General features: G+C 37.2%; 56 protein-coding genes and 1 other annotated feature (1 of these 57 running past the window's edge). Of the genes, 45 read left to right on the top strand and 11 right to left on the bottom strand.

What is annotated here, in order from left to right:
- On the bottom strand, nt 1-1,374 hold the 5' portion of the coding sequence (gene spoVB, locus M014_RS0121290; RefSeq protein WP_026593486.1) for a stage V sporulation protein B. 186 nt of this gene lie to the left of the window's left edge; the window shows 1,374 of its 1,560 coding nt (coding positions 1-1,374); it begins with the start codon at nt 1,372-1,374; its stop codon lies beyond the left edge, outside the window.
- 218 nt (nt 1,375-1,592) lie between these two features.
- Here spoVB and M014_RS0121285 point away from each other — a divergent pair, with 218 nt between their 5' ends.
- The 11 genes from M014_RS0121285 to M014_RS0121235 all read left to right on the top strand — a co-directional run bounded on the left by M014_RS0121285 (nt 1,593) and on the right by M014_RS0121235 (nt 16,185).
- The gene (locus M014_RS0121285) at nt 1,593-1,877 is read left to right on the top strand and encodes a post-transcriptional regulator (protein WP_026593485.1); all 285 of its coding nucleotides are present in this window, start codon (nt 1,593-1,595) and stop codon (nt 1,875-1,877) included.
- 355 nt (nt 1,878-2,232) lie between these two features.
- Nucleotides 2,233-4,497 (top strand): protein translocase subunit SecDF, encoded by a 2,265-nt coding sequence (secDF, locus tag M014_RS0121280; protein ID WP_026593484.1) that lies wholly within the window; start codon nt 2,233-2,235, stop codon nt 4,495-4,497.
- A gap of 208 nt (nt 4,498-4,705) precedes the next feature.
- Nucleotides 4,706-5,599: a cation diffusion facilitator family transporter gene (locus M014_RS0121275; RefSeq protein WP_026593483.1), complete on the top strand. Its 894-nt coding sequence runs from the start codon at nt 4,706-4,708 to the stop codon at nt 5,597-5,599.
- Between the two features lie 123 nt (nt 5,600-5,722).
- Entirely contained in the window at nt 5,723-8,062 is a 2,340-nt protein-coding gene (gene recJ, locus M014_RS0121270) for a single-stranded-DNA-specific exonuclease RecJ (RefSeq protein WP_026593482.1), read from the top strand.
- Nucleotides 8,063-8,109: 47 nt separating this feature from the next.
- Nucleotides 8,110-8,622, top strand: coding sequence for an adenine phosphoribosyltransferase (locus M014_RS0121265; RefSeq protein WP_026593481.1), 513 nt, complete (start codon nt 8,110-8,112; stop codon nt 8,620-8,622).
- Between the two features lie 213 nt (nt 8,623-8,835).
- Nucleotides 8,836-11,022, top strand: a complete 2,187-nt coding sequence (relA, locus tag M014_RS0121260) for a GTP diphosphokinase (protein ID WP_026593480.1) — start codon at nt 8,836-8,838, stop codon at nt 11,020-11,022.
- A gap of 17 nt (nt 11,023-11,039) precedes the next feature.
- Complete coding sequence (gene dtd / locus M014_RS0121255; protein WP_026593479.1) at nt 11,040-11,480, top strand: D-aminoacyl-tRNA deacylase; 441 nt, start codon at nt 11,040-11,042, stop codon at nt 11,478-11,480.
- A gap of 175 nt (nt 11,481-11,655) precedes the next feature.
- Complete coding sequence (locus M014_RS29775) at nt 11,656-11,832, top strand: hypothetical protein (RefSeq protein WP_003200475.1); 177 nt, start codon at nt 11,656-11,658, stop codon at nt 11,830-11,832.
- A 54-nt stretch (nt 11,833-11,886) separates the two neighbouring features.
- Nucleotides 11,887-12,118 (top strand) — a binding site (T-box leader).
- 68 nt (nt 12,119-12,186) lie between these two features.
- Nucleotides 12,187-13,458 (top strand): histidine--tRNA ligase, encoded by a 1,272-nt coding sequence (gene hisS, locus M014_RS0121245; RefSeq protein ID WP_026593478.1) that lies wholly within the window; start codon nt 12,187-12,189, stop codon nt 13,456-13,458.
- Nucleotides 13,459-13,470: 12 nt separating this feature from the next.
- Nucleotides 13,471-15,246 (top strand): aspartate--tRNA ligase, encoded by a 1,776-nt coding sequence (aspS, locus tag M014_RS0121240; protein WP_026593477.1) that lies wholly within the window; start codon nt 13,471-13,473, stop codon nt 15,244-15,246.
- Nucleotides 15,247-15,417: 171 nt separating this feature from the next.
- A complete protein-coding gene (locus tag M014_RS0121235) occupies nt 15,418-16,185 on the top strand; it encodes a tRNA threonylcarbamoyladenosine dehydratase (RefSeq protein ID WP_026593476.1) in 768 nt (255 codons plus the stop codon).
- Between the two features lie 92 nt (nt 16,186-16,277).
- Here the strand turns inward: M014_RS0121235 and M014_RS0121230 are convergent, their stop codons facing one another.
- Both M014_RS0121230 and M014_RS0121225 read right to left on the bottom strand, forming a co-directional pair.
- Nucleotides 16,278-16,928, bottom strand: coding sequence for an RsfA family transcriptional regulator (locus tag M014_RS0121230; protein WP_026593475.1), 651 nt, complete (start codon nt 16,926-16,928; stop codon nt 16,278-16,280).
- Nucleotides 16,929-16,965: 37 nt separating this feature from the next.
- Entirely contained in the window at nt 16,966-18,252 is a 1,287-nt protein-coding gene (locus M014_RS0121225) for a replication-associated recombination protein A (RefSeq protein WP_026593474.1), read from the bottom strand.
- 303 nt (nt 18,253-18,555) lie between these two features.
- Here M014_RS0121225 and cymR point away from each other — a divergent pair, with 303 nt between their 5' ends.
- From cymR to M014_RS0121190, 7 genes are all read left to right on the top strand, one after another.
- Nucleotides 18,556-18,972, top strand: a complete 417-nt coding sequence (gene cymR / locus M014_RS0121220; protein WP_000704117.1) for a cysteine metabolism transcriptional regulator CymR — start codon at nt 18,556-18,558, stop codon at nt 18,970-18,972.
- Between the two features lie 35 nt (nt 18,973-19,007).
- Complete coding sequence (locus tag M014_RS0121215; RefSeq protein ID WP_026593473.1) at nt 19,008-20,153, top strand: cysteine desulfurase family protein; 1,146 nt, start codon at nt 19,008-19,010, stop codon at nt 20,151-20,153.
- Nucleotides 20,154-20,169: 16 nt separating this feature from the next.
- The gene (gene mnmA, locus M014_RS0121210) at nt 20,170-21,285 is read left to right on the top strand and encodes a tRNA 2-thiouridine(34) synthase MnmA (protein WP_026593472.1); all 1,116 of its coding nucleotides are present in this window, start codon (nt 20,170-20,172) and stop codon (nt 21,283-21,285) included.
- 110 nt (nt 21,286-21,395) lie between these two features.
- Nucleotides 21,396-22,055 (top strand): tetratricopeptide repeat protein, encoded by a 660-nt coding sequence (locus M014_RS0121205; RefSeq protein ID WP_026593471.1) that lies wholly within the window; start codon nt 21,396-21,398, stop codon nt 22,053-22,055.
- A gap of 103 nt (nt 22,056-22,158) precedes the next feature.
- Nucleotides 22,159-24,495 carry an SF1B family DNA helicase RecD2 gene (gene recD2 / locus M014_RS0121200; RefSeq protein WP_026593470.1) on the top strand — a complete coding sequence of 779 codons (2,337 nt, stop codon included), beginning with the start codon at nt 22,159-22,161 and terminating at the stop codon, nt 24,493-24,495.
- Nucleotides 24,496-24,636: 141 nt separating this feature from the next.
- Entirely contained in the window at nt 24,637-24,825 is a 189-nt protein-coding gene (locus tag M014_RS0121195) for a hypothetical protein (RefSeq protein ID WP_000490499.1), read from the top strand.
- 18 nt (nt 24,826-24,843) lie between these two features.
- Nucleotides 24,844-24,972 carry a YrzQ family protein gene (locus M014_RS0121190; RefSeq protein ID WP_001102898.1) on the top strand — a complete coding sequence of 43 codons (129 nt, stop codon included), beginning with the start codon at nt 24,844-24,846 and terminating at the stop codon, nt 24,970-24,972.
- 46 nt (nt 24,973-25,018) lie between these two features.
- On the opposite strand, the gene M014_RS0121185 is transcribed toward M014_RS0121190, so the two are convergent.
- Nucleotides 25,019-25,231, bottom strand: a complete 213-nt coding sequence (locus tag M014_RS0121185; protein ID WP_026593469.1) for a hypothetical protein — start codon at nt 25,229-25,231, stop codon at nt 25,019-25,021.
- 184 nt (nt 25,232-25,415) lie between these two features.
- On the opposite strand from M014_RS0121185, the gene M014_RS0121180 reads away from it, so the two are divergent.
- The 14 genes from M014_RS0121180 (at nt 25,416) to M014_RS0121115 (ending at nt 39,996) form a co-directional block, all read left to right on the top strand.
- Nucleotides 25,416-26,474: an AI-2E family transporter gene (locus M014_RS0121180; protein ID WP_026593468.1), complete on the top strand. Its 1,059-nt coding sequence runs from the start codon at nt 25,416-25,418 to the stop codon at nt 26,472-26,474.
- A 478-nt stretch (nt 26,475-26,952) separates the two neighbouring features.
- Nucleotides 26,953-29,595, top strand: coding sequence for an alanine--tRNA ligase (alaS, locus tag M014_RS0121175; RefSeq protein WP_026593467.1), 2,643 nt, complete (start codon nt 26,953-26,955; stop codon nt 29,593-29,595).
- 78 nt (nt 29,596-29,673) lie between these two features.
- Nucleotides 29,674-29,940, top strand: coding sequence for an IreB family regulatory phosphoprotein (locus tag M014_RS0121170; RefSeq protein ID WP_000348589.1), 267 nt, complete (start codon nt 29,674-29,676; stop codon nt 29,938-29,940).
- A 3-nt stretch (nt 29,941-29,943) separates the two neighbouring features.
- The gene (gene ruvX, locus M014_RS0121165; RefSeq protein WP_026593466.1) at nt 29,944-30,357 is read left to right on the top strand and encodes a Holliday junction resolvase RuvX; all 414 of its coding nucleotides are present in this window, start codon (nt 29,944-29,946) and stop codon (nt 30,355-30,357) included.
- Nucleotides 30,358-30,369: 12 nt separating this feature from the next.
- Nucleotides 30,370-30,654, top strand: coding sequence for a DUF1292 domain-containing protein (locus M014_RS0121160; protein ID WP_026593465.1), 285 nt, complete (start codon nt 30,370-30,372; stop codon nt 30,652-30,654).
- Between the two features lie 225 nt (nt 30,655-30,879).
- Entirely contained in the window at nt 30,880-31,950 is a 1,071-nt protein-coding gene (mltG, locus tag M014_RS0121155; protein ID WP_026593464.1) for an endolytic transglycosylase MltG, read from the top strand.
- Nucleotides 31,951-32,165: 215 nt separating this feature from the next.
- Nucleotides 32,166-32,807 (top strand): O-methyltransferase, encoded by a 642-nt coding sequence (locus tag M014_RS0121150; protein ID WP_026593463.1) that lies wholly within the window; start codon nt 32,166-32,168, stop codon nt 32,805-32,807.
- 7 nt (nt 32,808-32,814) lie between these two features.
- Nucleotides 32,815-33,744: a peptidase U32 family protein gene (locus tag M014_RS0121145; protein ID WP_026593462.1), complete on the top strand. Its 930-nt coding sequence runs from the start codon at nt 32,815-32,817 to the stop codon at nt 33,742-33,744.
- A gap of 18 nt (nt 33,745-33,762) precedes the next feature.
- Entirely contained in the window at nt 33,763-35,043 is a 1,281-nt protein-coding gene (locus tag M014_RS0121140) for a peptidase U32 family protein (RefSeq protein WP_026593461.1), read from the top strand.
- 17 nt (nt 35,044-35,060) lie between these two features.
- Nucleotides 35,061-35,699, top strand: a complete 639-nt coding sequence (udk, locus tag M014_RS0121135) for a uridine kinase (RefSeq protein ID WP_003200515.1) — start codon at nt 35,061-35,063, stop codon at nt 35,697-35,699.
- A 282-nt stretch (nt 35,700-35,981) separates the two neighbouring features.
- Nucleotides 35,982-36,458: a transcription elongation factor GreA gene (gene greA, locus M014_RS0121130; protein ID WP_035415628.1), complete on the top strand. Its 477-nt coding sequence runs from the start codon at nt 35,982-35,984 to the stop codon at nt 36,456-36,458.
- Nucleotides 36,459-36,696: 238 nt separating this feature from the next.
- Nucleotides 36,697-37,398 carry a hypothetical protein gene (locus M014_RS0121125; protein WP_026593459.1) on the top strand — a complete coding sequence of 234 codons (702 nt, stop codon included), beginning with the start codon at nt 36,697-36,699 and terminating at the stop codon, nt 37,396-37,398.
- A gap of 91 nt (nt 37,399-37,489) precedes the next feature.
- Nucleotides 37,490-39,244 (top strand): peptidoglycan D,D-transpeptidase FtsI family protein, encoded by a 1,755-nt coding sequence (locus tag M014_RS0121120; protein WP_026593458.1) that lies wholly within the window; start codon nt 37,490-37,492, stop codon nt 39,242-39,244.
- Nucleotides 39,245-39,360: 116 nt separating this feature from the next.
- Nucleotides 39,361-39,996: a YrrS family protein gene (locus M014_RS0121115; RefSeq protein WP_026593457.1), complete on the top strand. Its 636-nt coding sequence runs from the start codon at nt 39,361-39,363 to the stop codon at nt 39,994-39,996.
- 37 nt (nt 39,997-40,033) lie between these two features.
- Here M014_RS0121115 and M014_RS0121110 read toward each other — a convergent pair whose 3' ends face one another.
- Nucleotides 40,034-40,249 carry a YrzA family protein gene (locus M014_RS0121110; RefSeq protein ID WP_026593456.1) on the bottom strand — a complete coding sequence of 72 codons (216 nt, stop codon included), beginning with the start codon at nt 40,247-40,249 and terminating at the stop codon, nt 40,034-40,036.
- Nucleotides 40,250-40,385: 136 nt separating this feature from the next.
- Here M014_RS0121110 and M014_RS0121105 point away from each other — a divergent pair, with 136 nt between their 5' ends.
- The 6 genes from M014_RS0121105 to M014_RS0121080 all read left to right on the top strand — a co-directional run bounded on the left by M014_RS0121105 (nt 40,386) and on the right by M014_RS0121080 (nt 47,097).
- Nucleotides 40,386-41,024: a class I SAM-dependent methyltransferase gene (locus M014_RS0121105; RefSeq protein ID WP_026593455.1), complete on the top strand. Its 639-nt coding sequence runs from the start codon at nt 40,386-40,388 to the stop codon at nt 41,022-41,024.
- A 14-nt stretch (nt 41,025-41,038) separates the two neighbouring features.
- Nucleotides 41,039-41,734, top strand: a complete 696-nt coding sequence (gene mtnN, locus M014_RS0121100; RefSeq protein ID WP_026593454.1) for a 5'-methylthioadenosine/S-adenosylhomocysteine nucleosidase — start codon at nt 41,039-41,041, stop codon at nt 41,732-41,734.
- Nucleotides 41,735-41,816: 82 nt separating this feature from the next.
- Complete coding sequence (locus M014_RS0121095) at nt 41,817-42,740, top strand: O-acetylserine dependent cystathionine beta-synthase (RefSeq protein WP_026593453.1); 924 nt, start codon at nt 41,817-41,819, stop codon at nt 42,738-42,740.
- Between the two features lie 2 nt (nt 42,741-42,742).
- The gene (locus M014_RS0121090) at nt 42,743-43,876 is read left to right on the top strand and encodes a bifunctional cystathionine gamma-lyase/homocysteine desulfhydrase (protein WP_026593452.1); all 1,134 of its coding nucleotides are present in this window, start codon (nt 42,743-42,745) and stop codon (nt 43,874-43,876) included.
- Nucleotides 43,877-44,134: 258 nt separating this feature from the next.
- Nucleotides 44,135-46,738, top strand: coding sequence for a bifunctional acetaldehyde-CoA/alcohol dehydrogenase (gene adhE, locus M014_RS0121085; protein WP_026593451.1), 2,604 nt, complete (start codon nt 44,135-44,137; stop codon nt 46,736-46,738).
- 125 nt (nt 46,739-46,863) lie between these two features.
- The gene (locus tag M014_RS0121080) at nt 46,864-47,097 is read left to right on the top strand and encodes a YrhC family protein (RefSeq protein WP_026593450.1); all 234 of its coding nucleotides are present in this window, start codon (nt 46,864-46,866) and stop codon (nt 47,095-47,097) included.
- Nucleotides 47,098-47,361: 264 nt separating this feature from the next.
- Here the strand turns inward: M014_RS0121080 and M014_RS0121075 are convergent, their stop codons facing one another.
- Nucleotides 47,362-48,117, bottom strand: a complete 756-nt coding sequence (locus M014_RS0121075; RefSeq protein ID WP_026593449.1) for an HAD family hydrolase — start codon at nt 48,115-48,117, stop codon at nt 47,362-47,364.
- Between the two features lie 115 nt (nt 48,118-48,232).
- Here M014_RS0121075 and M014_RS0121070 point away from each other — a divergent pair, with 115 nt between their 5' ends.
- Nucleotides 48,233-49,186 carry a LacI family DNA-binding transcriptional regulator gene (locus tag M014_RS0121070; RefSeq protein ID WP_026593448.1) on the top strand — a complete coding sequence of 318 codons (954 nt, stop codon included), beginning with the start codon at nt 48,233-48,235 and terminating at the stop codon, nt 49,184-49,186.
- Between the two features lie 4 nt (nt 49,187-49,190).
- Complete coding sequence (locus tag M014_RS0121065; protein ID WP_026593447.1) at nt 49,191-49,697, top strand: GNAT family N-acetyltransferase; 507 nt, start codon at nt 49,191-49,193, stop codon at nt 49,695-49,697.
- Between the two features lie 11 nt (nt 49,698-49,708).
- Here the strand turns inward: M014_RS0121065 and M014_RS29770 are convergent, their stop codons facing one another.
- Nucleotides 49,709-50,476, bottom strand: coding sequence for a CPBP family intramembrane glutamic endopeptidase (locus M014_RS29770; protein ID WP_197030416.1), 768 nt, complete (start codon nt 50,474-50,476; stop codon nt 49,709-49,711).
- Nucleotides 50,477-50,548: 72 nt separating this feature from the next.
- Here M014_RS29770 and M014_RS0121055 point away from each other — a divergent pair, with 72 nt between their 5' ends.
- Together M014_RS0121055 and M014_RS0121050 are read left to right on the top strand one after the other, a co-directional pair.
- Nucleotides 50,549-51,007 (top strand): GNAT family N-acetyltransferase, encoded by a 459-nt coding sequence (locus tag M014_RS0121055; protein ID WP_026593446.1) that lies wholly within the window; start codon nt 50,549-50,551, stop codon nt 51,005-51,007.
- A gap of 100 nt (nt 51,008-51,107) precedes the next feature.
- Complete coding sequence (locus M014_RS0121050) at nt 51,108-51,485, top strand: MaoC/PaaZ C-terminal domain-containing protein (RefSeq protein WP_026593445.1); 378 nt, start codon at nt 51,108-51,110, stop codon at nt 51,483-51,485.
- A 60-nt stretch (nt 51,486-51,545) separates the two neighbouring features.
- Here the strand turns inward: M014_RS0121050 and M014_RS0121045 are convergent, their stop codons facing one another.
- On the bottom strand, nt 51,546-52,091 hold the full coding sequence (locus M014_RS0121045) for a helix-turn-helix domain-containing protein (protein ID WP_026593444.1): 546 nt from the start codon (nt 52,089-52,091) through the stop codon (nt 51,546-51,548).
- Nucleotides 52,092-52,248: 157 nt separating this feature from the next.
- On the opposite strand from M014_RS0121045, the gene M014_RS0121040 reads away from it, so the two are divergent.
- Both M014_RS0121040 and M014_RS0121035 read left to right on the top strand, forming a co-directional pair.
- The gene (locus M014_RS0121040) at nt 52,249-52,653 is read left to right on the top strand and encodes a DoxX family protein (RefSeq protein WP_026593443.1); all 405 of its coding nucleotides are present in this window, start codon (nt 52,249-52,251) and stop codon (nt 52,651-52,653) included.
- A 21-nt stretch (nt 52,654-52,674) separates the two neighbouring features.
- Complete coding sequence (locus M014_RS0121035; protein ID WP_026593442.1) at nt 52,675-53,532, top strand: VOC family protein; 858 nt, start codon at nt 52,675-52,677, stop codon at nt 53,530-53,532.
- An 18-nt stretch (nt 53,533-53,550) separates the two neighbouring features.
- Here M014_RS0121035 and M014_RS0121030 read toward each other — a convergent pair whose 3' ends face one another.
- Nucleotides 53,551-53,865, bottom strand: coding sequence for a 4a-hydroxytetrahydrobiopterin dehydratase (locus tag M014_RS0121030; RefSeq protein ID WP_026593441.1), 315 nt, complete (start codon nt 53,863-53,865; stop codon nt 53,551-53,553).
- Nucleotides 53,843-55,600, bottom strand: a complete 1,758-nt coding sequence (locus M014_RS0121025) for an aromatic amino acid hydroxylase (protein WP_026593440.1) — start codon at nt 55,598-55,600, stop codon at nt 53,843-53,845. Before M014_RS0121025 ends, M014_RS0121030 begins: the two co-directional genes overlap by 23 nt.
- 473 nt (nt 55,601-56,073) lie before the next feature.
- Between M014_RS0121025 and M014_RS0121020 the strand changes: the two genes are divergently transcribed.
- Nucleotides 56,074-57,312, top strand: a complete 1,239-nt coding sequence (locus tag M014_RS0121020; protein WP_026593439.1) for a TolB family protein — start codon at nt 56,074-56,076, stop codon at nt 57,310-57,312.
- Between the two features lie 53 nt (nt 57,313-57,365).
- Here the strand turns inward: M014_RS0121020 and M014_RS0121015 are convergent.
- Nucleotides 57,366-57,671, bottom strand: a 306-nt coding sequence (locus M014_RS0121015; protein ID WP_026593438.1) for an IS3 family transposase, incomplete at its 5' end; no start/stop codon positions are given.

Below are 57,671 nucleotides of genomic sequence, written 5' to 3'. Positions count from 1 at the left end.
AATGATTATCGTGATGCCTCCATATATATAATCCTTTATGTAAATAGTGAAGGTGATTTTTTTCAGGACTGTTGCGTAGTGAAGGAATGTCACGGTCACAATGTTAGCAGCAATCGCAAGTGCTACCCCCATCATTTGAAATTCAGGACGTGAAGCGAGTAAGAAAATAACGAGTAACTTTACAATAGCTCCAATAAATGTATTCATCATCGCGGCACGTGCTAAATTTAAAGCTTGTAAAACAGATGTAAGGGGACTTTGAAAGTAGTGAAATAAAAAACAAGGCGCAAGTAATTGAATGAATGCAGTTGCACTATCTGAACCGTACATGAGAGTTAAAACAGGTGAAGCAAATACATAAAGAATAACGACTGACCAGCCTCCTGTAATGAGAGAAATACGAAGTGCCTGTTGCAGACGATGTTCTACTAATCGATATTGTTTTTTTGCCATTGCTTCACTAATAGAGGGTACGAGTGCCGTAGAAAGAGCGTATGTAATAAAAGCAGGCAGTGATAAAAGTGGAAACGCATAGCCATTTAATATACCGTATTGCTGCGTGGCGACTGAAGCTGCTACACCAGCAATGGCTAGGCTTTGCATAACGACAATTGGTTCGAAAAAATAAGAGACCGATCCAATTAAGCGACTCCCTGTAGTTGGAAGTGCAATTTCCATAAGCGAATGAAATGTATTTTTACTTTGCTTGACTGTACTAACAAAACCAGAACGTATTGAAAGGTGCTTTTCACGCTGGAATAAAGTGAGTAAAAATAATAAAGAGGCTACCTCACCAAGAACAGCTGATAACATTGCGCCTGCCGCAGCGTATTCAACACCATAAGGTAAAAACAATCGAATACATACGGCGATAATAGTAATCCGGACTACTTGTTCTAACACTTGTGCATATGCACTAGGTTTCATATTTTGTTTTCCTTGGAAATAACCGCGCAAAACAGATGAAACTGCAATGACAGGAACGACAGGTAAAATGGCCATCAGCGGATAGTAGGTTCTTTTATCCGTTAATAAAGTTTCAGCTAAAATAGGAGTTAGAAGCATGATTGCGATTGTTAAGATAATACTAATAACGGATGTAACGGCTAAAGATACTGTTAATATATTCTTTACTTTTTGTTTATCGTTTACTGCTTCCGCCTCTGCAACGAATTTTGCAATAGCAACAGGAAGTCCGATTTGTGTTAATGTAATTGCTAAAATAAAAGTGGGGACAGCCATCATATAAAGACCGACGCCTTCTTCTCCTAAAATACGTGCCATTACAATTCGGTTTATGAACCCGAGAATTTTTGTAATAAAACCAGCTAGCATTAAAATAAATGCACCTCGTAAAAAGCTTTGTCTCGTCATGGTTTTCTCCTACCTTCTCAAAATCAATGGAATGATTTACAATAATTTATATGCACGTGTGAGACAAGAATGACAAGCATTTAAGAGGAATCGCTTATGGAGTAAAACTTTTATGGGAAAGAGCAGGGCGATGAAACTCTTAAAGGCAGTTATTGCTGTCCATTAGAGCGGGATGAAAAACGACTTTTCGTGCTGAACTAAAAAGGAGATGTGATAGTATGATTGAAAAGGAAGATTTGGTAGAAGCTTACCGCGGACAGTTGCAAGTCGTTTTAGAAAGCAAATTAGAAGAATTTCAAATGATTGGCTATGACAGGGTGACGACTGAGGATATTTGGAAATGTTTAAAAAGTAAAAAGTGGAAAAAGCTAGATAGTGAAGTTAGATTGTATGAACTTGTGAATGATGTGCTAACATTAACAGCAAATGAGTATATGACATATTTAACGGTAGAAGCGTATCAAGCGCCACTTTGGTCATTTGAAGAATATGAAAATAAATAACCGGCTGTAATTGGTTTGTTCTTCCTTTTGCAGTATAATGATAGGTATTGATAAAGAGGAATGTATATGTCAGAGATTTTAAGTAAAGGAGGTAGGAAGCAGAAGTTATAATAATTTGTATCAGATATAGGTTGCGGCCCAGCGTCTAAGACGTAGAATTTGGGTTTTCCCTATATGGCTAGTAGCGTACTAGTAAAAAGTTAAAAACTCACAGAAAGGAAGCCTACTAACTAGACAAACGAATAAGCATAATGGAATGCCTGTGGATAAACAGAAATGATTAATACAGGAATTTGTCTAGCGTAAATGAATGATATGATTTATTTATGGGTTTAGTAGCAGAAAGAAGGTACATATGGCAAAGCGCAGTACGAGAATCGTCGCCTTTTTTCTCATCGTTTTATTAATCGGTGGAATTATTGGTGCGACGGGAAAAAACATAACAAAAGGAATTAGTCTTGGACTGGACCTTCGTGGTGGTTTTGAAATTTTATACGAAGTAAAGCCAGCGAAAAAGGGTGATAAAATTGATCGAGACGCACTTGTAAGTACAGTAGGTGCTCTTGAGAATCGTGTGAATGTTCTTGGTGTAAGTGAACCAAACATTCAAATTGAAGGGGAAGATCGAATTCGTGTACAGCTTGCTGGCGTACAAGATCAGCAGAAAGCACGTGAAATTTTATCTACGCAAGCGAAATTAACATTCCGTGATGTGAATGACAACCTTCTCATGGACGGAACGGATTTAAAAGGCGGGGGAGCGAAGCAAACATTTGATGAACAAGGCCGGCCAAGTGTTGGGCTTACATTGAAGAGTGCTGATAAATTCCGCGAAGTAACTGAAAAAATATCAAAAATGCCACCGCCAACGAACTTAATGGTGATTTGGCTTGATTTTGAAGAAGGTAAAGATTCTTATAAAGCAGAAGCAGCAAAACCAAATCCGAAATATTTATCAGCAGCAACAGTAAGCCAAGTGTTTAATCAAGCTGAAGTTTCTATCGTAGGTGGAAACTTTACGGTTGAAAGTGCAAAACAGCTTTCAGATTTATTAAATGCGGGTGCACTTCCTGTTGATCTAAAAGAAATGTATTCAACATCTGTCGGAGCAAAATTTGGTGAGCAAGCATTACAGCAAACGATTTTCGCTAGTGTGATCGGGATTGCTATTATTTTCTTGTTCATGCTTGTTTTCTACCGTTTACCAGGTTTAGTAGCGGTCATTATGTTAGGATTATATATTTTCATTACATTGCTTGTCTTTAACTGGATGCATGCAGTCCTGACTCTGCCAGGTATAGCGGCGCTAGTGCTCGGGGTTGGTATAGCGGTTGACGCGAATATTATTACGTATGAGCGACTGAAGGAAGAATTGCGAATTGGTAAATCGATGATGTCAGCATATCGTGCTGGTAACCATCGTTCGTTAGCGACAATTTTAGATGCCAACGTTACGACAATTGCAGCAGCTGGTGTATTATTCGTTTACGGTAATAGTTCTGTAAAAGGATTTGCGACAAGTTTAATTGTGAGTATTTTAGTTGGTTTCATTACGAACGTATTCGGTACTCGTTTCCTACTAGGATTATTGGTGAAAAGCCGTTATTTCGATAAGAAAATATCTTATTTTGGTGTGAAACAGAAAGAAATTATTCCATTGTCAAAAGGAGTAGAACATGCACCAACGAGATTTGATCGTATTAACTTTGTAAATATCGGTCATAAATTCTTCTTGTTCTCAATTGTAGTTGTTATTGCAGGTGCAATTATACTACCAATTTTCAAAATGAATCTTGGAATTGACTTTGCGAGTGGTACACGTATGGACTTGCAGTCAAAACAAGCGATTAGTGTAGATCAAGTTCAAAAAGATTTACATGAGTTAAAAATTGATGTGAAAAAAGAGGACATTGTACCAACAGGGGATGACAATAAAGGATTTGCTGTTCGTACAATTGGTGTTTTATCGAAAGATGAAATTGCAAAGGCAAAAACATTCTTCCACGATAAATACGGTACAGAACCAAATGTAAGTACAGTTTCTCCAACAATCGGGAAAGAGATTGCACGAAATGCATTTATCGCAGTTATGATTGCTTCGGCGGTTATCATCTTATACGTGAGTATTCGTTTCCGCTTCACATACGCATTATCTGCGGTAATCGCATTGTTGCATGATGCGTTTGTTATGATTGTGATGTTCAGTATCTTACAATTGGAAGTAGATTTAACGTTTATCGCAGCGGTATTAACAATCATTGGTTATTCAATCAATGACTCGATTGTTACATTTGATAGAAACCGTGAGCTATATAAACAGAAAAAACGAATTCGTGATAGAAAAGACTTAGAAGAAATTGTGAACTCCAGTATTCGTCAAACAATTGGTCGTTCTATTAATACAGTTCTAACAGTGTTGTTCCCAGTTATTGCATTGCTTATTTTCGGTAGTGAATCACTGCGAAACTTCTCACTTGCATTAATGATTGGACTAGTTGTAGGTACGTATTCTTCTATCTTTGTTGCTTCGCAAATTTGGCTAATGCTTGAAAATCGCCGATTAAAAAAGGGTAAAGGTAAGAAGAAAGTAGAAACAGGAGTATCTGAACCACAAGTGTAAAAACTAAAATCAACATAGAAAAGACGATGCCTCTTCACTTTGGGGGCATCTCTTTTTCGTTTGCGGATACAATAAAGTGACACTTCCTTAGCGTTTTTTGCTAAAGGGTAGCAGAGTCGATCGTGGAGAAATTGGAAGGAAGTGATATCTCTGCTATTATTTTTTGTTACAATAAAAAGGTATTTTGAGAAAAGAAAGGATTTCGATTATGGAAAAAGATGAACGTTTTAAACAGGCGGAGTTTGGTGCCATTGTTGGAATCGTTGGTAATATTGTATTAGCGATTGTTAAAGCAGTAATCGGATATATTGGGAACAGTAAGGCACTTTTAGCGGATGCGGTTCATTCAGCATCGGATGTAGTTGGTTCGTTAGCTGTATTTTTCGGCTTGCGTGCAGCCAAACAACCGCCTGATGAAGATCATCCTTATGGCCACGGAAAAGCGGAATCGATTTCAGCTATCATTGTTGCAGTTTTATTATTTATTGTCGGAATCGAAATTGCCGTTTCTTCTATAAAGGCTTTTACACAAGAACTTGAACCGCCAAAAGGAATTACGATTTTTGCGGTTATTCTTTCCATTGTGGTGAAAGAAGGGATGTTTCGGTATAAGTATCGATTAGGGAAACGGGTAAACAGTGATGCAATTATCGCAAATGCATATGAGCACCGTTCAGATGTATTTTCTTCAATTGCAGCCTTAATCGGGATTGGTGCAGCGATTATCGGAAATAAATTAGGTTTAGATTGGCTCGTTTACGCCGATCCTGTTGCAGGATTATTTGTTTCACTTCTTGTTGTGAAGATGGCCTGGGATATTGGCAAAGATGCAATCCATACAACGTTAGATCATGTTCTTCATGAAGAAGATGTTATTCCACTAAGGGAGTCAGTTCTTCAAGTAGAAGGTGTTAAAAAAATTGGTTCGTTATACGCAAGAGAGCACGGTCATTATGTGATTGTGGATATTAAAGTGTCTGTAGATCCATATATCACAGTGGAAGAGGGACATCGCATCGGAAAACATGTAAAAGAGGTATTAATGAAACAAGATAATGTACAAAATGTTTTTGTACATATAAATCCGTATTCACCGGATTAAATTTATTTTGCTTCCATAAGGAAGTAGATATTTATTTGATTATAGAGATATTCAATCGTAGTTTGCGTGATATTGTCACCCCTTAATCTGTCTTGTATAATAGACAGGTTAAGGGGTGATTTCGTGTTACAACCGAAGACGCGTTGGAAAGAAAAGTCATTTAATGAAGAGCAGATAAGTGAGTTGGCAAGTAAATTGCAATTATCACCGCTTGTTACTTCGTTATTCCTCGGTAGAGGCTTAGATACAGAAGATAAGATTGTGGATTTTTTAAATACAGCAGGGCAAGAATTTCACGATCCGTTTTTACTTGAAGGAATGGATCGTACGGTAGAACGTGTAAAGCAAGCCATTCAAAATGGAGAACAAATTTTAATTTTTGGTGACTACGATGCCGATGGTGTAAGTAGTACGACAGTATTATACCTTGCACTTCAAGAACTAGGTGCGGATGTTGAGTTCTATATCCCGAACCGATTTACGGAAGGGTATGGACCGAATGAAGAGGCATTTCGCTGGGCACACAGTGCGGGATTTTCTCTTATCATTACTGTTGATACAGGTATCGCAGCAGTTCATGAAGCTAAGATAGCAAAAGAGCTTGGTATGGATCTTATTATTACAGATCATCATGAGCCACCACCAGAACTTCCAGAAGCGCTTGCGATTATTCATCCGAAGCTAGAGGGCGGCGTCTATCCGTTTCATTATTTAGCGGGCGTTGGTGTTGCGTTTAAAGTAGCGCATGCATTACTTGGACGTGTACCGGAGCATTTGTTAGAAATTGCAGTGATTGGTACGGTAGCCGATTTAGTGTCACTTCATGGTGAAAATAGATTACTTGTGCAGCGTGGACTAAAACAAATGAGAATGACCAAAAATATTGGTTTGAAAGCATTGTTTAAAGTAGCAAATGTTTCACAAAGCGAGATCACGGAAGAAAGCATCGGCTTCTCAATTGCACCGCGTATTAATGCAATTGGTCGTTTAGAAGATGCGGCACCGGCTGTTCATCTTCTTTTATCAGAGGATCCAGAAGAAGCAAAAGAGCTTGCTGAAGAAATCGATGAAATGAATAAGCTTCGAAAAGATATTGTAAAACAAATTACAGAAGAGGCGATTGCAGAGGTAGAAAACAACTATCCTCCAGCGGACAATAAAGTATTAGTCATTGCGAAAGAAGGATGGAATCCAGGTGTGATAGGGATTGTTGCTTCTAAATTAGTAGAGCGTTTCTATCGTCCAACAATCGTGTTATGTATTGATCCTGAGAAGCAAACAGCAAAAGGATCTGCTCGTAGTATTGCAGGATTTGATTTGTTTGCGAACTTATCAGATTGTAGAGAATTGTTACCTCACTTTGGTGGGCATCCAATGGCGGCAGGAATGACGCTTCATATGAATGATGTGGATGAACTGCGCCGTCGTTTAAATGAACAAGCAGATGCAATCTTAAAGCCTGAAGATTTTATTCCGATTACAACAGTTGATGCGATTTGCAAAGTAGAGGATGTAACGCTTTCGGCAATTGAAGAAATGCAAAAACTAGCGCCATTTGGTGTTGGAAATCCGAAGCCGCGTATTGCAGTTAGAGATGCGGAATTAGAAAGTATTCGTGCAATTGGATCTGATGGGTCTCATTTAAAAATGGCACTTCGCGGAGGACAGGCGACGTTAGATACGATTGGATTTGGATTTGGAGCTTATGCGAAAGAAATTTCTCCAATCGCTCACGTTTCTATTGTTGGTGAGGCATCAATTAATGAATGGAATAATTTCAAAAAACCACAACTCATGATTCAAGATATTGCGGTAGATGCATGGCAGTTGTTTGATTGGCGCAGCATGCGTAATGTGGAATCGAACTTATCAGAGATTCCGAAAGAACAAGTAACAATGGTATATTTTTCTGAAGAGGTATTAAATAAATTTTCTTTAGAAGAATATAAAGAACAACTTATGCATGCTTCAGAAGTCACTGAGCTAGATGGTCGCTATGTTATTTTGATGGATTTACCAAAGTCAACAGACGAATTACGCGGTTTGTTTAAGGCGGGATTTCCAGCGCGAATTTATACACTGTTTTATCAGGAGAATAATCATTTATTTAGTACAGTTCCAACAAGGGAACACTTTAAATGGTACTATTCCTTTTTACACCAAAAGGCACCATTTTCTTTAAGACAATATGGGGAACAGTTATGTCGTCATAAAGGTTGGTCAAAAGATACAGTAAATTTCATGACACAGGTGTTTTTTGAGTTAGAATTTGTTACAATAAAAGACGGTGTCATTTTTATGGCAGAAGGAATGAAAAAGCGTGATTTAATTGAATCGAACACATATCGTGAGAAAATGAACCACCTTCAATTAGAGAAAGAGTTGGTTTATAGCACATATCAGCAACTATATACATGGTTTGACACGATTCGTAATCATAAAGAAGTAGCACAGTTAGGGTAAGGGCCTTGTATTTACAGACCTTTTATATCTGAGGAGGATTCAGAAATATGGATTTCAAGCAACATATCGCAATTGTACCGGATTATCCGAAAGAAGGTATCGTTTTTAAAGATATCACACCTTTAATGAACGATGGAAAAGCATACAAAGCAGCAACAGATGAAATCGTTGCTTATGCAAAAGAAAGAAATATCGACCTTGTAGTAGGACCAGAAGCACGTGGCTTTATTATCGGTTGCCCAGTTTCTTACGCGTTAGAAGTAGGGTTTGCACCAGTTCGTAAATTAGGGAAATTACCTCGTGAAGTAATTACAGTTGACTACGGTAAAGAGTATGGAAAAGATGTTTTAACAATCCATAAAGATGCAATTAAACCAGGTCAACGCGTATTAATTACAGATGATCTATTAGCTACAGGTGGAACAATTGAAGCGACAATTAAGTTAGTTGAAGAGCTTGGTGGAATTGTAGCAGGGATTGCATTCTTAGTAGAGCTTACTTACTTGGATGGCCGCAAAATGTTAGATGGTTATGATGTATTAGTGTTAGAAAAATACTAATTATTATATAGGTAAAACTACGGTGATAGAAAAAAGTACCCGTGAATCTCTTGGAGAGGAGCGGGTACTTTTGTATAATTGTACAAAAAAGTATGGTGAAATATCAGTAAAATCTTTTCCTTTTCACAATTCACAATCATTAGGTTATAATGATAGAATAAAATTTATTCTAATGAGTAAGGGAAAAGTCAATTTTCAATAAAAGGTGATTCGATGGCAAATGAGCAAGTACTAACAGCTGAACAGGTACTCGAGAAAGCAAGTCAATATTTAGCGGACGATGATATTGAGCTGGTGGCACGTGCCTATGAATATGCACGTGATGCACATAGCGAACAATATAGAAAATCGGGCGAACCATATATTATTCACCCGATTCAAGTTGCAGGTATTTTAGTTGATTTACACATGGATCCATCTACAGTGTCGGCAGGTTTTTTGCATGATGTAGTAGAAGATACCGAGGTTACACTAGAAGATATTGAACGGGAATTTAATAAAGAAATTGCCATGCTTGTTGATGGTGTTACAAAGCTTGGGAAAATTAAATACAAATCTCATGAACAACAGCAAGCAGAGAACCATCGCAAAATGTTTATTGCAATGGCCCAAGACATTCGTGTGATTTTAATCAAATTAGCTGATCGTCTTCATAACATGCGTACGCTTAAGCATTTGCCTCAAGAAAAACAGCGTCGTATTGCAAATGAAACGTTAGAAATTTTTGCACCTTTAGCTCATAGACTCGGAATTAATACAATTAAATGGGAGCTAGAGGATACATCGCTTCGCTATTTGAATCCGCAACAATACTATCGCATTGTAAACTTAATGAAGCGGAAACGTGCAGAGCGTGAAGAATATTTAGATGAAGTCATGACGGGTATTCGTGACAAACTGAAAGAAGTAGCGATTCAACCTGATATTTCAGGACGGCCAAAACATATTTATAGTATTTATCGTAAAATGGCTCTTCAAAATAAACAATTTAATGAAATTTATGATTTGCTAGCTGTGCGCGTTGTTGTAAATAGTATTAAAGATTGCTATGCGGTATTAGGAATTATTCATACGTGCTGGAAGCCGATGCCAGGTCGTTTTAAAGATTATATTGCAATGCCGAAAGCAAACCTATACCAATCACTTCATACAACTGTGATTGGGCCGAAAGGTGATCCGCTTGAAGTGCAAATTCGTACGAAAGAAATGCATGAAATTGCGGAATACGGGATTGCTGCGCATTGGGCTTATAAAGAAGGAAAAGCAGCAGAAACAACAGGTACACTAGAGAAAAAATTAACATGGTTCCGTCAAATACTAGAGTGGCAAAATGAAGCTTCTAATGCGGAAGAATTTATGGAGTCATTAAAAATTGATTTATTCTCTGATATGGTATTCGTCTTTACACCAAAAGGAGACGTCATGGAATTACCACTAGGTTCTGTTCCAATTGACTTTGCGTACCGTGTCCATTCAGAAATAGGGAATAAAACGATTGGTGCAAAAGTAAATGGGAAAATGGTAACACTCGATTATAAATTAAAAACAGGTGATATCATTGAAATTTTAACGTCTAAACATTCTTATGGACCTAGTCAGGACTGGGTAAAGCTTGCTCAAACATCTCATGCGAAAAATAAAATCCGCCAATTTTTCAAAAAACAGCGCCGAGATGAGAATATCGAAAAAGGTCGCGAACTTGTTGAAAAAGAGGTGCGAAGCTTAGAGTACGAGATGAAAGAAGTGTTAGCACCTGACAACTTAAAACGTGTAGCTGAGAAATACAACTTTGCGAATGAAGAGGATATGTTTGCAGCGGTTGGATATAACGGAATAACAGCTTCGCAAATTGTAACGCGTTTAATGGACAAGTTCCGTAAACAGCGTGACGAAGAACAAGATGTTGTGGAAGTGAAAGAAGTTCGTAAACCGATGAAAATTCGTAAATGGGATTCGGGTGTAAAAGTAAGTGGTGCTGATAATTTATTGATCCGCTTATCAAAATGCTGTAACCCAGTTCCAGGTGACGATATTATCGGATATATTACAAAAGGTCGTGGTGTATCGATTCACCGTCGTGATTGCGTCAATGTGCATACAGAAGAGGCAAAGGAACGTTTACTAGAAGTAGAGTGGGAAGGTAGTCCAGAAAAAGAAATTGAGTATAACGTTGATATTGAAATTTCTGGCTATGATCGCCGTGGCTTGCTAAATGAAGTTCTGCAAGCTGTTACAGAAACGAAAACATATATTTCAGCTGTTTCAGGTAGAAGCGACCGCAATAAAATGGCAACGATCAATATGTCTATTTCCATTCGTAATTTACATCATTTGAAAAAGGTAGTAGAGCGTATTAAGAGAGTTCCAGAAATTTATGCAGTACGCCGCATGATGCATTAATAGGGAGTGTATAAATTATGAGAGTTGTCTTACAGCGATCAAAGGAAGCGTCTGTTACAATAGATGGTGAGATTGTAGGACAAATTCCGTTCGGTTTAACATTGCTAGTTGGAATCACGCATGAAGATACAGAACAAGATGCAACGTATATCGCTGAAAAAGTTGCAAATTTACGTATTTTTGAAGATGAGAATGGGAAGATGAATCATTCTGTACTAGACATGGATGGACAGGTTCTTTCTATTTCACAATTTACATTGTACGGGGATTGCCGTAAAGGAAGACGTCCAAACTTTATGAGTGCTGCGAAACCAGATTACGCAGAGCGCTTGTACGATTTCTTTAATGAAGAACTTCGTAAACAAGGATTGCACATAGAAACGGGAAGGTTCGGAGCAATGATGGATGTTTCTTTAATAAACGATGGTCCGGTGACCTTAATTTTGGAAAGTAAATAATAATGAAAAGAGGGGATGCGCTATCCTCTCTTTTTTATTTTTTAAAAGGGGTTTTTATAAAAAAAGAGATATATGGAAGCGGTAGTCGGTTCTCTTTCGTATTTGTGTATAACCGACTCATCAATATGGAACAATAGAAGTAAAAACATCCATGTTGATTGGGAGGGATACACGTATGCGTATGAATGAAAAAGGTCATTCTGTTACAAATGGTGCAAACCAATTATTTAACGTGAATTTTCATGAGTTTATTGCAAGAGAACAAAATAATACTTCTATGGAGCTTGCATCTGAATTTGGTATTTCATTGCAAGATGTAAAGCGTTTAAAGAAGCAGATTGAACGCTCCTAGGGCACTTGACAATCGTCCGGAACAAACGTATAGTAATTTTATATTTACATATGAAGAGAACCGATGATAGAGAAGAGTAGATTGGATACACATGAAAAGAGAAGAAATGTCCTAGGCTGAAAACATTTCTACATGATGACTGATTGAATGACACTCTGTAGGTTTCAACTTGAACGGCTTATAGGCTTAGTAGAGATTGAACGCAAATTTAAGCGTTATTAAAAAAGTGGAAGCATACGTGCTTCAATTAGGGTGGCACCACGGGTATAATACTCTCGTCCCTACTGGATAATCAGTAGAGGCGGGAGTTTTTTATTTTTAATAAGATTAAAACAATTTGAGGAGGAACTGAATATGTCTATTCAAATCCCACGCGGAACGCAAGATATTCTTCCAGGTAGTGTTGAGTTATGGCAGTATATCGAAGGGCAAGCACGCGAAATTTGCCGTCGTTACAACTATAAAGAAATTCGTACACCAATTTTTGAGCACACAGAATTATTTTTACGCGGTGTTGGTGATACAACAGATATCGTACAAAAAGAAATGTACTCATTCCAAGATCGTGGAGAGCGTAGCTTAACACTTCGTCCAGAAGGAACAGCACCTGTTGTACGTTCTTACGTTGAAAATAAAATGTACGGTGATGCGACGCAACCTACGAAATTATATTACATCGGTCAAATGTTCCGTTATGAAAGACCACAAGCAGGCCGCTATCGTCAATTCGTACAATTCGGTATCGAAGCAATCGGTAGTAACGATCCTGCAATCGATGCAGAAGTAATCGCACTTGCTGTAGAGTTTTACCGCGGTATGGGCTTAAAAAACATTAAAGTTGTTTTAAATAGTTTAGGTGATTCAGCAAGTCGTCAAGCGCACCGTGAGGCGTTAATTGCTCACTTCGAACCTCGCATTGGCGAGTTCTGTTCTGATTGCCAATCTCGTTTAGAGAAAAACCCACTTCGCATTTTAGACTGTAAGAAGGATCGTGATCATGAATTAATGGACGCGGCGCCATCTATTACAGAATACTTAAATGAAGAATCAACAGCGTACTATGAAAAAGTACAAGAACTATTAACAATGATGGGTGTTCCGTTTGAAAAAGATCCGAACCTAGTGCGTGGTTTAGATTACTATCAGCACACTGTTTTTGAAATTATGAGTGAAGCAGACGGGTTTGGCTCAATTACAACATTAAGTGGTGGCGGTCGTTATAACGGTCTTGTACAAGAAATCGGTGGTCCAGAAATGCCTGGTATCGGTTTTGCGATGAGTATTGAGCGTTTAATTATGGCATTAAAAGCTGAAAACATTGAGCTTCCAATTGAACAGAACATTGATTGCTATGTTGTAGCACTTGGGGACAAAGCGAAAGATCATGCTGCAAAAGTTGCGTTTGATCTTCGCAGGGCTGGGTTATCAGTTGAAAAGGATTATTTAGATCGTAAAATGAAAGCACAATTTAAATCAGCAGATCGTTTGAATGCGAAATTTGTAGCTGTATTAGGGGAAGATGAGCTTGATAAAGGCATCATTAACTTAAAGAACATGGCAACAGGTGAGCAAGAAGAAGTTGCATTAGATGTATTCGCTTCATACGTGGCAGAGAAATTAATATAGGGGGAACTCATAGTGGCTGAAAGAACACATGCATGTGGAAAAGTAACAGTAGAAGCAGTTGGACAAACCGTTCAATTAAAAGGTTGGGTACAGAAGCGTCGTGACTTAGGTGGATTAATTTTCATCGACTTACGTGACCGTACAGGTATTGTGCAAGTTGTATTTAACCCGGAAACATCTAAAGAAGCACTAGAGGTAGCAGAAACAATTCGTAGCGAATACGTGCTTCACGTAGAAGGAACAGTTGTTGAGCGCGCACAAGGTGCAATTAATGACAATATGGCAACTGGACGTATTGAAGTACAAGCTACAAAAGTAAATGTACTAAATGCAGCAAAAACAACGCCAATTATTATTACAGATGATACAGATGCATCAGAAGATGTTCGTTTAAAATATCGCTATTTAGATTTGCGTCGTCCTGTTATGTATAACACATTTAAAATGCGTCATGATGTAACAAAAACAATTCGTAACTTCTTAGATTCAGAAGAATTCTTAGAAGTCGAAACACCAATCTTAACAAAGAGTACACCAGAAGGTGCACGTGACTATTTAGTACCAAGCCGTGTGCATGATGGTGAGTTTTATGCATTACCTCAATCTCCGCAGCTATTTAAACAGCTTCTTATGGTCGGTGGATTTGAGCGTTATTATCAAGTAGCACGTTGTTTCCGTGATGAAGATTTACGTGCGGACCGTCAACCAGAATTCACACAAATCGACATCGAGGCATCATTCCTAACACAAGAAGAAATTCTAGAAATGATGGAACGCATGATGACGAAAGTGATGAAGGATGCAAAAGGTGTAGAAATTAACGCGCCATTCCCTCGTATGACATATGTGGATGCAATGGCTCGATACGGTTCTGATAAGCCAGATACACGCTTTGCAATGGAGCTTACTGACCTATCTGAGTTTGCAGCAGGATGTGGATTCAAAGTATTCACAAGCGCTGTAGAAAGCGGAGGACAAGTAAAAGCAATTAATGCAAAAGGTGCAGCGAGTAAATATTCTCGTAAAGATATCGATGCATTAACTGAATTTGTAAAAGTATACGGTGCAAAAGGTTTAGCTTGGTTAAAAGTTGAAGAAGATGGCTTAAAAGGACCAATCGCGAAATTCTTCGGTGAAGAAGATGCAAGTGTGTTAATGAATACATTAGAAGCAGCTGCAGGCGACTTATTATTATTCGTTGCAGATAAGAAGAGCGTTGTTGCAGATAGCTTAGGCGCACTTCGTTTACGCTTAGGGAAAGAACTTGAGTTAATCGACGAAAACAAATTTAATTTCCTATGGGTAACTGATTGGCCACTTCTTGAGTATGATGAAGATGCTGATCGCTACTTCGCGGCACACCATCCATTCACAATGCCATTCCGTGAAGATGTAGAGTTACTAGAAACAGCACCAGAAAAAGCGCGTGCACAAGCATATGACCTTGTATTAAACGGTTATGAGCTTGGCGGTGGGTCACTTCGTATTTATGAGCGTGATGTACAAGAAAAAATGTTCAAAGCACTTGGATTCTCTCAAGAAGAAGCGCAAGAGCAATTTGGATTCTTATTAGAAGCGTTCGAATATGGTACACCACCACATGGTGGAATCGCATTAGGTTTAGACCGTCTTGTTATGTTACTTGCAGGCCGTACAAACCTTCGTGATACAATTGCATTCCCAAAAACAGCAAGCGCAAGTTGCTTGTTAACAGATGCGCCAAGCCCAGTTGCAGAAGCGCAGCTTGAAGAACTTAGCTTACAGTTAAACGTAAAAGAAGAGAAGTAAGAACAGAAACTAGATGGGGTATACTAACCGCATCTAGTTTTTTTTAGGGATTCTGTGTATTTTTCTTGTTAGAAAGGTATTTTTAGTAGTTGTGTAACTTTTTCTATACAAATAGTCGGAAAAACGCTAGAATACATGGTAGACCATTTTTGTAATAGGAGTGTAGAACGCATGTTACATCAATTTTCACGTAATGAATTAGCCTTCGGAAAAGAAGGCCTTGAAATATTAAAAAATAGTACAGTTGGTATTTTAGGAATTGGCGGCGTAGGCTCATTTGCAGCAGAAGCATTAGCACGTTCTGGCGTAGGACGCCTTGTATTAGTTGATAAAGACGTTGTTGATATTACAAATGTAAACCGTCAAATTCATGCATTAGTTTCTACTGTAGGACGTTCAAAAGTAGAGCTAATGAAAGAGCGTATTGCTGATATTAATCCAGATTGTGAAGTTATTGCATTAGAAATGTTCTATACAGAAGAAACGTATGAAGATTTCTTTAAGCACGGTTTAGATTTCGTAGTGGATGCATCAGACACAATTACGTTCAAAATTCATTTAATTAAACAATGCTTACGACGTAAGATTAAAATGATTTCGAGTATGGGTGCAGCAAACAAAATGGATCCAACTCGTTTCCGTATTGCGGATATTTCAAAAACACATACAGACCCAATTGCGAAAGTAATTCGTACGAAGCTTCGTAAAGAAGGGATTAAAAAGGGTGTAAAAGTTGTATTCTCTGACGAAAACCCAATTGTAATTCGCGAAGAGGTGCGTAAAGAAATCGTTCCAGATGAAAATGCAAAAATTCGTAAAGCGAAATTACCACCTTCCTCAAATGCATTCGTACCATCTGTGGCAGGCTTAATTATGGCGAGCCATGTTGTGCGTGAACGTTTAAAGAATGTAGAAGTGAAACGTGTGGGACAAGAATAATTAGGGAAAAGCGTATATTCCACTGGGAGTATGCGCTTTTTAATTTTTATATAAAAAAACTCCCCACCTTTTCATGTTAGGTGGGAAGTTCTTTAATTTTCCGCTGAATATATAATATCTAAATTCCCGTTCTGATCTGTTTTAAAAATAGGAGCAATTTGATCCTCTTGTTCATTTACTAGCACAAGTTTTCGAGCACGGTCCATAATTCTAACAAGCATTGCATAATCTTCTTCGATTGCTTGTTGTTTTTTCGTTAAAGCTGCTAGTTTGACTTCTAGTTCATCGTTTGTTTTTTGTAAGGAGACAAGCTTTGTATGCAAGTCTTCATTTTCATTTTGTATCTTTTCTAAGTGAGGATGATTGTGTCCTAAGTTTTGTAAGAATGAGATTACATCTTGCATTGTAAGAGAATGTTTATTAGAAACAGGTTCTTCGGAAAATTCAACATCAATTACGACTTTCTTTTTTTGTTTTGGTTGTAATAGTTGTTCTTTTTCTACATTTGCTTCAGAACGCTTTAACTCTTTTCTCTGCTTCTTAGCGAGCTGTACGGCGTCCTCATAATTTTGTCTGACTTCAGCATTCCAACGAAAGCCACAAGCGGCAGAAGTGCGGTTTAATTTGTCACCGACTTCATCGAACGCTTTTAGTTGTGTACTTCCTATGCGAATATGTCGTAAAACGGTTTCTGCTAAAAGGAGATCATCTTCTCCTGTCCATGCATCTTGGCGTGTTTTCATAAGCGAAACCTCCATTATGATGTCGTTTTCGCTTAGATTACCCTTTTGGTTTGCTTTTATGCGAACTTTGCAATCTTTCATATACGCTTGAAAGTGCTTGTTCAAATTTTCCAGTCGTTTTCGGTTTATAATATTGCTTATTTTTAATTTTGTCGGGTAAGTATTGTTGCTGTACCCATCCATTCGGATAATCGTGCGGATATAAGTATCCAATGCCTCTACCTAATGATTCAGCACCCTTATAGTGACTATCTTTTAAATGACTTGGTACATCGCCTGTTTGTCCATTTCGTAAGTCGTGAAGCGCAGCATCAAGCGCCTTGTATGCTGAATTTGATTTTGGAGAAAGGCAAAGTTCGATAACTGCATTGGCAAGTGGAATGCGAGCCTCTGGAAATCCGACGCGTTCTGCAGCTTCAATGGCAGCGAGCGTCCGTGGTCCAGCTTGTGGACTAGCAAGTCCAATATCTTCATATGCCATAATAAGAAGACGTCTCCCGATACTTTGTAGATCTCCAGCTTCAATAAGGCGCGCTAAATAATGAAGTGCAGCGTTCACGTCACTTCCGCGCACTGACTTTTGAAACGCTGATAAGACATCATAATGAGCATCTCCGCCTTTATCATGAACGAAGCTTTTCTTTTGTAAGCATTCTTCTGCAATCTCCAGTGTGATTTCTACCGCTTGATTATCTGTTGTAAAACTAGATAAAACAGCGAGCTCAAGGGCGTTATAAGCAGAGCGCATATCTCCACCTGATGCATTTGCAAAGTGACGAAAGGCCTCATCTGTAACAGTTACATGATATTCACCTAAACCTTTTTCTTTATTTTCAAGCGCTCGTTTTAGACCAATTAAAATATCATCTTCTGTTAGTGCGTGTAGTTCAAAGATTTGACAACGGCTACGGATAGCGGAGTTAATTGCATGGAATGGGTTGCTTGTTGTTGCACCAATCAATGTAAGAAGCCCGCTTTCTAAATGTGGTAAGAGAAAGTCTTGTTTTACTTTATCTAAGCGGTGGACCTCATCTAAAATTAAAACAAGGTGGCGGTGCATCTTTGCTTCTTGCACGACAACTTCCATATCTTTTTTATTGTGAGTCACTGCATTCAATAGGCGGAACGGCGTCCCTGTACTGCCAGCGATTGCGCTAGCAATTGATGTTTTTCCTGTGCCGGGTGGACCATACAAAATCATCGATTGAAAATGGTTTGCCTGCACCATTCGCCATAAAATTTTCCCTTCACCAACTAAATGCTGCTGTCCGATTATTTCTGTAATGTTTACCGGGCGCATTCGATGTGCGAGTGGTTGTTTCATCATGACCGTCTCCCTTAATGTATAATCTTATTCTATGGTATCATCTTTTTCGTGAAAAACTGAAATGTGATGCAATTTTATATAAGGAGTCTTGATTAATATTTTTAATTTTCTCTTTATTGTAATAATTTCCGAGTTTTTCAATGTGATTTTGTGTTATGATATTTGAATACACAAGTTGAAATTTCTTATAATACTATATTATGCTATAATTTCATAGGATTTTGATTTTTATATTGTGTTCTTCTTACGAATAAAGATTTAACTAATAGAAGTGAATTTTTGAAAAGAGGTGCGAAATAGATGAAAATTTCAACAAAAGGCCGTTATGGCTTAACAATTATGATCGATCTTGCGAAAAAGTTTGGCGAAGGCCCAATTTCTTTAAAATCAATTGCGCAGGCACATGACCTATCTGAACATTACTTAGAGCAGTTAATCTCTCCACTTCGTAACGCTCGTCTTGTAAAAAGTACGCGAGGTGCATATGGTGGTTATGTATTATCGGATCAACCAGTCAACATTACAGCAGGCGATGTTATTAGAGTTTTAGAAGGTCCGATTAGCGTTGTTGAAATGATAGAAGAGGAAGAACCAGCACAGCGTCAGTTATGGATGCGTGTTCGTGATGCGGTACAAGAAGTATTAGATAGTACAACTTTAGAAGATTTAGTACGCTATGAAGAAGAAAATCATGGGGGTTATATGTTTTACATTTAATTCCTTGTGAAACGATTTGGAAAGAAGGAGATCTGATGGAACGCATTTACTTAGATCATGCTGCGACATCTCCGGCTCACCCAGAAGTAGTCGAAAAGATGATTCCATATATGACAGAAATATTTGGTAATCCGTCTAGTATTCATTTTTATGGACGCCAAACTCGTCATGCGGTAGATGAAGCGAGACGTACATGTGCACGCAGCATCAATGCAAATCCAAATGAAATTATTTTTACAAGCGGTGGTACAGAGGCTGATAATTTAGCGCTTTTAGGTGTAGCGCGTGCAAATCGCAATAAAGGACAGCACATTATTACGGCGCAAATTGAACATCACGCTATTTTGCATACATGTGAAGTGTTAGAGCGAGAAGGTTTCAAAGTGACGTATTTACCAGTTGATGAAACGGGCCGTGTTCAAATTTCTGATGTGAAAGAGGCATTAACAGATGAAACAATTCTTGTATCTGTTATGTTTGGGAATAATGAAGTTGGTACGGTGCAACCGATTGTAGAAATCGGAGAACTGTTGAAAGAGCATCAAGCTTATTTTCATACAGATGCTGTACAAGCCTATGGTTTAACAGCGATTGATGTGAAGGACATGGGTATTGATTTATTATCTATATCTGCTCATAAAATTAATGGTCCAAAAGGTGTAGGGTTTTTATATGCTAGCACAGCTGTGAAATTTGAACCGTTATTAACAGGCGGGGAACAAGAGCGAAAACGCCGTGCAGGTACTGAGAATGTACCTAGCATCGTTGGGCTAGAACAAGCTGTTAAGTTGGCAGAATCAACCCGTGAGCAAAAAATTGCCCAATATGAAGGATTTAAAGATATAATGGTATCTGTCTTTCAAAAAGAAGACATTACTTTTGAGGTAAACGGAAACTTAGAACATCGCTTACCACATGTGTTTAATGTAAGTTTTACAGGAATGGATATTGAGCCGTTTCTTGTAAACTTAGACTTGGCAGGGATTGCAGTATCGAGTGGTTCTGCATGTACAGCTGGTTCTATTGACCCGTCGCATGTGCTAGTAGCGATGTTTGGAAAAGATTCCGATCAAATACGTTCATCCGTACGTTTTAGTTTTGGGCTTGGGAATACGAAAGAACAAGTGGAAAAAGCAGCGTACGAAACAGTGAAAATCGTGAAGCGATTAACACAAGACTAGCATAGGAGGTGACATGATGAACAAACTACCTCACGAAACACGTGTTGTCATCGGAATGTCCGGTGGCGTTGATTCATCAGTAGCAGCGATGTTATTAAAAAAGCAGGGCTATGATGTAATCGGAATTTTTATGAAAAACTGGGATGATACAGACGAGAATGGTGTCTGTACAGCAACGGAAGATTATAACGATGTAATTGAAGTGTGCAATCAAATTGGCATCCCATATTATGCAGTAAACTTTGAAAAGCAATATTGGGATAAAGTATTTACGTATTTTTTAGATGAGTACCGAGCTGGTCGTACGCCAAACCCAGATGTAATGTGTAATAAAGAAATTAAGTTTAAAGCTTTTTTAGAGCATGCAATCGCGCTTGGTGCCGATTATGTAGCAACAGGTCATTATGCACGTGTTGCTTATATCGACGGCGAATATAAAATGCTCCGCGGTGTTGATGATAATAAGGATCAAACATATTTCTTAAATCAATTAAGCCAAGAGCAACTATCAAAAACAATGTTCCCATTAGGCGAATTAAAGAAACCACAAATTCGTGAAATGGCGAAGGAAGCTGGTTTAGCAACAGCGACGAAAAAAGATAGTACAGGTATTTGCTTTATCGGTGAACGTAACTTTAAAGATTTCTTAAGCAACTACTTACCAGCTCAGCCAGGTGTGATGCAAACATTATCTGGCGAAGTAAAAGGGAAACATGACGGTTTAATGTACTATACAATTGGACAACGTCATGGCCTTGGTATTGGTGGTAATGGTGATCCTTGGTTCGCTGTTGGAAAAAACTTGAAAGAAAACATTTTATACGTTGATCAAGGATTCCACAATGAACTTTTATACGGAGATGAAGTTATTGCTACAAATGTAAGCTGGGTAAGCAATAGGGCGAAAGAGAAAGAATTTACATGCACAGCGAAGTTTCGTTATCGTCAAGAAGATAACAAGGTAACGGTTCAAATTGTTGATGAGAATACCGTTCGTATCCTTTGCGATGAACCAATTCGTGCCATTACGCCCGGGCAAGCAGTTGTTTTCTATGATGGAGATGAATGTTTAGGCGGCGCGACGATTGATGAAGTATATCGTAGTGGCAAGAAATTAGATTATTTAGGGTAAAAATGAGAGCCTCTGCCGATTCGCGGTCAGAGGTTTCTTTTTTAAAGAGCGAATTTTTGTTCGCTCGGAAAATAGATTCTTTGTTATAATTTGTTGTAGAGGTGAGGAACATGTCAAATAAGCTTGAAACAGGCATTCAATATATGCAAGAAGGAAACTGGGAAGAAGCAGCTAAAAACTTTACAGAGGCAATTGAAGAAAATCCGAAAGATGCGCTTGGATACATTAATTTCGCGAATTTATTAGATGTGTTAGGCGATAGCGAGCGTGCAATTCTATTTTATAAACGCGCGTTAGAATTAGATGAAAAATCAGCTGCCGCCTATTATGGACTCGGAAACATATATTATGGACAAGAACAATTTTCAGAAGCAAAAGTTGCTTTTGAACAAGCTATGCAAGCTGGGTTACAATCAGCTGATGTAACATTTATGCTTGGGATTACACATGTACAGCTTGGAAATGATCTTCTTGCACTGCCGTTTTTACAAAGAGCAGCTGAACTTGATGAGTCAGATGTAGAAGCAGTATTCCAATGCGGATTATGCTTTGCACGACTAGAGCATATTCAAAACGCAAAACCTTATTTTGAAAAAGTATTACAAATGGACGAAGAGCATGCAGATGCGTATTATAATCTAGGTGTTGCTTACGTATTTGAAGAAAATAATGAGAAAGCACTTGCCTTATTTAAGAAGGCGACTGAAATTCAGCCAGATCACTTTTTAGCAGGGAATGGTATTCGTTTATTAGAGCAAGAAGGCGAATAAAAATTAGATTTTAACGTGCAGTTACCCCTCATCTGATTGTGAAGGAGAAAGGTGGGGGCTGTACTGCTCGTTAGAGTGAGAAAAACCGGAAAGGAGAGGCGATATGGGAAATCAACATGCAATGGATTTGTTTGAGGAAGAGCAAAAATTTATAAAAGCACAAGTTCTTCATACCATTTTCCACAACGAAGAAAACCTCTATTCCGTTGTCAGTATGAAAATCATTGAAACAAATGAAACATATGACGAAAAAAGAGTGATGATCAACGGTCACTTTCCCCGTATGCATGAAGACGAAGTATTTACATTAACAGGGCATTTTAAAGACCATCCAAAGTACGGAAAACAATATTTAGTTGAAACATTTAAAAAAGAGTTACCCCAAACCAAAACAGGTATGGTGCAATATTTAGCAAGTGATTTATTTAAAGGAATTGGGAAGAGAACAGCAGAAAAGATTGTTGATTATCTTGGGGAACATGCAATTTCTAAAATTATGGACGACCCTGCTGCATTAGAAGGTGTTGTAAATAAGCAGAAAGCACAAGAGATTTATGACACAATTATTGAACACCAGGGTCTTGAAAAAGTCATGAGCTTTTTAAATGGTTATGGTTTTGGAACGAAGCTCTCGATTAAGATTTATCAGCAGTATAAAGAAATGACGCTTGAGGTAATTCGGAACAATCCGTATCAACTGATTGAGGAAGTAGATGGTATAGGATTCGGAAGAGCGGATGATATAGGACGAGCGCTTGGTATATCAGGGAATCATAATGACCGTGTACGTGCGGGATGTTTCTATACACTAGAGAATGTTTCACTGCAAGATGGGCATGTATTTATGGAAAAAGGTCAACTTGTTCGAGAAACAATGTCACTTTTAAATAAGCAAGAAAGCGCTGTGGCAGAAGAAGATGTAGTGCAGTGTGTTGAAATGATGCAAGGAGAAGGGAAAGTCATTATCGAAGACGAGCGTATTTATTTGGCATCTCTGTTTTATTCTGAAAAGGGCGTTGTCAAATCAATTCGCCGTCTCATGAATCAAGAAGAGACACCTTCGTTTCCTGAAGCAGAAGTACTATTAACGTTAGGGAAAATTGAAGAGCAGCTAAAAGTACAGTATGCGCCGTTTCAACAAGAGGCCATCCAAACTGCTCTTCATAAGCCGATGATGCTATTAACAGGTGGACCGGGCACAGGGAAGACAACTGTAATTAAAGGAATCGTCGAAATGTACGCTTCCTTGCATGGTTTATCATTAAATCCGAAAGATTATAGTGATGATAATCCGTTTCCGATTTTGTTAACAGCTCCGACAGGCCGCGCTGCGAAGCGAATGAGTGAGTCGACAGGACTTCCTGCTTGTACAATTCATCGTTTACTTGGATGGACGCCAGAAGGATCTTTCCAGCGTAATGAAACGGATCCGGTGCAAGGGAAGTTACTTATTATCGATGAATTTTCAATGGTTGATATTTGGCTTGCAAATCAACTATTTAAATCATTACCAACAAATATTCAAGTCATCATTGTAGGTGATGAAGATCAATTGCCATCTGTAGGGCCAGGGCAAGTATTGAAGGATTTATTAGATGCTGGGGCGATTCCGACAGTGAAGTTAACAGAGATTTACCGTCAAGCAGAAGGGTCATCCGTTATTCAGCTTGCCCATGCAATAAAAAATGGAACGCTTCCACCAGACTTAGCACAAAATAAAAAAGATCGTTCGTTTATTGGTTGCTCAGGTACTCAAATTGTTGAGGTTGTAAAGCAAGTATGTGAAAACGCAAAAGCGAAAGGATTTAGTGCAAGAGATGTACAAGTATTAGCACCTATGTACCGCGGACCGGCAGGGATTAATGTGTTAAATGAAGCGCTGCAAGAGGTCTTTAATCCAAAAAAAGAAAAGAGTAGAGAAATTGCCTATGGTGATGTCGTGTACCGTGTCGGTGATAAAGTGCTGCAGCTCGTAAATCAACCAGAAAGCCAGGTGTTTAATGGTGATATTGGAGAAATTGTTTCTGTCTTTTATGCAAAGGAGAATGTCGAGAAACAAGATATGATTGTTATTTCATTTGACGGGATTGAAGTAACATATATAAAGCCAGATTTAAATCAGATTACGCATGCATATTGTTGTTCAATCCATAAGTCACAGGGAAGTGAATTCCCAATTGTAATTATGCCGATTGTAAAGAGCTATTACCGCATGCTGCGTCGTAATTTAATTTATACAGCTATTACGAGAAGTAAAAAGTTTTTAATTATTTGCGGAGAAGAATCAGCCTTTCAATCAGGTGTGAATCGTCTTGATGATTCAATGCGGCAAACAACATTAGCGGATCGCTTGCAGGAATCAAAAGAGGAAGTACAAATGGTTACAATTGATGGTCAGGAGATGGATGTGGAAAACATTTCACCGTATGATTTTATGTAACAAGGTGAAATTATATAGTGAAACTTTCAATATAGAAAGCGTTATTTTGAAAGTATAAGGCAGTTCTAGTATGTATAAATGAATGCAGTTTGGACATAATGGCGAATAGGATCTGGGAGACTGTAAGGAGATGAAAGCCATATGTTCAGTTGTCCAAATTGCAAAGGAAAAGATATTGGGAAAATAGGTGTCAACCAATTTTATTGCTGGAACTGTTATATTGAATTATCGGTTTCAAAGGGGAAAATCCATACGCATCAAGTAGAGGAAGATGGCTCGCTTAGTTCTCTTGATGATTTATTTGATGAGAATGAACGAACTATCGGATAATCAAAAGGGGGATTTACTTTGAACGTACGCAATTCATTAATCGCATTAGGTATTGGGGCTGCAGCGTATCAATATGCACGTAAACAAGACGTATTTTCCAAACGAAATATGAAAAGAGCGCGTAAAATGATTAAATCATATCTATAATCATTTCTATAAAGTGAAGAACTCCCTTATTTATTAGGGAGTTTTTTCATGTACTTGTATATAAATAAAACAGTCCAATTTCAGAAAAAAGATAAGAAAGCCCGTAACATCCAATACCAAGAACCCCATAATACCATAGCTGTTTTGCACGTTCCTTTCGCGTTGAACGTGTGAAGAATCCCTTCCAAATACCAAATCCAATACAAATCCATTCTAGTATCATAAAAAGTGCTGAAAGGATGAGCATGAACCAAATCATTTTATATCTCCTCCCCTATGTTCGAGCTGACTTAAGAGCTTGTTCGTATTAGGTTAAATATATGTAAGTTTTTAAAAAACAGTATGGCCCGTATGAAATTATTTTAGTCCGGTTATTTTTTTAAAAGTTTTGCACATAACCTTCCCTATTTCTTTTCAAAATAAGGGGAGAGGAGGTTTTTCGCTTGAAGAATCTTAAAATTATTTGGATTTATCGATTAGGGTTATTATTATTAGTGTTTCTATGTTTGCTTGTCTTTTTAAAAATTAAACCATTATGGGCACCGATTATATTCGTATTTAAAGTAGCAATTACACCATTTTTGATTGCTTGTTTTATCGCTTATTTGCTGCATCCCTTAATTGAAAAATTGCATAAAGAGGGAATGCCACGTACACTTGCTATTTTGCTGATTTATATTCTTTTTTTTGGTGGTCTCGGTTATGGGATTTATAAAGGGACACCGATTGTGATTGCGCAGTTACAAGAAGTTAATAAGCAATTCCCGCAGTTTATGAAAATGTATGATTCTTGGATGGACGGTGTGACAGAACAGACAGACAATTTCCCATCATTTATTCATGAGAAAGTAAAGCAGATTTTTATTGGAATTGAAATGAAGATACAAGCGTTATTAAATAAAGTGATGAGTACAGCACGTGGTGTATTAGATTCATTGCTTATCATCTTTTTGATTCCATTTATTGTATTTTACATATTGAAAGATTATGGGGAATTTTATCATATCTTTTGGAAGATGGTTCCGAGTAAATGGCGTAGTACGGGGCAGATGTTGGCGAAGGAGATTGATAAGTCACTTGGAAGTTATATTCGAGGGCAATTATTTGTTTGTTTAGTTTTAGGAGGAGTGTCTGCTCTTTCATTTTGGTTTATTGGTATGAAGTATCCGCTATTATTAGGAATCATTGTTGGAGTTACTGATATAATCCCGTACTTTGGTCCTATTTTAGGGGCGATTCCGACATTGATGATTGCAGCAACGATATCCACAAATCTTTTTATTAAAGCAAGTATTGCACTTGCCGTTTTGCAATTTGTTGAAAGTAATATTTTATCTCCGTATATTGTTGGGAAATCGTTACGTATGCACCCGGTTATTATTATGCTCGCATTACTTGTTGGAGGGGAAATAGCTGGAATTGTAGGTCTTCTCATATCAGTTCCTATTTTAGCGGTGATTCGAACAGTCGTTGTTCATATAAAGCCGCTCTGGAAACATTGACAAATGGAAACGGATTCGCTACAATTTTGGCATATAGTATAAACTTACATACGTTTATATCATAAAATGTTATCATATATGATTTAAAATCGATGACGGAACGAGTATGTCACAGTCCATTTTTAGAGAGAAACTTCCATCGGCTGAAAGAAGTTTTAAATGAAGGGTGACAGAACGCTAATCCTGAGAGCAGCTAATCCCTGCCGTCTTGCCACGTTACGGCACCATGAGGTGATGAAATAAATGCATATTACAGTATGCAATCTAGCTTCAGCGTCTAAAAGCTCCGAAATTTCCCAATCTCACGGAAAGACAAAAAACGTCTTTCAGTTCGACTGGTTCAATTTCTTCCGCTTTTAAGCGAGACGCTTCCGCTTTTTATTTCATAATTAGGGTGGTATCGCGAGTTAACTCTCGTCCCTTTTATAGGGACGGGAGTTTTTTGTTTTTATGGAATTTCTTAAAGGAGGAAATATAGATGAAACAATTAACAGGCGCACAAATTCGTCAAATGTTTTTAGACTTTTTTGAGGAAAAAGGGCATGCAATTGAACCAAGTGCATCATTAGTTCCGCATGAGGATCCATCTCTTTTATGGATTAACAGTGGTGTAGCGACATTAAAGAAATACTTTGATGGTCGTGTAATTCCGCAAAATCCACGTATTACGAATGCACAAAAATCAATTCGTACAAATGATATTGAAAACGTTGGGAAAACAGCTCGTCACCATACATTCTTTGAAATGTTAGGAAACTTCTCAATCGGTGACTACTTTAAAGAAGAAGCAATTACATGGGCTTGGGAATTCTTAACAAGCGAAAAATGGATTGGATTCGATAAAGAGTTACTATCTGTTACAATTCATCCAGAAGATGAAGAAGCATTTACAATTTGGAATGAAAAAATGGGTGTTCCGAAAGAGCGCATTATTCGTTTAGAAGAAAACTTCTGGGATATCGGTGAAGGACCAAGTGGACCGAACACAGAAATTTTCTATGACCGCGGAGAAGCTTACGGTAACGATTTTAGTGACCCAGAGTTGTACCCAGGCGGAGAAAACGAGCGCTACTTAGAAGTGTGGAACCTTGTATTCTCTCAATTTAACCATAATCCAGATGGCTCATATACACCACTTCCAAAGAAAAACATCGATACAGGGATGGGTCTAGAGCGTATGACATCTATCGTTCAAGATGTACCTACAAATTTTGATACAGACCTATTTATGCCAATGATTGGGGCAACAGAATCAATCTCTGGTGAGAAGTATCGCGGTGGCGATGTAGAGAAAGATATGGCATTTAAAGTAATTGCTGATCATATCCGTACAGTAACATTTGCTGTTGGTGATGGAGCTCTTCCTTCTAACGAAGGCCGTGGCTATGTATTACGTCGTTTATTACGCCGTGCGGTTCGTTATGCGAAGAAATTAAACATTAACCGTCCATTTATGTATGAATTAGTACCAGTTGTTGGAGAGGTAATGAAAGACTTCTATCCAGAAGTTCTTGAAAAGAAAGATTTCATTGCAAAAGTTGTGAAAAACGAAGAAGAGCGTTTCCATGAAACACTTCATGATGGCGAAGCGATTTTAGTAGAACTAATTGCAAAAGCGAAAGAAGAGAAAACAACTGTTATTTCTGGAGTAGATGCATTCCGTCTATATGACACATATGGCTTCCCAATTGAATTAACAGAAGAATATGCAGAAGAAGCTGGTATGACAGTTGACCATGCAGGTTTTGAAGCTGAAATGGAAAAACAACGTGAGCGTGCACGTGCTGCTCGTCAAGACGTTGATTCTATGCAAGTTCAGGGCGGTGTGCTTGGAGAAATTAAAGTAGCTAGTGAATTCGTTGGCTATGGTACAGTTGCTACAGAAAGTAATGTTATTGCACTTGTGAAGAACGGCGAGTACACAGATAGCTTACAAGCGGGTGATGAAGGACAATTAATGCTTGATGTAACACCATTCTACGCTGAGAGCGGTGGACAAATTGCAGACCGTGGTTACCTTCTTGCTGACGGTGTGAAAGTTCTTGTAAAAGACGTACAAAAAGCACCAAATGGTCAAAACTTACACAAAATTGTTGTTGAAGAAGGTACATTAACGAAAGAAGCGACTGTAAAAGCTGTTATTGATACGAAAAACCGTAGCAGTGTTGTGAAAAACCATACAGCAACGCATATTTTACACCAAGCATTGAAAGATGTACTTGGAACACATGTTAACCAAGCTGGTTCTCTTGTAACATCAGAACGTTTACGCTTTGACTTCTCTCACTTCGGTCAAGTACAAGCTGACGAATTAGAAAAAATTGAGCGTATCGTAAACGAAAAAATTTGGGAAAGTATTGATGTTGAGATTTCTCAAAAAGCAATCGAAGAAGCAAAAGCAATGGGTGCAATGGCATTATTTGGTGAAAAATACGGAGATGTTGTACGCGTTGTACAAGTAGGTGGTTACAGCTTAGAGCTTTGCGGTGGTTGCCACGTTGATAACACAGCTTCTATTGGTATTTTCAAAATTGTTGCTGAGTCTGGTATCGGTGCAGGAACACGCCGTATTGAGGCTGTAACTGGTAAAGCAGCATACGAATTAATGAACGATCAAGTAGGTTTATTAAAAGAAGCTGCAGGTAAAATGAAAACAAATCCAAAAGATATTTTAACAAGAGTAGATGGTCTATTTGCTGAAGTGAAGCAACTTCAAAAAGAGAATGAATCTCTTGCTGCGAAATTAAGCAACATTGAGGCTGGAAACTTAACAGATTCAGTTCTTACGGTTGATGGAGTGAATGTATTAGCAACAAAAGTGAATGTTGCAGATATGAATAACTTACGTACAATGATGGATGACCTAAAGAATAAACTTGAGTCTGCGGTGGTTGTATTAGCAGCTGTAAGTGATGACAAAGTGAATATCTTAGCAGGTGTAACGAAAGATTTAATCAACCAAGGATACCATGCAGGTAAACTTGTGAAAGAAGTTGCTTCCCGCTGCGGCGGTGGCGGTGGCGGCCGTCCTGATATGGCTCAAGCAGGTGGTAAAAACCCAGCACAAGTAGATGAAGCTTTAGCATTTGTCAAAGAGTACGTTAAATCTGTTTCAAAATAAAGAGAGAGTAGTGTACAATAGTAGGGAGAGGAGAAATTCTTCTCCCTATACTTACTACTTATAAGTGAGGTGCTTAAAATGGACGGTTTTGATAAAACAATGAAGTTTAATTTTCAAGATGAAAAACAGAGTGTCCATGTAAACGATGTACTTTTAACTGTGTATGATGCACTTCAAGAAAAAGGTTATAATCCGATTAACCAAATCGTCGGTTATTTATTAAGTGGAGACCCAGCATACATACCTCGTCATAAAGATGCACGAAGCATTATCCGCAAGCTAGAACGTGATGAACTGATTGAAGAGCTTGTGAAGTCTTATTTGAAACAACATCGTGAGGAGTAGTATATGCGGATATTAGGTTTAGATGTTGGAACAAAAACAGTCGGCGTTGCGATTAGTGACGAAATGGGCTGGACAGCACAAGGCTTAGAAACGATTAAAATCAATGAAGAACGAGAAATTTTTGGTTTTGATCGGGTTTCTGAGTTAGTAAAACAGTACAATGTGGACAAGATAGTAGTAGGATTGCCGAAAAACATGAATGGTACGATCGGTTCACGTGGCGAAGCATGTCAGCAATATGCTGAAAGCTTGCGTGAACTTCTGCAACTAGAGGTTATACTGTGGGACGAGCGTCTGTCAACAATGGCAGCGGAACGTCTTCTTATTTCGGCTGATGTAAGTCGAAAGAAGCGAAAGCAAGTTATCGATAAGATGGCTGCAGTCGTGATTTTACAAGGATATTTAGATAGTAAATAAGAGGTGACCAAAATGGAAGAAAATCAAATTACAATTGTAGACGAAAAAGGGAACGAGCATTTATGTGAAATTATTTTCACTTTTGATGCTGAAAAATTTGGGAATAAATCATATGTAGTCTTCTCACCAATTGGTGAAGTTGACGAAGATGGAGATCCAATTTACGATGCAATGGCATATGAGCAAAGTGAAGATGAATCAGGTGGAACATTACTTCCAATCGAATCTGAAGAAGAGTGGGAAATGGTACAAGAAATGTTTAACACGCTTGCTGAAGAAGAAGAGGGCGAAGAGTAATTAGTTGAAAAGATGGGCTGTACATGCAGTCCATCTTTTTTTTGTATTCTTGTGCAAAATGACAGATTTTTTGTCGAAACTACATAATTGTTTATAGTATAATTAGACAGATTATAGAAAAAATAAATTGCCTGTCTAGAAATGATAGGTGGATTTGTCGCGATTTTGTAGGATGTTGTATAGAGTGTGTACATACGGTCTACAATTGACTAAGGAGGAAGAACTTTGGTAGAGAATCAAGTGAGGAAGAAGCGTAGACGCGCCTTTTTAATAGTAATTATTGCGCTACTTGTGGTCTGTGTGTCCGTCTATGCGTATATTTCATCTGCGTTAAAACCAGTTGATAGCGGGAATAAAAAAGAAATTGAAGTAGAGATTCCCAAAGGCTCATCTACAAGTAAAATTGGAGAGATTTTAGAAGAAAAAGGCGCTATTAAAAATGGTACAGTATTTAGTTTCTATGCAAAAGCTAAATCTAAAAACTTGCAGGCAGGTACATATTTGTTAAATTCGTCAATGAATGTAGATGATGTAATGGAACAAATGTCATCGGGTAATGTCCATCGTTCAGTTGCTTATAAATTGACGATTAAAGAAGGTGCACAAATTGTTGAAATTGCAGATATAATTGCGAAGGAACTGAAATGGAATAAAGATGATGTTGTACGCCAATTAAACGATAAGGCCTTTATCCAAAAAATGCAGCAAAAGTATCCGGTATTATTAACAAATAAAATCTTTGATGGCAATATTAAATATCCGTTAGAAGGTTATTTATATCCAGCGACGTATTCTTACTACAAAAAAGATACAACTTTAGAAGAAATTGTTACAGAAATGCTTGAGAAAACAAATGCACTAATTGTTCAAAATAAGGAGAAAATGAAAGAAAAACAGTTGGACGTTCACCAGCTTTTAACATTATCTTCTTTAATTGAGGAAGAGGCAACTGGATTTACAGATCGTCAAAAAATTTCCAGTGTCTTTTACAATCGTTTAGCTAAGGGAATGCCATTACAAACAGATCCGACGGTATTATATGCACTTGGCAAGCATAAAGAGCGTGTGTTATATGACGATTTAAAGGTAAATTCGCCTTATAATACGTATGTTGTAAAAGGGCTTCCAGTTGGACCGATTGCGAATTCTGGTAAGCATTCTATACAGGCAGCGTTAGAGCCTGCCCAAACAGATTATTACTACTTCTTAGCAGCACCAAGCGGCGAAGTGTATTATGCGAAAACGTTAGAAGAACACAATGCATTAAAACAAAAATATATTACACAAAAGAAATGAAAATAGGAGGGAGAGCGAAAAGGGTCGCATATCCCTCTTTTTTATGATAAAATATACCGGGTTAAAAACTGGCAGAAGAATCGTTTTTAATATCAAAACGGGACGTACAAGCTAAGGATGAAGCTGGCTTGTATTTTTATTGCATTCTATGTGTGAAAAGATAGAAATTGCCACGTCATAGAGGCACTTCTCCATGTAAATAAGGAGGACCATTTATGGAGGATGCAGTTAACGAGTACCTACTATCATTTATTGATCCAAAAGAGGAACTGATTCTTGAAATGGAACAGTATGCAAGTGAATATCACGTGCCGATTATGGATCGTCTTGGAATGGAGTTTATGTTACAATTTTTACGTTTAATTGGGCCGAAAAGCATATTAGAGCTTGGAACAGCAATTGGTTATTCTAGTATTCGTATGATGCAAGCTATCCCTAATTCTCGTATTGTGACAGTAGAACGAAATAGTGATCGATATGAAAAAGCACTTGAATATATAAAACGTTCTCCTGTAAAAGATCGTATTTCCGTTATTTATGGTGATGCATTAGAAACAGGCGAACAAGTGAAAGAACATGGAACATTTGATGTTATTTTTATTGATGCTGCAAAAGGACAATATCGTCGCTTTTTTGACTTATATGAACCGTTATTAAATCCAGGTGGTGTCATTATTTCAGATAATGTGATGTACCATGGACTTGTAGCGACAAAAGAAAAAATTGAAAATAGACGTACGCGTGGTTTGATTCGTCGTATTAAGACGTACAATGAATGGCTGATGAACCATGAAGGATATGATACAACCATTTTCCCAATTGGTGATGGAGTAGCCGTGAGTAAAAAGAGAGGGTGACAAAGGTATGAAAAAACCTGAATTGTTAGTAACACCAAGAGCGGTGGCTGATATTGAACCTCTTGCAAAAGCAGGAGCAAGCGCAGTAATGATCGGTGAACAAAAGTTTGGCTTACGTTTAGCGGGAGAGTTTACGCGTGATGATGTGAAACAAGCTGTAAGCATTGCACATGAAAATGGTATGAAAGTATACGTAGCGATGAACGCTATGTTCCATAACGACAAAGTAGAAGAATTAAAAGACTACGTTGCATTTTTGCAAGACGTGCATGTAGATGCCGTTGTTTTTGGAGATCCAGCAGTATTAATGACTGTACGTGAAGTAGCACCAAGCATGCAAATGCACTGGAATACAGAAACGACAGCAACAAACTGGTTCACCTGTAACTATTGGGGCCGAAAAGGTGCCAAACGTGCTGTCCTTGCACGTGAATTAAGTTTAGATGAAATTGTTGAATTAAAGGAAAACGCTGAAGTTGAAGTTGAAGTGCAAATTCATGGCATGACATGCATGTTCCAATCAAAGCGTTCATTAGTAGGAAATTACTTCGAGTATCAAGATCGTAATCTAGAAATTGAAAAGAAAAAACATGAAGAGAATATGTTCTTACATGATCCAGAGCGTAATAATAAATATCCAATTTATGAGGATGAAAATGGTACTCATATTATGAGTCCAAATGATATTTGTTTCATTGATGAGTTAGATGAATTAATCGATGCTGAAATTAATAGCTTGAAAATTGACGGTGTGTTAAAAAGCTCTGAATACATTATCGAAGTAACAAAGAAATATCGTAAAGCTATTGATTTATGTGTAGAAGATCGCGATGCGTATTATGGCGTGAAAGACGATTTATATAAAAAAATAGAAGAAATGCAACCAGTAAATCGTCCGTTAGATACAGGATTCTTCTTTAAAGAGACGGTTTACTAAACGAGGAGGGTGTAGGAAATGACTGTACAAGAAATTTCACGAGTGATCGATGGAAAACGCGTAATTGTGAAAAAACCTGAACTGTTAATCCCTGCGGGTAATTTAGAAAAATTAAAAGTAGCTATTCATTACGGTGCAGATGCTGTATATTTAGGTGGACAAGAATTTGGTCTTCGCTCAAATGCAGGTAACTTTACGCTTGAAGAAATGGCAGAAGGCGTTGAATTTGCAAAAAAATATGGAGCGAAAATATATGTAACAACAAATATCTTTGCACATAATGAAAATATGGATGGGCTAGAAGACTATTTAAGAGGGATTGAAAAAGCTGGCGTAACGGGTATTATCGTTGCAGATCCTCTTATTATTGAGACGTGTAAACGTGTAGCACCTTCTGTTGAAGTACATTTAAGTACACAACAATCATTGTCTAACTGGAAAGCGGCGCAGTATTGGAAAGAAGAAGGTTTACATCGTCTTGTATTAGCTCGTGAAGTGGGCTATGAAGAGATGAAAGAAATTAAAGAAAACGTTGATATCGAGATTGAAGCATTCGTCCATGGGGCAATGTGTATTGCATACTCTGGAAGATGTACTTTAAGTAACCATATGACAGCGCGTGACTCAAACCGCGGTGGGTGTTGTCAGTCTTGTCGTTGGGATTATGACCTGGTTCAAACGGTATCACAACATAAGGAGGCAGAAGAACTTCCTTTATTCCAAGAGGGCGATGCTCATTTTGCAATGAGTCCAAAAGATTTAAATCTAATTCTTTCGATTCCAAAAATGATTGAAATTGGAATTGACAGCTTGAAAGTAGAAGGACGCATGAAATCCATTCACTACGTAGCAACAGTAGCAACTGTATACCGCAAAGTAATTGATACGTATTGCGCAGATCCTGATAATTTTGAGTTCAAACAAGAATGGTTAGATGAGCTTGATAAATGTGCAAATCGTGACACAGCTCCTGCATTTTTTGAAGGAGTTCCAGGGCACTTAGAACAAATGTATGGAAATCATAGTAAGAAAACAACGTATGATTTTGCTGGTTTAGTGTTAGATTATAATGAAGAAACAGGCATTGTGACGTTAGAGCAACGTAATTACTTCAAACCAGGTCATGAAGTTGAGTTCTTTGGACCGGAAATAGAAAACTTTACACAAACGGTGGAGAAAATTTGGGATGAGGATGGAAACGAATTAGATGCAGCGAGACATCCGTTGCAAATCGTGAAATTCAAAGTGGATCAACCAGTGTATGTGAATAATATGATGCGCAAAAGCATACATCAATAAGAAAGAGTGATAGTTGAATGGGGACGAATAAGCCGGTTGTAATTGGAATTGCTGGTGGTTCAGGATCAGGTAAGACAAGTGTAACAAAAGCGATTTTTGATCAATTTCAAGGTCATTCCATTTTAATTTTGGAGCAAGATTATTATTACAAAGATCAAAGCCATTTGCCGATGGAAGAGCGTTTAAAAACAAATTACGATCATCCATTAGCATTTGATAATGACTTATTAATTGAGCACTTACATCAGTTGCTTGCATATAAGCCGGTTGAGAAACCCGTATATGATTATACATTGCATACACGCTCAGAAGAAATTATTCCAGTAGAACCGAAAGATGTAATTATTTTAGAAGGGATTCTCATCTTAGAAGACCCACGTCTTTGCGATTTAATGGATATTAAAGTGTTTGTTGATACAGATGCTGATCTTCGTATTTTACGTCGCATGCAACGTGATATTAAAGAGCGTGGCCGTACAATGGACTCTGTTGTTGAGCAGTATGTAAATGTTGTACGTCCAATGCATAACCAATTTATTGAGCCTTCTAAGAAATTTGCGGATATCATTATTCCAGAAGGTGGACAAAACCATGTTGCAATTGATATTATGGTTACAAAAATTGCAACAATTCTTGAACAAAAAGTGAATTTGTAATAGCATAGTAAAAGATATACGATAGGAAGGGATTTTTTCCCTTCTTATCGAATACAATGAAACATGCAACCTCACCTAATGTTAGGTGGGGGCATATTTATATGAGATTTCCATACATATCTTCTTTATATAAAGAGGCATTGGAAAAAACACGGGGTTGTATGTGACAACTCCGCTAGTGCATGTGTACTAGAAACCTCCGCTACAAAGGTAAAGCGGAGGAGTTTTCATATTGAACTCCTCTTTTTTTCGGGGGATTGGTATATAAAAGGAGTGGAAAACATGGCAACAGAAAAAACATACCCTATGACGCAAGAGGGTAAACAAAAATTAGAAAACGAACTTGAGCAATTAAAAACAGTAAGACGTAAAGAAGTTGTAGAGCGTATTAAAATTGCGCGTAGCTTCGGTGATCTTTCTGAGAACTCAGAGTACGATGCAGCAAAAGATGAGCAAGCATTTGTAGAAGGTCGTATTACACAACTTGAAAATATGGTTCGTAACGCAGTGATCATTGAAGATAATGGTGAAGAGTCTACAGTTGTAACGTTAGGTAAAACTGTAACATTCAAAGAATTACCAGATGGAGACGAAGAAGCTTACACAATCGTTGGTAGTGCAGAAGCAGACCCATTTGAAGGAAGAATTTCTAACGATTCTCCAATCGCAAAAAGCTTACTAGGTAAGCAAATTGGTGAAAAAGTAGCAATCCAAACACCAGGCGGAGAAATGCAAGTAGAGATTATCTCTGTAAAATAATAAAAGGAGGTTCACTCATATGGGTGAACCTCTTTTATTTTTTTCTTCTATTATCCCGTTGCTCTCAAGATTCTAAGTGAAAAGTGCCAATCGTCCATGATATTTCGATTTTTATCGTATTCGACATGATGTGACAATATAAGGGTCTTAATTTTGATATTATAATTGATGAATTTTTATACTTTTATGTTTGGAAGTATGAGGAGATTTTAAAGGGGATAAGAAAGAGGGAAAGTTCATGAAAAAGAAATTATTTGCAGCATTCACTTGTGGCGTCATGATGACAGGATTAGCGGCATGTGAATCTAGTGAGAAAACAAGTGCATCAAACGAATTGAAATCGAAGCAAGAAGAAAGAAAAGACGAGGTATCTTCGTCCTCCAAAAACGAATCGAATACAAAAGAAAAGCAAGAATTAGATAAGGATAAAAAGAGAGAGAAATTTGAAGACTTTGATCCAGAGTACCAATTAGCTATTGTCATGAGACTTTTTAATGATGTAACTGTTAAATATGATTATGCAATTGGAAATCCTGAATATATGTTACAAGAGTCGATGGATCAGAAAGCAATAGATGACATGAAGAAGTTATTGCAAGAACAGGCAAAAAATAATGATAAACTTTTAAAAGATGAAGTAAATCAAGCTGTTACTTTCCTAAAAGGATCGAAGTTAAAGAAGGATGAAACTCAAAAATTAATCAACGCAGAAAACAACTATTTAAAGATAACAGAAAAACTGATAGCGTGTTTAGATTCCGTAACAGTTGAGAATGCAAAGGAAAAACGAAATGAAATGAATTCTTTAAAACAAGAATATGTGAAAAGTGCAGAGCAAGTAAGGACTACTGCAGTTGAAGTTGCTCAAAATTCAGGTTTAAATGTGGAAACTTATAAATCAGTTTTCGAAAAATATGCAAAGCAACCCGTCAACCAATAAAAAATAATTACATCATATAGGACTGGATAACATTGCGCTTTGTATAAAAGGACTAACACCTCGTCTAAACTGAAAAGACGAGGTGTTTTTTATGAAAATGAAGCGGAGAATTGCGATTACTTTACTCTGTTTTGCATGTATCATGCTATTACTACTTGGTAGGCTAGCTCAAATACAACTTATAGCCACGGAATCATTTACAAAGAGGCATATAAATTTAATTGAAAAGAGTGTTACCCAGCGTACACAAGCATTCACATTGGATGATGGTAGGGGACATTTTGTTGACCGGAACGGAGAAAATCTAGGAGAAGAAAGATACCCAGTGTTAGTCATTTTTCCTTTTCTACAAATAAAAAATGACATGTTAGAAAAAATTACGCATATCATTGGTGTGCCGGGGCAAGACATAAAGCTGCAAATGAAAGACAAACGAAAACCATTTATACTTCAAAGGGGTGATAAACCGTTTCAGTTAACGAAAGAACAGATGGAGAAGGTAAACCGTGCGGATATTTTAGGTATGGTAGCAATCGAAGTGAAAATGAAACAAATATCGGAAGCGGAGCATCTGATCGGAGTAGTCGGAGAAAACGAGAAGGAATTAAAAAAACGATATGAGAAATTAAAAAAACTATCTAGTCAAACAATTATCGGTATTTCTGGATTACAGCAATCGTTTGATGAATTTTTAATGACTGATGGTGAAACAAAAGTATTATATCAAGTAGACAGACAGGGAGAACCGATTTTTGGGAAACGTGCAAAATATACATCTCCTGGAAATCCCTTTTATCCAGTTACGATTCAAACGACGATAGAAAAATCTTTGCAACAAAAAGCAGAAGAGCTTGTGCGAACACATGGAATCAAAAAAGGTGGATTAGTACTACTTGATGTGAAGAAGAGTGAAATTGTAGCAATGGTGAGTAAACCATCTTTACAGATGAACGATAAGCGTGCATATCAAAAAACGATGGAGAACCAAATGTTAACGCCTCATTTCCCAGGTTCCGTTTTTAAAACAGTTATAGCGGCCGCAGCAATTGATAATGATATGATTCAATCTCATCGTATGTTTAACTGTAATACAGATCCGTATGGTGAAAATTTCTCACAGGTTATGATGGGGGAATTAAACTTCACAGAGAGTTTTGCTAGGAGTTGTAACAGAACATTCGCTGTGCTTGGTGATGAATTGATGCAAAAGGATAAACATATAATGGAAACGTATTTAGAAGCGCTAGGAGCGAGTGAGACGGTAGGATGGAAAGGGCAAATGTTTCATACGTCTGGGTTTAAACAGTTGATAGAAGAGAAAAAAGCAACTGTTTGGAATGGCGAAGAAAATAAGGTGGGTCACAAAGCAATCGCTCAAACGGCAATTGGACAAAAGGATGTAAGAATATCCCCTTTAGCCATTGCAAATATGATGGCGACGATTGCAAGAAATGGGGAGAAGAAAGAAGTAAAAGCTGTAAAAGAAATCCGATATAAAAATGGAACGAAATTTTTTTATTTTGAAGACCATAAACTGGAAGGACGACAACTCTCTTATAGTACAGTGAAACAGGTACAATCCTTGTTAAGGAAAGTCATAACGATGGAAAAGGGAACAGGTGCAACGTTTCAATCGCTACCTTTATCTGTTGCTGGAAAGTCTGGGACTGCGCAAACAGGAAAAGAAGATCGTGTAAATCGTTGGTTTGCGGGTTATTTCCCATACGAAAACCCGAGATATGCACTAGTAGTTGTTGATTTAGAAACGAATAGTAAAGAAAATACTGTAACACCGATTTTTAAAGAATTTGTGGAAGAGATTGCTCACTTGGAAGGGAGAAGGTAATCTTGCAATTTATTATCAAATGTTTTCATTTCGTGAAAATGTTACTGTAGTTGTTCAACCATTTAAGATTTAGTGTTACAATAGCAAGTAGGAAAAACTGCATGGAGGTTTGAAGAATGGCAGGAGGATCTAGATTCCAACAGAAACAACAAAAACGTCGTCACAACGGTGTTTTAAATATCGCAATAGCTATCGTATTATTAGCAGTAGCTATTGTAGCGTATCAATTATTTGTTCCTGATACAACAGAGCAAGCGTCTTCTACACAAAAGAAAGTATCTCAGGAAACAACAAAAGGTAATAAAGCTGAGAAAAAGAAAGATAAAGAAGAGCAAGCAAAACTAGAAGAGCAAAAGAAGAAAGAGGAAGAAGAGAAGAAGGCTGCAGAAGAGAAACAAAAAGCTGAGGAAGAAGCGAAAGCAAATGAGAAAGTTCCAGCTGAAAAAACACAGCCTAAAGCAACTGATGCTTATACAAAAGCTTCTTGGAAGCCAGTTGGTACAACGCAAGGTGCAACACCGGCAATGACATTTAAACAAGGGTCAGCAGATTGGAATGAGATGAAACAAGCAATTTCCTCTGCAATTGAAGTTCCAGTGGAACAGTTGGTCATTCACCGCATTGGAAACAACGGTAAGCAAAAAGCATACGGTAATGTACAAGATAAACAAACCGGTAAAAAATATTATGTAAATATTGATTGGGTAGAAAACGAAGGCTGGAAACCAGTACTTGTTCAAACTCTAAACTAAAAAAGAGAAAGGTTCTTAGAACCTTTCTCTTTTTTAGTTAGCGTAATTTTTTTAATTTGAAATGAACAACTGCGCTGTAATATGGCCGTTTGCTTTCAGTATCCATAACCATTTGATGAGAAATATGATGAACTTCCAGCATAAGTGCTTTATTATTGTCAATTTGTTCGTTAACTTTCTTTTCTAAAGAAACTAAGTCAGCTGCCTCAAAAAATTCTACTTTATCTTCCAACATTTCAAAGGTAAATGACACAAAATACGCCCCTTTCTGCATAATCTAGTTAAGTGTAACAAAGAAAAGAAGGAAATACCATTTTCATTTCAATTGACATTTTCGAAAAGAAGGCATATCATACTGATAAAACCGATAAGAAAAAGGGGAATTCGATATGGGTACAGAATTTAACGGTTTATTTGATGAGTGGGCTCATACGTATGATTTATTCGTACAAGGCGAAGATATACAATATCAAGAAGTTTTTGCTCGTTATGAGGCCATTTTAGAGGATGTAGTAAATAAATCATTTGGAAATGTATTAGAATTTGGTGTTGGTACTGGTAATTTAACAAATAAATTATTACTTGCTGGCCATACTGTATACGGCATAGAGCCGTCACGTGAAATGCGTGCTATCGCAAAAGAAAAGTTACCAAAAGGATTTTCGATTACAGAAGGAGATTTTCTTTCTTTTGATGTCCCGAATTCTATTGATACAATTGTAAGCACCTATGCATTTCATCATCTAACAGATGAAGAAAAAGACGTAGCAATTGCGAAATATAGTCAATTGCTTAATAAAGGTGGTAAAATAGTGTTTGCTGATACGATATTTGCAGATCAAGAAGCGTATGATAAAACTGTTGAAACTGCAAAACAAAGAGGTTTTCATCAGTTAGCAAATGATTTGCAAACAGAATACTACACACGTATTCCGATCATGCAATCTATTTTTGAAAACAATGGCTTCCACGTAACGTTTACGAGATTGAATCATTTCGTTTGGGTAATGGAGGCAACTAAGCAATAGAAAGAGGGATTAGATTGAGAATTGCTGTAATTGGAGCAATGGAAGAAGAAGTACGTATTTTACGTGACAAATTAGAACAGGCAGAAACAGAAACTGTTGCAGGTTGTGAATTTACGAAGGGACTATTGTCAGGGCATGAAGTAATCTTGTTAAAGTCTGGTATTGGTAAAGTGAATGCAGCTATGTCAACGACAATTTTATTAGAGAGATACCAACCTGAAAAAGTAATGAATACGGGTTCAGCTGGTGGATTCCATCAATCTTTAAACGTGGGTGATGTAGTTATTTCAACAGAAGTTCGTCATCATGACGTGGATGTAACTGCATTTGATTATGAATATGGTCAAGTGCCAGGCATGCCACCAGGATTTAAAGCTGATGAAGAACTAGTTGCATTAGCTGAGAAATGTATGAAGGCAGAAGAAAACATTCAAGTGGTTAAAGGAATGATTGCAACAGGAGATTCATTTATGAGCGATCCCAACCGAGTTGCAGCAATCCGTGATAAATTTGAAAATCTTTACGCAGTAGAAATGGAAGCAGCAGCGGTTGCACAAGTTTGCCATCAATATAACGTTCCATTTGTAATTATTCGTGCACTTTCTGATATTGCTGGGAAAGAATCAAACGTTTCATTTGATCAATTTTTAGATCAAGCAGCTCTTCATTCTACAAACTTTATTGTAAAAGTATTAGAAGAGTTAAAGTAATGTAACAAAAAGGCAACTGTCTCATATAAAGAAAATACATACAGTTGCCTTTTCTTTATTGGCGAATAAGGAGGAGAACACGATGAAGGTGTATCGTGGAGTTCATGAGTTAATCGGTCATACACCGATTGTAGAAATTACTCGTTTTCCACTTCCAGAGGGCGTTCGTTTATTTTCAAAGCTTGAATTTTATAATCCAGGTGGAAGCGTGAAAGATCGATTAGGAAGAGAATTGATTGAGGATGCACTGGCAAAAGGGTTTGTAGCGCAAGGTGGAACGATTATTGAACCGACAGCTGGAAATACTGGTATTGGACTGGCACTTGCTGCATTAGAGTATGATTTACGTGTGATCGTTTGTGTACCAGAGAAATTTAGCATTGAAAAACAAGAGTTAATGAAAGCTCTCGGTGCAACGGTTGTGCATACACCAACTGAACAAGGAATGACAGGCGCAATTGCAAAGGCAAAAGAATTAGTAAAAGAAATTCCAAACTCATACTCTCCAAGTCAATTTGCAAATGATGCAAATCCACGTGCTTATTTCAAAACATTAGGTCCGGAGCTGTGGGAACAGTTGGGTGGAGAGATTAACATATTTGTGGCAGGTGCAGGTACTGGTGGTACATTTATGGGAACTGCCTCCTATTTAAAAGAACAAAATCGTGAAATTAAAACGGTGATTGTGGAACCAGAAGGATCTATTTTAAATGGTGGTGAAGCAGGTTCACATGAAACAGAAGGAATCGGTCTTGAATTTATTCCGCCATTTTTAAAATCATCATATTTCGATGAAATTCATACCATTTCTGATCGAAATGCATTCAGGCGTGTGAAAGAATTAGCGCAGAAAGAAGGCCTTCTTGTTGGCAGTTCTTCGGGAGCAGCATTTCATGCAAGCTTATTAGAGGCTGAAAAGGCAAAACCAAGTACAAATATTGTAACGATTTTTCCAGATAGCAGTGAGCGTTACTTAAGTAAAGATATATACAAAGGGTGGGAATGAAAATGAGAGCAAAAACAAAGTTAATTCATGGTATTCGCATAGGAGAACCTTCAACTGGATCTGTAAACGTACCGATTTATCAAACAAGTACGTACAAACAAGAAGCAGTTGGAAAGCATCAAGGATACGAATATTCACGTACAGGAAACCCGACACGTGCAGCGCTAGAAGAAATGATTACCGTATTAGAAAACGGTCATGCAGGGTTTGCTTTCGGTTCAGGAATGGCTGCGATTACAGCAACGATTATGTTATTCTCAAAAGGAGATCATGTCATTTTAACAGATGACGTATATGGCGGAACATATCGCGTAATTACAAAAGTATTGAATCGTTTCGGTATTGAACATACATTTGTAGATACAACAAATTTAGATGAAGTAGCAGAAGCAATTCTTCCGAATACGAAAGCAATTTATGTAGAAACGCCAACAAATCCACTATTAAAAATTACAGATATTAAGCAAATTTCTACATTGGCAAAAGAAAAAGGTTTATTAACAATTATTGATAACACATTCATGACGCCTTACTGGCAGTCACCAATCTCTTTAGGTGCAGATATTGTACTTCACAGTGCAACGAAATATTTAGGTGGACATAGTGACGTTGTTGCAGGATTAGTTGTTGTAAATAGCGCGCAATTAGCAGAAGACCTTCATTTCGTTCAAAACTCAACAGGGGGCATTCTTGGACCACAAGACAGTTTCTTACTACTTCGTGGTTTAAAAACATTAGGAGTCCGTATGGAAGAACATGAAACAAATTCACGCGCCATTGCTGAGTTTTTAAATAATCATCCAAAAGTTAATAAAGTATACTATCCAGGCCTTGGATCACATCCAAATCATGCATTAGCAACTGAACAAGCGAATGGATACGGTGCAATTATTTCATTTGATGTAGATAGTGAAGAAACGCTAAATAAAGTATTTGAGAAACTGCAGTATTTTACACTTGCTGAAAGTTTAGGGGCGGTAGAAAGCTTAATTTCTATTCCAGCACAAATGACTCACGCATCTATCCCAGCAGATCGCCGTAAAGAATTAGGAATTACGGATACATTAATTCGTATATCTGTGGGTATTGAAGATGGTGAAGATCTAATTGAAGATTTAGCGCAAGCATTAGCATAATAAAAAGCACTGCTAAAAAAAAGCAGTGCTTTTTTAAAAAATAATTTGTGAAACTTTTCACAAATTAGACACACACAATTAAAAATATTTCGTGTATAGTAAAATCATGAAATGATGCTTCACACATAAACTTGTGAAATATTTCACAAACAATGGAATTCATGTAGGGAAAGTAATTCTATTTTTTTATGCTAAATGGGACTTTTAGAGACCCTGAGGGACAATTAAAGTCCATATAGCGGAATTGGAGGAATTCACATGGTAGTCAAAGAGAAAGTTGTAAATGAAATGCAAGAAGTAACAGAAATGATTGATACGTTGGTAAAGAACGGTCAGGCAGCTTTACAAGCATTAGAGGATTTTACACAAGAGCAAATTGACAACATTGTACATGAAATGGCACTTGCAGGTGTAGATCAACATATGCCACTTGCAAAAATGGCTGTTGAAGAAACCGGGCGTGGTGTATATGAAGACAAATGCATCAAAAATATATTTGCCACTGAATATATTTGGCATAGTATGAAAAAAGACAAAACAGTAGGAATCATTCATGAGGATCCTCATGAAGAAGTGATCGAAATTGCAGAACCAGTCGGTGTAGTTGCTGGGGTAACACCAGTAACGAATCCAACTTCGACAACGATGTTTAAAGCGTTAATCGCAATGAAAACAAGAAATCCAATTATTTTCGCATTTCATCCTTCTGCACAAAATTGTTCAATTGCAGCAGCAAAAACATTACGTGATGCGGCAGTGAAGGCAGGGGCACCAAAGAATTGTATCCAATGGATCAAAAAACCTTCTGTTGAGGCAACAAAGCAATTAATGAATCATGAAGGGGTTGCGCTTGTTTTAGCAACTGGGGGTGCAGGAATGGTGAAATCAGCATATTCTACTGGTAAACCAGCTCTTGGCGTAGGACCAGGAAACGTACCTTGTTATATAGAGAAATCAGCGCATGTAAAACGTGCTGTAAATGATTTGATTTTATCAAAAACTTTTGATAACGGTATGATTTGTGCTTCTGAACAAGCGATCATTGTAGACAAAGAAATTTACAATGATGTGAAAGAAGAAATGATAGCAAATAATTGTTACTTTGTGACAGAAGATGAGCGTAAAAAATTAGAGAAGCTTGTTATTAATGAAAATACATGTGCAGTAAATAGTGATATCGTCGGAAAATCAGCGTATTATATTGCTGCATTAGTCGGAATTACAGTGCCAGAAGATACAAAAATGCTCGTTGCTGAAATTAAAGGTGTAGGTGCTGATTATCCACTATCTCGCGAGAAATTAAGTCCAGTACTTGCTTGTGTAAAAGCAAATTCACTTGAAGAAGGATTCACATATTGCGAAGGAATGTTAGAATTAGGCGGCTTAGGTCATTCAGCGGTTATTCATTCGACAAATAAAGAAGTGCAAAAACAATTTGGTTTACGTATGAAAGCGTGCCGTCTCATTGTAAACGCACCGTCATCACAAGGTGGAATTGGTGATATATATAATGCATTTATTCCATCACTCACACTTGGATGTGGTTCATATGGAAAGAACTCAGTTTCTCAAAACGTAACGGCAACGCATCTATTAAATATAAAAAGACTTGCAAGTAGAAAAAAGAATTTGCAGTGGTTCAAATTACCACCTAAAATTTATTTTGAAAAACATGCGACAGGGTATTTAGCAAATATGCCAAATATTTCACGCGCATTTATTGTAACGGATCCTGGAATGGTCGAGCTTGGTTATGTGGATACAGTAACGCACTATTTACGTAAACATACAAATGATGTGAAGGTGGAGGTATTCTTTGAAGTAGAGCCAGATCCATCAGATGAAACTGTATTTAAAGGTGCTGAAATGATGAGGAGTTTCAAGCCAGATGTGATTATCGCCCTTGGCGGTGGATCGGCAATGGATGCAGCAAAAGGAATGTGGCTCTTCTATGAGCATCCAGAAACAACATTCTTTGGAATAAAGCAAAAGTTTTTAGATATAAGAAAACGTACATGTAAATATCCGAAGCTTGGGAACAAAGCGCAGTTTGTTGCGATTCCAACAACATCAGGAACAGGGTCAGAAGTGACGCCATTTGCGGTTATTACAGATAAGAAGAATAATATAAAATATCCGTTAGCTGATTATGAATTAACGCCAGATGTAGCGATTGTCGATCCGCAATTTGTCATGACAGTGCCACCGCATGTAACTGCAGACACTGGCATGGATGTATTAACGCATGCAATTGAAGCATACGTGTCTATTATGGCAAATGATTATACAGATGGTTTAGCATTAAAAGCGATTGATCTTGTATTCAAATATTTACCGAGAGCATATAAAGATGGCAAAGACGAAGAGGCGCGTGAGAAAATGCATAACGCTTCTGCGATTGCTGGAATGGCGTTTGCCAATGCGTTCCTTGGCATTAATCATAGTTTGGCGCATAAAATTGGTCCGGAATTTCATATTCCGCACGGACGTGCCAACGCAATCTTAATGCCACATGTTATTCGTTATAATGCAATCAAACCAAGAAAACATGCATTATTCCCAAAATATGAGCACTTTGTTGCTGACGAACGTTATGCCCATATCGCAAGAATGCTTGGACTTCCAGCGAGCACAGTAGAAGAAGGCGTAGAATCACTCGTACAAGCGATTATTGCTCTTGGAAAAGAATTGAATATTACTATGAGCATTGCTGGACAAGGTGTGGAACAAGAAGCATTTGAAGAAGTTGTTGGCATGTTAGCGGAAAGAGCCTTTGAAGATCAATGTACAACAGCAAACCCAAAATTACCGCTGATTTCAGAGCTGCAAGAAGTATATATGGAAGCATACAAAGGAGTGTAATAAATGGGAAAGAGCCGCATTTTAGCGGCTCTTTTATTTTGGAAAACTTCTCCCTCATTGGCTGTATTTGCTTGTCTCAGAGGCTATTAGAATATGATACAGTGAGAATGAGGAGTGGTAAAGAGATGAAAGAATTACAACAGAAAATAGCAGATTATATTCGCTTCGGTCAAGTTCTTCTCGCACTAGCCACATTTTTAATGATTGGTTTATTGATTCCCAATGGAGGAAGAGAAACTGTACAATCCTTTGCAATGATGGGTGTTATAGTCTTATTTTTAGGAATGTCATTTTTCTTTTTTAAGCGTGTTAAAGCGTTGCGTGATAGGTTAGAGGAGAACGATTATGAATCAAATTGATAGATGAAACGCTATGAAAAGAGTGTATCTTTTTGTAGCGTTTTTTTCGTATAAAACTTTATATACGATTTATATTGACAATGATAATCTTTATCAATTAGAATGGAGTAGAATTAAGTTCTAATTTAAGGTCATTTGTGAACGGAAAGTTCTTGTCCATTGTTAGAACAAGATAAATATCTAGTATATACTTGAAAAATCCCCCCCTCAACTGTAGTTTTCTTTATACTAGTTATGATATGGATGCAGTAGACAAGTCTTTGTCTACTGTCTTTTTTTCGTTAAAACTTGTATATCGCTGTAATCAGTGATGATAAAGTCCGCATACGGTGTTAATTCTTCTATTGCATGTTCATGATTGGCAATGCCTACAGCAATACTTCCAGCCTCTTTAGCCATTTTTACATCTACAATAGTATCTCCAACCATTACTAGATCATTTGGTTTAATATTAAGCTGTTCACATGCTTTGGTAATCATTTCTGGATGAGGCTTTCCGTTTTCTACATCTTCTGGCGTAAAGAGAAATTGAAGAGATGGTATGTTAAGTAAATCAATACATTTTTTTGTTCTCACCTTATTATCTGAGGTAAGAATACCTGTGTATATTCCTTCTTTTTGCAAAGAAATAATGCATTCAGTTATACCTGGAATAGGATGAAAAGCTTGTTCAATGGATAATTGCTCATTACTTTCTTCAAATATGGTAGTAGTAAGCTCTTTGCAACGATGCCATGGATATTTTTTGATTTGATATAAAAGGCTAGCAACAACAATAATTTCTTCTTCTTCAGATGCGACTGCTAATAGGCCTTTAAAATCAACTTTGTTTGGAGGTACAAATCCAACTGCTTTTTCCCACAGCGGTTCATACTTTTTACCGACAATTTGTGAAAACTTGTATTTTCGCAGTCTATCAATTTCCTGCCAAAATGGAATCGCGTGAAATAATGTACCATCCTTATCAAAGGCAATTGCTTTCGTTTCAATAACCTCTCCAGAAATTTGAATTTTCCCCATATTTCATGTCACCTCGTTTATAATAGTTACCATATACTGTACATTCTGAAATGCATTACAGGTCAAGGAGGGAGTTAAGATTTCTACAATTGAAGATATCGCTAAATTAGCCGGAGTGTCTAAAGCAACAGTTTCCCGTGTGATCAATCATCATCCGTATGTACGTCCAGAATTAAGGGCGAGAGTGCAGGCGATTATTGATGAAAAAAATTATGTGCCTGTGGCAACGGCGAAAGATCTACGTCGTCTACAAACAAATTTAATCGGTGTAGTCGTACCAAATTTACATCATCCCTTTTTTAGTCAGTTAATTCAAGAGTTAAGTGGTATTTTAAAAATAGATCGTTATGATGTCGTGATATTACAATCGAATTATGAAGTTGAGAGAGAAAGAGAATTTTTACAATATATTAGGACGAAAAAGTTAGATGGGCTTATTTTTACTACACTTTCTTTGCCAATAGAGGAAATAGAGCTTGCGATAACTTCAGGAGCAATTGTTATTTGTAATGAACATGTAGAAACAGAACTCGTATCTACAGTTCAATTTGATGAAGAGTTAGCCGGTTATATTGGAACGAGGCATCTTTTGGAAAATGGATATACACGTATAGGGTTTTGTTACGATACATTAAAAAGTAAAGCGCAGAGACAGAGATACCAAGGCTATAAACGAGCTTTAAAGGGGTACGATATACAGGTGCAACGAGAATGGATATTTTCGAATTGCTGTGGACTGAAGGATGGAAAGAATATTATACATATCATTCAATCTATGCAAAATGCACCTGATGCAATTTTTTCAGGTAGTGATGAGATAGCTGCTGGAATCATTATGGAAGCGCAGCGATTAAGAATTCGTATCCCACAAGATTTTGGTGTTATGGGATTTGATAATCAAGAACTCTCCATGATCATGCACCCTAATATAACAACGATTAATACCTCCATCAAAAGTATGGCAAAGAATTCTATCGTATTATTGCATAAACAATTACGAGGAGAGCATGTACAGCGTATACAATTGCCTATCTCAGTTATAGAAAGAGAATCTACAAGAAAGGAGTAGGAGTATGTTCCATACAGATCGTTTACAATTTCGTAAATATACAATGGCTGACTTAGAGTTTTATGCATCCTTATGGGGAAATGAAAAAGTAATGCGCTACATTGGGAATGGAATGCCGAAAACATACGCACAGTGTAAAAAAAGTCTTGAAAGCTGGGTGCTTGCTAGTTATAAAAACGGTTTAGGATTATTTCTAATGATTGAAAAGGGAACAGATACACCAATTGGTCACGCAGGGCTCGTTAGGCAACAAGTAGATGGCAAAGAAGAAATTGAAATTGGGTACTGGTTACTTCCTGAATATTGGGGGAAAGGGTATGCAAAGGAAGCAGCAACAGCTTTTCGAGATTACGGCTTTCAAGGGTTAAGACTAAATAAACTCATTTCCCTTATTAATCCAGATCATCCTGCATCTATCTTTGTCGCTCGAAAAACAGGAATGAGTTATGAGAAGACAGCATCATTTCATGGAATAGATATTCTTGTATATGCAATTAAAAGAGCTGGATAAACCCTGCTCTTTTAAAGAATGAGGCCACTCAATACCATTAATAGATTTAAAACTATATGCCATATAGTAGCTGGAATGATGCTATTTGACTTCACAACTATTCCTCCATAAAATATACCAGCTAAAATGAAAGCGGTGGAAACACTCCAAGAAAAACCTAAAGAATAATGCTGGAAACCAAAACTAATGCTTGTAAGCAAAATAGCCCATTTTTCACCAAACTGATTTGTAAACTGATGTAATAAGATTCCTCGCCCAATACATTCTTCTAATGCGCCATTGATAACAGAAAACAATATGGGAAATAACATAATATGTTGTATGTAAGACAAATCTTTTTGCAGTAGAAAAGGTATAAAAGTGATGATATTAATAGAGATGGCGATGATGAGAAATAGATAAATTTTTACTTGATGAGGTCCTTTCCAAATAAAAGGCATATGTAAGGTATGGTTCCATTGTGGTTGATTCCAATTTAGAGATATCCGCTGTTGGCGTGCAAGAGCATCTAAGAGAAATGGTAAAAAAACAAGAAGTAGGCAAAGACGTTTTACAATAATTGTTAGTTCTCTTGAAGAAAATGAAATTTGATTCATAGCAGATAAATAAAAGGAAAATCCCATTCCAAATAAAAGAGAAGTCCATACAAAACGATGATAATGTTGCTTTTTAAGCAAAGGAAGTAATGTAAGAATCCATAGACTAAAAAATACTATATTAGTAGTTTGCACGGTAATTATAAGGAATGTAAAAGAAAGCAGTAAGGAAAATTTCTCCATCTTTTTCTCTTTTTAAAAAGGTAATATTTATCTCTTAAAGAATAGTATATAACAATAAAAGGGGGAATGGGATTGTATATTTATTATAATGGACTCATTATTCGAGAAGGAACGACAGGTGTACCAGCTTATGCAATTAAAAGTTTATTTGAAGATGCGGGCTGGAGCAACAATAGCATTCCATCTTGGCAAATTGAAAAATTTACGATAGCATTTGAAAATTCAACATGGGCTTTTACGATTTGGGATGATGAAGAAATGATTGCGATGGTTCGTGTCATTTCTGATCAGATCATGGCTGCCAATATTATGGATTTAGTTGTGAAGTATGAATATAGAGGAAAGGGATTAGGCAAGAAGCTCGTTTCCCTTTGTATGCAGAAACTACCCCATGGGGATTGGTTTGCACATACATCTGCGAATAATTTTGATTTTTATCGTAGTTGTGGTTTTGAAGTACGTGATTTATCCCAAAATGGGACATGTGCTTATTACGGTTATAATGAAGCAAAAAAAGAGGGGCATCGATAGAATAGCGATTGAAAACTATAAAATGAACTATCATTCATTTTATAGTTTTTTTATGTTAAAATTATAAAGAAAATTCAGAATCTTGAAAAGGGGGATGAAATTGAATATTAAAGTAGGAGATATGTTTCGTTATGAAAGAACATTTACAGAAGAAGAGGTTTTGGAATTTGCTCATCTTACAGGGGATAAAGGGAGACATCATATGGAACATGATGAGCAGGGACGTTTAATGGTACATGGTTTATTAACTGCAAGCATTGGAACGAAAATTGGTGGAGATGTACATTACATAGCACGGGAATTTGTAAGTGAATTCATCAGGCCCGTTTTTACTGGAGATACAATTACTTGTGATGTAACTCTTACAAGTGTAGAACAAATGGAAGGGTACAAAAAGGTATCTATGGAGTTGATTTATCGTAATCAAAAAGGTAAAGACGTATTAGTAGGAACAAGTTACGGGATCATACGAGAGTAACGTGTATATTGTTCATATAAAAGTTAAAAGGCATTGCAAACATATCGTTTGCAATGCCTTTTAATATACGCGCTTTCGATTTTCAGCATGGCTAGAGATGAGTAATAATGCAGATTCTTCGCCAATATTACGCACAATATGTGGCACGCATGCACTCCAGGAGAAAGAATCTCCTTCTTCCACAATCGCGATATCTTCTCCATGTTGTACTTCTAATTTACCGCGTAATACAAGATGACATTCTTCACCTTCATGAGCATTTGGTGTGTTTTCTTTTGGGAATCCAACTGGAATCTCTACTAAAGATAAACGAAGGCCTCCCTGTTCAGCGACATGCTCAATCCTTTGTTCATCTTTTCCATATACACTATATTTTCGTTCCTCTTTTTTTACAATTTTCATGTGATCTTTTTGCTCAAGTAATAAATAAGGAAGAGGAACGTTTAAAAATTTGGAAATTGTTTCTAAAGTTGAGATGGATGGGGACGTTTTATTATTCTCGACTTGACTCATAAAACCTTTAGAAAGTCCCGTCCCTTCACAAATTTGGGCGATAGTAACGCCTCTGCGTTGACGAATTTCACGTATTGCAGAACCGATATTCATAATAATCAAGCTCCTTTTTTGTAGACAACTATTTGTATCATAGCAAAAAAAACATTTTTTTCTCAAGAAAAATAAATTGACGAATAAAAATTTTTATTGTATGTTTTGTAATGTAAATAAAAGATTTATATTACAAAACAATAGAGGAGAGAACAAAATGAATCAACATATTGGTAATTTAATTATTCGTATCGTATTAGGAGTAACGTTCTTTATGCATGGTTTGACAAAGTTTCAATCAGGGATTGATAATATTGCAGGATGGTTTACAAGCATTGGTTTACCTGGAGCGCTTGCATACGGCGTAGCGACGGTAGAATTAGTTGGTGGTCTATTATTGATTATTGGTTTAGGTGTACGTTATATTGGATTATTATTCGCACTTATTTTAGTTGGGGCAATTGTAAAAGTGAAATGGTCTGCTGGTTTATTAGGCGATGGAAAGAATCCAGGGTATGAACTAGACCTTGCTTTATTAGCAATGGGCCTTTACTTATTCGTTGTTAAAGCTGAAGGTTTTGTAGATAATTTCTTAAAAGCAACTGTATTCAAAAAAGATTAATCGAAATGGGGGCATAACAATATGAGCTTTCAACTTCATCCCAATACAACACTCGGTGTTGTGCATTTATATGTATCGAATGTAAAGACATCACTGACGTTCTACACAGAGGTATTACGTTTGAAAGTGATAAAAGAAGAAGAAATGATCGTTACGCTTGGTAATGAAAATAATGAACCGCTTCTTATAATAGAGGAGAAAGAAAATGCTCTTCCAAAACAAAGAAGTCGAACTGGTTTATATCACTTTGCAATCTTACTACCAAGTAGACAAGATTTAGCAAATATTCTTCGTCACCTTGTGCAGAAAGTATATCCGTTACATGGCGGGGCAGATCATTACTTTAGCGAAGCAATTTATTTAGCTGACCCAGATGGAAATGGAATTGAAATTTATCAAGATCGTCAAAGAGAAGTGTGGCGAGATGAAAAGGGAGAGCTTCCGTTTGTTAGCAACCCATTAGATGGTGAAGGATTATTGCAACAAGGAAATGCGTGGAACGGATTTCCAAGGGGAACGGTAATGGGGCATATCCATTTGCATGTTGCTGATTTAGAAGAAGCAAAACGTTTCTATGTAGATGGACTTGGATTTGAAGTAACGATTCCAGCTCGAAACGGTGCATTATTTGTTTCAGCAGGTGGTTATCATCATCATGTTGGTTTAAACACATGGCAAGGCGAAGGTGTGCCGCCGCAAATGCAAGATTCCGTTGGTTTGAAATATTTCACCATTGTACTAGCAGATGAAAAACAAAAAGAGCAAATGTGTGAAAGCTTAAAATATATTGGCGCGGTTGTTATGTACAAAGAGGGAATATTACAAGTAGAGGATCCATTTGGCCACTGCATTCACTTAATTACAAAAGGAGAAGCCTAAATAAAGGCTTCTCTTTTTTTACTTTCTTATAATTGCTTTTTCATTTTGTAAAAAAAGTTCATTAAACTGTCTTGCGAGTTCGAAATCAAGTTTTGTTAAACCTTTTGCATTCCATGATGACAAAGTAATAATGACTGCTTTATACTGAATAAGGATAAATGGATGGTGATTGTGTTCTTCTGATAGTTTGGCTGCTTCAGAGACAAATTCGACACCTTTTAAGTAGTCGGAAAACATATATTTTCTTTCAATCCATTTTTCATCTTTCACTGTCCATTTATCTAACTTTGTTAATTCCTCTCGTACTTCTTCATCTGTTAGTCGTTGCATTATTTTTCACATCCTTTATTGAGAGTAGAGTAAGACCATTATTAATTAAACGTTGAACAGATTCGTTTTTTGTAAAAGTAGATAGCTGTTGTAACAACTGAGCAGATGTTTCGTGTCCTTTGTTATGTTCTAAAAGCAATTCTAAAATTTCAAGACGAAGTAACCATTCTTTTGTAAAGAACTGATTTAGGACTTCTTGAATTGTTACTAATTGTTCTACATGTGAATTTTGTAACATGCCTTCATTTCGAATATCGCGAACAGTTTGATACATACGATCAAGCTCCGTTAAGGTAAGTGATGTAGGTGTTTCTTCTGCTTCTTCCTCTACTCCGAAGAATGCTGCCACGTCTGCTGCACCTGGGAATACAGAAGTGATTTCTGAACCAACTGCCATGTCAAACGCTCCCCATGAGGCATCAAATAATAGACGATCTTTGTAAATCACTGTGCAATTTGTAAATGAAATAAGAGCGATTTTTTTATCGTTTTTCACAATATCAGTCACTGTTCCTTTTACGTGAACACCGCTTGTGAAGAAGAGTTCCGCTTGATTACCAATGATAACGCCTAATGATTGTAACTCTTCATCTGTACAATCCTCGAGTGAGATATTTCTTTCTAATAAACCAACTGGTGTACCAAAGCCATCTTGATGTACAGCTGTAGAATGATTTGGTAGTTGTTTATTATTTAGTGCTAATGCAGTCGGTGTGTTTGTTTTCATGTAAATCACTCTACCTGCATCATCTTGAATTTTTTCTGCAAATGTACCTGTAATTTGTAAACCACTACTTAATTGAGCGGTTGCATTGTTTTCAGAACGAATTGCTTTTTCTAATCCTTTTGCGCCACCTGTCTTGAAAGCCATTGTTTCAGAGAAGTTCTCAAGTGCCTCTGTTAATTCTTCAAATGACTCGCATACAAATAGCTGTGGCTGCATTTTTGTAACATCATATGTCGTTTGTATACAAGTTTCAATGGAGAATGGAACTTTTTCAACAGCGTCTGTTAAACAATGTTTGCTCTCACCAACAGAGGAAAGAAGACCAGCACCGTAAATTTTTGGATTATTTATATCTCCAATTAAGCCGTACTCGACTGTCCACCAGAAAAGACGAGAAATTTGTTCTGCTTCTGATAAGCCAGAAACAAGCTTTTGCTTTTCTGCAACTTCTTTTTCAGCTGCTACAACTTCTTCTGGTGTAGAAGTTGGACTTTCTTTCACAATTGTTAAAGTACGTACAGCTTCAAAAGCATCGTGCTCTTCTTTCGTTGAAAATGCTTTTGCTCCAATTTGTCCAAATCGTTTTACATATTTTGCATATGTAGGGTCAAGTAAAATCGGTGCATGCCCAGCTGCTTCATGAACGATATCAGGCGCTGGCGTATATTCAATGTTTTCTACTTTACGAATATCTGTTGCGATCGGTAATAAACCATGCCCTTGAAAATCAAAGAACGCTACGCCAGGAATAAGACCGTCAATCGTTACGGCGCCCCAGCCACTTGGTGCTAAACATTCATTCATTTCTTCCACCTTTGGAATCGCATCTATATTAATACCAGATGATTGCAGTCCGTTCACATAGGCTGGATGAGCAACATCTTTTAAAAAGTTATGATTTTGTCTCATAATGTAACGCCATACAGCGTGATTAATTGGTGTATATTGATCGTAATGCTGCGTGGATACAAATGGTTTTAAATGTGATGGAATTTCTGTTTTTGTTGTCATTCATACATCCCCCTTTTTATACGTAAAAACTGCTCTCGTTCCTTTTACGTATATCACCTCCTTTCAAAAATTGTAAGCGCTTATAAAATTTTATCATAAGATTCGGAATTATTTAATATTTGTTTTGTGAGAAACAGAAAAAGACCCTATCGGAAAATCCGATAGGGGCGGAAAAATAGCGGGATCACCTTAGGTACGAGAATGCTTACATCTCAGTTACTGATAACGGAAAAATCCGTCTTTTTCTTCATGTACAAAGCATTATGAAAAATTATAATTTGCACAAACCATCAGTTCACTGAGTCATAGATATAAGCCGCTACTAGGGATGCCTTAAAAGCTATAATTCGTTCAATTAAATTATGTTTTTTATAAAAATATATTTAAAAAGTTGTCAATGTAATAATCTTTTTCAAATAGTAAATAGGCGGGCATGATAAAGGAGATTAATTATGGGGGGATGAAAGAGAAAGATGTGGAAAAAACTGCTTATTTTTATACTTTGTATTTGTTACTTGCAAGAAACTACTCTTGATGTTCAAGCTGAGGAAAAAGATATACGAGTAGCGTTTATTCGTAATCATGATCTCTGGATCAAACTTGATGGAAAAGAAAAACAAATAACAAAAGGAGAATACATAACAAAACCCAAATGGTCACATGATGGAAAGTGGATTGCATATGCAAAAGGTGAAGAGCAAAAAGAGCTCGAATTGTACCACGTTGTGGATGGGGAAAAAGTTGTTCCTTCTCAAACAGAAGCAACGAATTATCAATGGTCGCCGGTAGAAAATATAATTGCATTTGAATTTACAGGTACATTAAATACATTTGATGCAGAGAAGAAGAATGCAACGTTTGAAAATGTATCATCGGGTGTTGGTGATTATGCATGGTATCCAGATGGAAAGAAATTTCTTGTTTCGTCTGAGGCTCAGTTGCTTCCAACGGGTTGGACAGGAGCACAGTTATATGAAGTACAAAAGGATGCTGGAATGAATCCTAATAAAATGAAACACCTGTATACATTACCGAGTATACAGGAGGATTTTCTCGCTTATGTTGCAAGTAATTTCAAGTGGTCTCCAAATGGAAAGTGGATTGCATTTTTAGCTGTTCCAACCGCTTCGTGGTCAGCGGATAGTAATACACTTTGTCTTTTGAAAGCGGATGGGAGTCATTTTGAAAAAGTAGATCAAATGTTATTAAATAGCCAGTGGATACAATGGGCTCCATCGAAAAATACATTGGCTTATATTGAAGGAAGCGGGAGAATTGCATTAGAAAATAAACATTTAAAAATAAAAGAAGTCCCTGCCCTTCAGCAAGAAAAATTTACGCCTAAAGGGGATGTTGATTGGGATTTCACATGGCATAATGACGAACTTATTACACTTTCAAGAGCTCGAGAAATGGAGTGGAAAAATGAAGAAGAAAAAAGATCATTCCCTTCTTTATACCAAGTAAATATTCAATCAAATCGCCAGCGCCAAATTACAACTCCCCCAAAAAAATATGGGGATTACAATCCAGTTTATATAAAGCGTGAAAATCAACTGACATGGATGCGTTCTGACCGTAAAAAGGCAGATATGTGGTTGGCGAATGGGGATGGAGCAAAAGCGAAGAAATGGATTGAAAATATAGATGTACCCGAGTGGTATTATGAAAAATGGAATTGGGAAAATGTTATTGCTGTAAAAGAAGATTGAAAAAAGCCGCCTAAAAGTGAAGTGACCCCTAAAAGTTAGACACGGTTATTTCATTAGGCAGCTTGATAAAAATGAGTCCGGTATTGTACCGGGCTCATTTTTAATTTTGCCTTTATCCGTTTGGTATTATAATAATCTATATATTTTTCTAATTCTATTTTGAAATGCTCTACACTTTCAAACTCTTTTATGTAGAGAAATTCAGACTTCATGATTCCAAAGAAATTCTCCATTACTGCGTTGTCGTAACAGTTGCCTTTACGAGACATACTTTGTACGATACCTCTTTCTTGTAATGCGTGACGGTACTGTTTCATTTGATAATGCCAACCTTGATCTGAATGCATCAATAGTTGGTG

It is taken from the genome of Bacillus sp. UNC437CL72CviS29 (assembly GCF_000482345.1).
Lineage (GTDB): Bacteria > Bacillota > Bacilli > Bacillales > Bacillaceae_G > Bacillus_A > Bacillus_A arachidis.
This window is presented reverse-complemented; position numbering and strand designations above follow the sequence as displayed.

Bases quoted from the DNA above. Each gene is read 5' to 3' on its own strand.
- M014_RS0121285 (WP_026593485.1), top strand. From the start codon at position 1,593: ATGATTGAAAAGGAAGATTTGGTAGAAGCTTACCGCGGACAGTTGCAA.
- secDF (WP_026593484.1), top strand. From the start codon at position 2,233: ATGGCAAAGCGCAGTACGAGAATCGTCGCCTTTTTTCTCATCGTTTTA.
- M014_RS0121275 (WP_026593483.1), top strand. From the start codon at position 4,706: ATGGAAAAAGATGAACGTTTTAAACAGGCGGAGTTTGGTGCCATTGTT.
- M014_RS0121265 (WP_026593481.1), top strand. From the start codon at position 8,110: ATGGATTTCAAGCAACATATCGCAATTGTACCGGATTATCCGAAAGAA.
- relA (WP_026593480.1), top strand. From the start codon at position 8,836: ATGGCAAATGAGCAAGTACTAACAGCTGAACAGGTACTCGAGAAAGCA.
- dtd (WP_026593479.1), top strand. From the start codon at position 11,040: ATGAGAGTTGTCTTACAGCGATCAAAGGAAGCGTCTGTTACAATAGAT.
- M014_RS29775 (WP_003200475.1), top strand. From the start codon at position 11,656: ATGCGTATGAATGAAAAAGGTCATTCTGTTACAAATGGTGCAAACCAA.
- hisS (WP_026593478.1), top strand. From the start codon at position 12,187: ATGTCTATTCAAATCCCACGCGGAACGCAAGATATTCTTCCAGGTAGT.
- M014_RS0121235 (WP_026593476.1), top strand. From the start codon at position 15,418: ATGTTACATCAATTTTCACGTAATGAATTAGCCTTCGGAAAAGAAGGC.
- M014_RS0121230 (WP_026593475.1), bottom strand. From the start codon at position 16,928: ATGAAAACACGCCAAGATGCATGGACAGGAGAAGATGATCTCCTTTTA.
- M014_RS0121225 (WP_026593474.1), bottom strand. From the start codon at position 18,252: ATGAAACAACCACTCGCACATCGAATGCGCCCGGTAAACATTACAGAA.
- cymR (WP_000704117.1), top strand. From the start codon at position 18,556: ATGAAAATTTCAACAAAAGGCCGTTATGGCTTAACAATTATGATCGAT.
- M014_RS0121215 (WP_026593473.1), top strand. From the start codon at position 19,008: ATGGAACGCATTTACTTAGATCATGCTGCGACATCTCCGGCTCACCCA.
- mnmA (WP_026593472.1), top strand. From the start codon at position 20,170: ATGAACAAACTACCTCACGAAACACGTGTTGTCATCGGAATGTCCGGT.
- M014_RS0121205 (WP_026593471.1), top strand. From the start codon at position 21,396: ATGTCAAATAAGCTTGAAACAGGCATTCAATATATGCAAGAAGGAAAC.
- recD2 (WP_026593470.1), top strand. From the start codon at position 22,159: ATGGGAAATCAACATGCAATGGATTTGTTTGAGGAAGAGCAAAAATTT.
- M014_RS0121195 (WP_000490499.1), top strand. From the start codon at position 24,637: ATGTTCAGTTGTCCAAATTGCAAAGGAAAAGATATTGGGAAAATAGGT.
- M014_RS0121185 (WP_026593469.1), bottom strand. From the start codon at position 25,231: ATGATTTGGTTCATGCTCATCCTTTCAGCACTTTTTATGATACTAGAA.
- alaS (WP_026593467.1), top strand. From the start codon at position 26,953: ATGAAACAATTAACAGGCGCACAAATTCGTCAAATGTTTTTAGACTTT.
- M014_RS0121170 (WP_000348589.1), top strand. From the start codon at position 29,674: ATGGACGGTTTTGATAAAACAATGAAGTTTAATTTTCAAGATGAAAAA.
- ruvX (WP_026593466.1), top strand. From the start codon at position 29,944: ATGCGGATATTAGGTTTAGATGTTGGAACAAAAACAGTCGGCGTTGCG.
- M014_RS0121160 (WP_026593465.1), top strand. From the start codon at position 30,370: ATGGAAGAAAATCAAATTACAATTGTAGACGAAAAAGGGAACGAGCAT.
- M014_RS0121150 (WP_026593463.1), top strand. From the start codon at position 32,166: ATGGAGGATGCAGTTAACGAGTACCTACTATCATTTATTGATCCAAAA.
- M014_RS0121145 (WP_026593462.1), top strand. From the start codon at position 32,815: ATGAAAAAACCTGAATTGTTAGTAACACCAAGAGCGGTGGCTGATATT.
- M014_RS0121140 (WP_026593461.1), top strand. From the start codon at position 33,763: ATGACTGTACAAGAAATTTCACGAGTGATCGATGGAAAACGCGTAATT.
- udk (WP_003200515.1), top strand. From the start codon at position 35,061: ATGGGGACGAATAAGCCGGTTGTAATTGGAATTGCTGGTGGTTCAGGA.
- greA (WP_035415628.1), top strand. From the start codon at position 35,982: ATGGCAACAGAAAAAACATACCCTATGACGCAAGAGGGTAAACAAAAA.
- M014_RS0121125 (WP_026593459.1), top strand. From the start codon at position 36,697: ATGAAAAAGAAATTATTTGCAGCATTCACTTGTGGCGTCATGATGACA.
- M014_RS0121120 (WP_026593458.1), top strand. From the start codon at position 37,490: ATGAAAATGAAGCGGAGAATTGCGATTACTTTACTCTGTTTTGCATGT.
- M014_RS0121115 (WP_026593457.1), top strand. From the start codon at position 39,361: ATGGCAGGAGGATCTAGATTCCAACAGAAACAACAAAAACGTCGTCAC.
- M014_RS0121105 (WP_026593455.1), top strand. From the start codon at position 40,386: ATGGGTACAGAATTTAACGGTTTATTTGATGAGTGGGCTCATACGTAT.
- M014_RS0121095 (WP_026593453.1), top strand. From the start codon at position 41,817: ATGAAGGTGTATCGTGGAGTTCATGAGTTAATCGGTCATACACCGATT.
- M014_RS0121090 (WP_026593452.1), top strand. From the start codon at position 42,743: ATGAGAGCAAAAACAAAGTTAATTCATGGTATTCGCATAGGAGAACCT.
- adhE (WP_026593451.1), top strand. From the start codon at position 44,135: ATGGTAGTCAAAGAGAAAGTTGTAAATGAAATGCAAGAAGTAACAGAA.
- M014_RS0121080 (WP_026593450.1), top strand. From the start codon at position 46,864: ATGAAAGAATTACAACAGAAAATAGCAGATTATATTCGCTTCGGTCAA.
- M014_RS0121075 (WP_026593449.1), bottom strand. From the start codon at position 48,117: ATGGGGAAAATTCAAATTTCTGGAGAGGTTATTGAAACGAAAGCAATT.
- M014_RS0121065 (WP_026593447.1), top strand. From the start codon at position 49,191: ATGTTCCATACAGATCGTTTACAATTTCGTAAATATACAATGGCTGAC.
- M014_RS29770 (WP_197030416.1), bottom strand. From the start codon at position 50,476: ATGGAGAAATTTTCCTTACTGCTTTCTTTTACATTCCTTATAATTACC.
- M014_RS0121045 (WP_026593444.1), bottom strand. From the start codon at position 52,091: ATGAATATCGGTTCTGCAATACGTGAAATTCGTCAACGCAGAGGCGTT.
- M014_RS0121040 (WP_026593443.1), top strand. From the start codon at position 52,249: ATGAATCAACATATTGGTAATTTAATTATTCGTATCGTATTAGGAGTA.
- M014_RS0121035 (WP_026593442.1), top strand. From the start codon at position 52,675: ATGAGCTTTCAACTTCATCCCAATACAACACTCGGTGTTGTGCATTTA.
- M014_RS0121025 (WP_026593440.1), bottom strand. From the start codon at position 55,600: ATGACAACAAAAACAGAAATTCCATCACATTTAAAACCATTTGTATCC.
- M014_RS0121020 (WP_026593439.1), top strand. From the start codon at position 56,074: ATGTGGAAAAAACTGCTTATTTTTATACTTTGTATTTGTTACTTGCAA.